The organism is Erysipelatoclostridium sp. AM42-17, assembly GCF_003480255.1.
Taxonomy (GTDB): Bacteria; Bacillota_I; Bacilli_A; order Erysipelotrichales; family Coprobacillaceae; genus Faecalibacillus.
On sequence record NZ_QUIN01000017.1, the window covers coordinates 1 to 51,635 of the forward strand.

The 51,635-nt window shown below is 31.4% G+C and carries 60 protein-coding genes and 1 riboswitch; of the genes, 3 read left to right on the plus strand and 57 right to left on the minus strand.

What is annotated here, in order from left to right; all coding sequences use genetic code 11:
• Positions 1–43: 43 nt before the first annotated feature.
• From DW911_RS07240 to DW911_RS07295, 12 genes are all read right to left on the minus strand, one after another.
• Positions 44–1,354 carry a sensor histidine kinase gene (locus DW911_RS07240; RefSeq protein ID WP_118607650.1) on the minus strand — a complete coding sequence of 437 codons (1,311 nt, stop codon included), beginning with the start codon at positions 1,352–1,354 and terminating at the stop codon, positions 44–46.
• Positions 1,354–2,007, minus strand: a complete 654-nt coding sequence (locus DW911_RS07245) for a response regulator transcription factor (protein ID WP_118432727.1) — start codon at positions 2,005–2,007, stop codon at positions 1,354–1,356. Before DW911_RS07245 ends, DW911_RS07240 begins: the two co-directional genes overlap by 1 nt.
• Before the next feature lie 74 nt (positions 2,008–2,081).
• On the minus strand, positions 2,082–3,434 hold the full coding sequence (glmM, locus tag DW911_RS07250; RefSeq protein WP_118432726.1) for a phosphoglucosamine mutase: 1,353 nt from the start codon (positions 3,432–3,434) through the stop codon (positions 2,082–2,084).
• A 9-nt stretch (positions 3,435–3,443) separates the two neighbouring features.
• Entirely contained in the window at positions 3,444–4,850 is a 1,407-nt protein-coding gene (locus DW911_RS07255; RefSeq protein WP_233543047.1) for a CdaR family protein, read from the minus strand.
• Positions 4,843–5,661, minus strand: coding sequence for a diadenylate cyclase CdaA (gene cdaA, locus DW911_RS07260; RefSeq protein WP_118432725.1), 819 nt, complete (start codon positions 5,659–5,661; stop codon positions 4,843–4,845). Before cdaA ends, DW911_RS07255 begins: the two co-directional genes overlap by 8 nt.
• A 96-nt stretch (positions 5,662–5,757) precedes the next feature.
• Positions 5,758–7,257 carry a Na+/H+ antiporter NhaC family protein gene (locus DW911_RS07265; RefSeq protein ID WP_118607652.1) on the minus strand — a complete coding sequence of 500 codons (1,500 nt, stop codon included), beginning with the start codon at positions 7,255–7,257 and terminating at the stop codon, positions 5,758–5,760.
• A gap of 49 nt (positions 7,258–7,306) precedes the next feature.
• Positions 7,307–7,473: riboswitch (Lysine riboswitch) on the minus strand.
• Between the two features lie 59 nt (positions 7,474–7,532).
• A complete protein-coding gene (locus DW911_RS07270) occupies positions 7,533–8,042 on the minus strand; it encodes a hypothetical protein (RefSeq protein WP_118607653.1) in 510 nt (169 codons plus the stop codon).
• A gap of 15 nt (positions 8,043–8,057) precedes the next feature.
• Positions 8,058–8,504 (minus strand): hypothetical protein, encoded by a 447-nt coding sequence (locus DW911_RS07275; protein ID WP_118607654.1) that lies wholly within the window; start codon positions 8,502–8,504, stop codon positions 8,058–8,060.
• 12 nt (positions 8,505–8,516) lie between these two features.
• Positions 8,517–8,990 carry a hypothetical protein gene (locus tag DW911_RS07280; RefSeq protein ID WP_118607655.1) on the minus strand — a complete coding sequence of 158 codons (474 nt, stop codon included), beginning with the start codon at positions 8,988–8,990 and terminating at the stop codon, positions 8,517–8,519.
• Positions 8,991–9,005: 15 nt separating this feature from the next.
• Positions 9,006–9,500 (minus strand): tRNA (uracil-5-)-methyltransferase, encoded by a 495-nt coding sequence (locus tag DW911_RS07285; RefSeq protein ID WP_118432721.1) that lies wholly within the window; start codon positions 9,498–9,500, stop codon positions 9,006–9,008.
• An 11-nt stretch (positions 9,501–9,511) separates the two neighbouring features.
• Complete coding sequence (locus DW911_RS07290; RefSeq protein WP_118607656.1) at positions 9,512–12,511, minus strand: hypothetical protein; 3,000 nt, start codon at positions 12,509–12,511, stop codon at positions 9,512–9,514.
• A 56-nt stretch (positions 12,512–12,567) separates the two neighbouring features.
• Complete coding sequence (locus DW911_RS07295; protein ID WP_118607657.1) at positions 12,568–14,001, minus strand: 6-phospho-beta-glucosidase; 1,434 nt, start codon at positions 13,999–14,001, stop codon at positions 12,568–12,570.
• A gap of 261 nt (positions 14,002–14,262) precedes the next feature.
• Between DW911_RS07295 and DW911_RS07300 the strand changes: the two genes are divergently transcribed.
• Entirely contained in the window at positions 14,263–14,937 is a 675-nt protein-coding gene (locus DW911_RS07300; protein ID WP_158575442.1) for a LytR/AlgR family response regulator transcription factor, read from the plus strand.
• 74 nt (positions 14,938–15,011) lie between these two features.
• Here DW911_RS07300 and DW911_RS07305 read toward each other — a convergent pair whose 3' ends face one another.
• Positions 15,012–16,487, minus strand: a complete 1,476-nt coding sequence (locus DW911_RS07305; protein WP_118607659.1) for a glutamate synthase subunit beta — start codon at positions 16,485–16,487, stop codon at positions 15,012–15,014.
• A gap of 4 nt (positions 16,488–16,491) precedes the next feature.
• Positions 16,492–21,003 (minus strand): glutamate synthase large subunit, encoded by a 4,512-nt coding sequence (gene gltB, locus DW911_RS07310; protein ID WP_118607660.1) that lies wholly within the window; start codon positions 21,001–21,003, stop codon positions 16,492–16,494.
• Between the two features lie 292 nt (positions 21,004–21,295).
• On the opposite strand from gltB, the gene DW911_RS07315 reads away from it, so the two are divergent.
• Both DW911_RS07315 and DW911_RS07320 read left to right on the plus strand, forming a co-directional pair.
• Positions 21,296–21,868 carry a PduL/EutD family phosphate acyltransferase gene (locus DW911_RS07315; RefSeq protein ID WP_118432715.1) on the plus strand — a complete coding sequence of 191 codons (573 nt, stop codon included), beginning with the start codon at positions 21,296–21,298 and terminating at the stop codon, positions 21,866–21,868.
• Positions 21,869–21,951: 83 nt separating this feature from the next.
• A complete protein-coding gene (locus DW911_RS07320; RefSeq protein WP_118432714.1) occupies positions 21,952–22,584 on the plus strand; it encodes a DUF4230 domain-containing protein in 633 nt (210 codons plus the stop codon).
• 20 nt (positions 22,585–22,604) lie between these two features.
• On the opposite strand, the gene DW911_RS07325 is transcribed toward DW911_RS07320, so the two are convergent.
• The 43 genes from DW911_RS07325 to rpsJ all read right to left on the minus strand — a co-directional run bounded on the left by DW911_RS07325 (position 22,605) and on the right by rpsJ (position 50,769).
• A complete protein-coding gene (locus DW911_RS07325; protein ID WP_118432713.1) occupies positions 22,605–22,883 on the minus strand; it encodes an HU family DNA-binding protein in 279 nt (92 codons plus the stop codon).
• 89 nt (positions 22,884–22,972) lie between these two features.
• Positions 22,973–23,995, minus strand: a complete 1,023-nt coding sequence (locus DW911_RS07330; RefSeq protein ID WP_118432712.1) for a threonine aldolase family protein — start codon at positions 23,993–23,995, stop codon at positions 22,973–22,975.
• A 38-nt stretch (positions 23,996–24,033) separates the two neighbouring features.
• On the minus strand, positions 24,034–25,482 hold the full coding sequence (locus DW911_RS07335; RefSeq protein ID WP_118607661.1) for a glycoside hydrolase family 1 protein: 1,449 nt from the start codon (positions 25,480–25,482) through the stop codon (positions 24,034–24,036).
• A gap of 37 nt (positions 25,483–25,519) precedes the next feature.
• A complete protein-coding gene (locus DW911_RS07340; protein WP_199589108.1) occupies positions 25,520–26,425 on the minus strand; it encodes an alpha/beta hydrolase in 906 nt (301 codons plus the stop codon).
• Positions 26,418–27,617: a hypothetical protein gene (locus DW911_RS07345; RefSeq protein WP_118607662.1), complete on the minus strand. Its 1,200-nt coding sequence runs from the start codon at positions 27,615–27,617 to the stop codon at positions 26,418–26,420. Before DW911_RS07345 ends, DW911_RS07340 begins: the two co-directional genes overlap by 8 nt.
• An 81-nt stretch (positions 27,618–27,698) precedes the next feature.
• The gene (locus DW911_RS07350) at positions 27,699–29,078 is read right to left on the minus strand and encodes a glycoside hydrolase family 32 protein (RefSeq protein WP_118432709.1); all 1,380 of its coding nucleotides are present in this window, start codon (positions 29,076–29,078) and stop codon (positions 27,699–27,701) included.
• Between the two features lie 2 nt (positions 29,079–29,080).
• A complete protein-coding gene (locus DW911_RS07355; protein ID WP_118432708.1) occupies positions 29,081–30,943 on the minus strand; it encodes a sucrose-specific PTS transporter subunit IIBC in 1,863 nt (620 codons plus the stop codon).
• 122 nt (positions 30,944–31,065) lie between these two features.
• The gene (locus DW911_RS07360) at positions 31,066–32,061 is read right to left on the minus strand and encodes a LacI family DNA-binding transcriptional regulator (protein WP_118607663.1); all 996 of its coding nucleotides are present in this window, start codon (positions 32,059–32,061) and stop codon (positions 31,066–31,068) included.
• Between the two features lie 61 nt (positions 32,062–32,122).
• A complete protein-coding gene (locus tag DW911_RS07365; RefSeq protein WP_118607664.1) occupies positions 32,123–33,004 on the minus strand; it encodes a histidinol-phosphatase in 882 nt (293 codons plus the stop codon).
• A complete protein-coding gene (truA, locus tag DW911_RS07370) occupies positions 32,991–33,731 on the minus strand; it encodes a tRNA pseudouridine(38-40) synthase TruA (protein WP_118432705.1) in 741 nt (246 codons plus the stop codon). The genes DW911_RS07365 and truA overlap by 14 nt, the downstream gene beginning before the upstream one ends.
• Complete coding sequence (locus tag DW911_RS07375) at positions 33,731–34,531, minus strand: energy-coupling factor transporter transmembrane component T family protein (RefSeq protein WP_118432704.1); 801 nt, start codon at positions 34,529–34,531, stop codon at positions 33,731–33,733. Before DW911_RS07375 ends, truA begins: the two co-directional genes overlap by 1 nt.
• The gene (locus DW911_RS07380; protein ID WP_118432703.1) at positions 34,524–35,375 is read right to left on the minus strand and encodes an energy-coupling factor transporter ATPase; all 852 of its coding nucleotides are present in this window, start codon (positions 35,373–35,375) and stop codon (positions 34,524–34,526) included. Before DW911_RS07380 ends, DW911_RS07375 begins: the two co-directional genes overlap by 8 nt.
• A complete protein-coding gene (locus tag DW911_RS07385) occupies positions 35,351–36,181 on the minus strand; it encodes an energy-coupling factor transporter ATPase (RefSeq protein WP_118432702.1) in 831 nt (276 codons plus the stop codon). Before DW911_RS07385 ends, DW911_RS07380 begins: the two co-directional genes overlap by 25 nt.
• Positions 36,182–36,286: 105 nt before the next feature.
• Complete coding sequence (gene rplQ, locus DW911_RS07390) at positions 36,287–36,652, minus strand: 50S ribosomal protein L17 (RefSeq protein ID WP_118432701.1); 366 nt, start codon at positions 36,650–36,652, stop codon at positions 36,287–36,289.
• A 34-nt stretch (positions 36,653–36,686) separates the two neighbouring features.
• The gene (locus DW911_RS07395) at positions 36,687–37,631 is read right to left on the minus strand and encodes a DNA-directed RNA polymerase subunit alpha (RefSeq protein WP_118432700.1); all 945 of its coding nucleotides are present in this window, start codon (positions 37,629–37,631) and stop codon (positions 36,687–36,689) included.
• A 53-nt stretch (positions 37,632–37,684) separates the two neighbouring features.
• Positions 37,685–38,077: a 30S ribosomal protein S11 gene (rpsK, locus tag DW911_RS07400; protein ID WP_118432699.1), complete on the minus strand. Its 393-nt coding sequence runs from the start codon at positions 38,075–38,077 to the stop codon at positions 37,685–37,687.
• Positions 38,078–38,094: 17 nt separating this feature from the next.
• Positions 38,095–38,460, minus strand: a complete 366-nt coding sequence (gene rpsM, locus DW911_RS07405; protein ID WP_118432698.1) for a 30S ribosomal protein S13 — start codon at positions 38,458–38,460, stop codon at positions 38,095–38,097.
• Between the two features lie 18 nt (positions 38,461–38,478).
• A complete protein-coding gene (rpmJ, locus tag DW911_RS07410) occupies positions 38,479–38,592 on the minus strand; it encodes a 50S ribosomal protein L36 (protein WP_118432697.1) in 114 nt (37 codons plus the stop codon).
• A 27-nt stretch (positions 38,593–38,619) separates the two neighbouring features.
• Positions 38,620–38,841: a translation initiation factor IF-1 gene (gene infA, locus DW911_RS07415; RefSeq protein ID WP_022001368.1), complete on the minus strand. Its 222-nt coding sequence runs from the start codon at positions 38,839–38,841 to the stop codon at positions 38,620–38,622.
• Between the two features lie 17 nt (positions 38,842–38,858).
• Positions 38,859–39,605, minus strand: coding sequence for a type I methionyl aminopeptidase (map, locus tag DW911_RS07420; protein ID WP_118607665.1), 747 nt, complete (start codon positions 39,603–39,605; stop codon positions 38,859–38,861).
• Positions 39,605–40,252, minus strand: a complete 648-nt coding sequence (locus tag DW911_RS07425; RefSeq protein ID WP_118432695.1) for an adenylate kinase — start codon at positions 40,250–40,252, stop codon at positions 39,605–39,607. The genes map and DW911_RS07425 overlap by 1 nt, the downstream gene beginning before the upstream one ends.
• Before the next feature lie 19 nt (positions 40,253–40,271).
• On the minus strand, positions 40,272–41,564 hold the full coding sequence (secY, locus tag DW911_RS07430) for a preprotein translocase subunit SecY (RefSeq protein WP_118432694.1): 1,293 nt from the start codon (positions 41,562–41,564) through the stop codon (positions 40,272–40,274).
• A gap of 1 nt (position 41,565) precedes the next feature.
• On the minus strand, positions 41,566–42,006 hold the full coding sequence (rplO, locus tag DW911_RS07435; protein ID WP_118432693.1) for a 50S ribosomal protein L15: 441 nt from the start codon (positions 42,004–42,006) through the stop codon (positions 41,566–41,568).
• 11 nt (positions 42,007–42,017) lie between these two features.
• Positions 42,018–42,200, minus strand: a complete 183-nt coding sequence (rpmD, locus tag DW911_RS07440) for a 50S ribosomal protein L30 (protein ID WP_118432692.1) — start codon at positions 42,198–42,200, stop codon at positions 42,018–42,020.
• Positions 42,201–42,214: 14 nt separating this feature from the next.
• Positions 42,215–42,781, minus strand: coding sequence for a 30S ribosomal protein S5 (gene rpsE, locus DW911_RS07445; RefSeq protein WP_118432691.1), 567 nt, complete (start codon positions 42,779–42,781; stop codon positions 42,215–42,217).
• Between the two features lie 12 nt (positions 42,782–42,793).
• A complete protein-coding gene (gene rplR, locus DW911_RS07450; RefSeq protein ID WP_118432690.1) occupies positions 42,794–43,150 on the minus strand; it encodes a 50S ribosomal protein L18 in 357 nt (118 codons plus the stop codon).
• Positions 43,151–43,180: 30 nt separating this feature from the next.
• The gene (gene rplF / locus DW911_RS07455) at positions 43,181–43,726 is read right to left on the minus strand and encodes a 50S ribosomal protein L6 (protein ID WP_118432689.1); all 546 of its coding nucleotides are present in this window, start codon (positions 43,724–43,726) and stop codon (positions 43,181–43,183) included.
• A 28-nt stretch (positions 43,727–43,754) separates the two neighbouring features.
• Positions 43,755–44,150 carry a 30S ribosomal protein S8 gene (gene rpsH, locus DW911_RS07460; RefSeq protein WP_118432688.1) on the minus strand — a complete coding sequence of 132 codons (396 nt, stop codon included), beginning with the start codon at positions 44,148–44,150 and terminating at the stop codon, positions 43,755–43,757.
• A 39-nt stretch (positions 44,151–44,189) separates the two neighbouring features.
• Entirely contained in the window at positions 44,190–44,375 is a 186-nt protein-coding gene (locus DW911_RS07465) for a type Z 30S ribosomal protein S14 (RefSeq protein ID WP_003536834.1), read from the minus strand.
• Positions 44,376–44,389: 14 nt separating this feature from the next.
• The gene (rplE, locus tag DW911_RS07470; RefSeq protein WP_118432687.1) at positions 44,390–44,929 is read right to left on the minus strand and encodes a 50S ribosomal protein L5; all 540 of its coding nucleotides are present in this window, start codon (positions 44,927–44,929) and stop codon (positions 44,390–44,392) included.
• Positions 44,930–44,946: 17 nt separating this feature from the next.
• A complete protein-coding gene (gene rplX, locus DW911_RS07475) occupies positions 44,947–45,285 on the minus strand; it encodes a 50S ribosomal protein L24 (protein WP_118432686.1) in 339 nt (112 codons plus the stop codon).
• Positions 45,286–45,297: 12 nt separating this feature from the next.
• Positions 45,298–45,666 (minus strand): 50S ribosomal protein L14, encoded by a 369-nt coding sequence (gene rplN / locus DW911_RS07480; protein ID WP_118432685.1) that lies wholly within the window; start codon positions 45,664–45,666, stop codon positions 45,298–45,300.
• Positions 45,667–45,695: 29 nt separating this feature from the next.
• Entirely contained in the window at positions 45,696–45,956 is a 261-nt protein-coding gene (gene rpsQ / locus DW911_RS07485; protein WP_118432684.1) for a 30S ribosomal protein S17, read from the minus strand.
• An 11-nt stretch (positions 45,957–45,967) separates the two neighbouring features.
• Entirely contained in the window at positions 45,968–46,162 is a 195-nt protein-coding gene (gene rpmC, locus DW911_RS07490; protein ID WP_118432683.1) for a 50S ribosomal protein L29, read from the minus strand.
• 2 nt (positions 46,163–46,164) lie between these two features.
• Entirely contained in the window at positions 46,165–46,575 is a 411-nt protein-coding gene (gene rplP / locus DW911_RS07495; RefSeq protein ID WP_118432682.1) for a 50S ribosomal protein L16, read from the minus strand.
• Positions 46,576–46,577: 2 nt separating this feature from the next.
• Entirely contained in the window at positions 46,578–47,231 is a 654-nt protein-coding gene (gene rpsC / locus DW911_RS07500) for a 30S ribosomal protein S3 (protein ID WP_118432681.1), read from the minus strand.
• 11 nt (positions 47,232–47,242) lie between these two features.
• A complete protein-coding gene (gene rplV, locus DW911_RS07505) occupies positions 47,243–47,575 on the minus strand; it encodes a 50S ribosomal protein L22 (protein WP_118432680.1) in 333 nt (110 codons plus the stop codon).
• 19 nt (positions 47,576–47,594) lie between these two features.
• On the minus strand, positions 47,595–47,873 hold the full coding sequence (rpsS, locus tag DW911_RS07510) for a 30S ribosomal protein S19 (protein WP_118432679.1): 279 nt from the start codon (positions 47,871–47,873) through the stop codon (positions 47,595–47,597).
• A 17-nt stretch (positions 47,874–47,890) separates the two neighbouring features.
• Positions 47,891–48,724 carry a 50S ribosomal protein L2 gene (gene rplB / locus DW911_RS07515; RefSeq protein WP_118432678.1) on the minus strand — a complete coding sequence of 278 codons (834 nt, stop codon included), beginning with the start codon at positions 48,722–48,724 and terminating at the stop codon, positions 47,891–47,893.
• Between the two features lie 62 nt (positions 48,725–48,786).
• A complete protein-coding gene (gene rplW, locus DW911_RS07520) occupies positions 48,787–49,077 on the minus strand; it encodes a 50S ribosomal protein L23 (RefSeq protein ID WP_118432677.1) in 291 nt (96 codons plus the stop codon).
• Positions 49,077–49,700, minus strand: coding sequence for a 50S ribosomal protein L4 (gene rplD / locus DW911_RS07525; RefSeq protein ID WP_118432676.1), 624 nt, complete (start codon positions 49,698–49,700; stop codon positions 49,077–49,079). Before rplD ends, rplW begins: the two co-directional genes overlap by 1 nt.
• Before the next feature lie 22 nt (positions 49,701–49,722).
• Complete coding sequence (rplC, locus tag DW911_RS07530) at positions 49,723–50,439, minus strand: 50S ribosomal protein L3 (protein WP_118432675.1); 717 nt, start codon at positions 50,437–50,439, stop codon at positions 49,723–49,725.
• Positions 50,440–50,460: 21 nt separating this feature from the next.
• A complete protein-coding gene (rpsJ, locus tag DW911_RS07535; RefSeq protein ID WP_118432674.1) occupies positions 50,461–50,769 on the minus strand; it encodes a 30S ribosomal protein S10 in 309 nt (102 codons plus the stop codon).
• Positions 50,770–51,635 lie beyond the last annotated feature (866 nt).

Genomic DNA, 51,635 nt, shown 5'->3' on the forward strand with positions numbered 1-51,635 from the left:
CAAATTGTCTTATTGGCCGAAACAATCTCAACCACAAGTTATTTTAAATTACCGCTTTATCAATAATAAAGCTTACTCCTTTTTCTTGATTAACAGCCTTGACTTGATAACCATACATTGTCACTGTTTTATAGACAATAGAAAGTCCTAAACCAAATTGTCCTTTAGTTCCAGTTTCGTATGGTTGAAATAATAACTGAGGATCATCTTTTTCTATAGGATCACCATCATTATAAATTTCTAAATAATCTTCTTTTAATGTAACCTTGATAATTTGATGAACATAGCGACAAGCATTTTCAATAATGTTTTCGATACATATACGCCAATAATCATCCTTACCTTTAAAAATAACATCTTGTAAATCAACAACAATATCAATATCTGAATGTAACCCCTGCATTTGAATGACAATATGTTCAATTAAATCTTTCATCTTACAAACATCATCTGTTTCTTCACCACTTAAATAATCCAAACGATTTAAGTATAGTAAACTTTTAACTTTTTTATCTAAACGATCACTATTTTCAATAATCACATCTAATGATGAATCTTTATCCCCATAAGGATAAATATCATCTTTCATACTTTGAGCATAGGTACGAATTAAAGCAATCGGTGTCTTTAGATCATGAGATATATTATGAATCATTTCTTCTTTTATTTCATTTTGCTTATCTAACTCTTCTTTCATTTCAATTAATGAACGGGAAACAACCCCTATTTCATCTTCACGATCTATATTCAGTTCACTCTCTTTATCTTCTTTAATATCATTAATATATTGACGTATCTTCTTTAAAGGTTTAATTAAACTAGATAACCATATAAAAATGACAACACCTAAAATCAAAAAAGCCCCATAAAAAATATAAATAACTTGCTGCCTTAGTGCTGTAATTAACGTTTTAGAATAATCACTGTATACTAAAGAAATAACATATGTACTAGAATCATACTTTTCAATTTGATAATAAACATCATCATTACCACATTTTCCTTTTTCTTGTATTTTCTCTTTATTATTAGAAATCATTTGATAAAGTTTTTGTGAAAATACAGGTGCAAGAACACTTGCTTTTTTGGTACTCATTCCTTGAGATGGATAAAGAGTATTCGATGATACATCATATGTCATATGATAAATTTGTTTTGTTGTATCTCGATATTCTGGAGAGTAATGATATGAATAAAAGGCAGATTGTGAACGATCTAAAACATCATACATTTCTTCATCAATTACATGAGATAAGTTCTTATCAATTAAGGGAAAAAGAATAACAAAAACAGTGATTGCAATGAGTGAAAAAATAACAATCAACTGCTTTTGTAATGATAATTTTTTTAACATTAATCTAGTCGATAACCAAAGCCATAAATCGTACGTACATTTATTTCTGGCATTTTCTTTCTTAAACGTCTAAGTGTGTCATCCACAACACGATCACTACCATAATAGTTTTCATCCCAAACTTTAGATAAGACTTGTTCTCTTGATATCGCAAGTCCTTTATTTGTAATAAAGTATACTAATAAATCATATTCCTTAGTTGTAAGTGTGATTTCTTCACCGCTACGGAAGACTCTTCTTTTTTCTAAATCAATATCATAACCATCTAATTGAATTTTGGATGGATCATCATAAGATCTTTTAAGTAAATTATTAATTCTTAAAATAACTTCCTTAATATTAAAAGGCTTTGTAATATAATCATCTGAACCCTTTTCTAAGCCAATGATACGATCAAATTCTTGATCTCTTGCTGACATAAAGATAATAGGCATTTTAGGTTTCTTTTCCTTTATTTCATTAAATAATTCAAAGCCACTTGCCTTATCAAGCATAATATCAATCAACCAAAGGTGAACATCATCCTCTTTATGCAACAAAGCTTCATCATAAGTATAAAATGAACAAACTGCATATCCTTCTCTTTCTAGATATGTTCTTACTAAATCATTTAAATTTTTTTCATCATCTATAATATTTATTTTAAATTGCATATATTTCACCTCACTTTTTACTATATATAAAATATTGCCATATTATATGGCAATATTATGTGATATTATGTTATTTATCTTTTAATGACAAATCCGCGCTCTCTCATCTTATCAATGATTTTTCGTACATTTTCACTACATTTTTCATCACTATCAGCTTCAACCATGACACGAACAACTGGTTCAGTACCAGATTCACGCACTAAAACACGTCCTTCATCACCAAGTGATGCTTCTACTTCTTTAATAACAGCTTGTACTTCAGGATCATTTTGTGCTTCCTTTTTATCTCTTACTGCTACATTTTGCATTAATTGTGGATAGATTGTGACTGGTTCTGTTAATTGGGCTAATGTTTGTTTACTTTCAATAACAGCTTCCATTACTTTTAATGATGTTAAAATACCATCACCAGTTGTCGCATGTTTAGAGAAAATGATATGTCCTGATTGTTCTCCACCTAAACAATGACCATTTTTAACCATGTTTTCGTTAACATATTTATCTCCAACAGCTGTTTTTTCATAATGAATATTTTCTTTATCTAAAGCTTTATATAATCCTAAGTTAGACATGACTGTTGTAACAATTGTATCATTAGATAATTCACCATGATCTTTTAAATATTTACCACATACATATAAAATTAAATCACCATCAACAACACGTCCAAATTCATCAACAGCGATACAACGATCTGCATCTCCATCATAAGCAAAACCAATATCTAAAGCATGATCTCTTACATATTTTTGTAATACATCAATATGTGTTGATCCACAATTAGTATTAATATTTAAACCATCAGGTTGATTATTGATAACATAAGTTTTTGCACCTAAAGCATCAAATACACTTTTTGCAATGGCACTAGAAGCACCATTAGCACAATCTAAACCAACACGAATATCTTTAAATGCACGTGTAGGAATAGACATTAAATATCCAATGTAACGATTACGTCCTACTGAATAATCTTTAGCACAACCAATTTTATCTTTAGTTGCGAATGGAATTTCATCAATTTCACCATCAATATATTGTTCAATCAACGCTTCTACTTTCGCATCCATTTTATGACCATTACCGTCTAAAACTTTAATTCCATTATCATAATAAGGATTGTGTGAAGCACTAATCATAATCCCACAATCAAATCCATCTGTTCTTACAATATAAGAAACTGAAGGTGTTGTTGTCACATGTAATAAATAGGCATCTGCACCACTGGCAGTTAATCCTGATACAAGTGCATATTCAAACATATAAGAACTTCTTCTGGTATCTTTTCCAATAACCACTCTGGCTTTTTCTTTGCCATGGCTAAAATACCACCCTAAATAACGACCTACTTTGTAGGCATGTTCCACTGTTAAATTAACATTGGCTTCCCCACGGAATCCATCCGTTCCAAAATATTTTCCCATAATATCCTCCTATTTTTTAATCAAAATGCTTACATTTTGAATATCATCAATTTGATAATTTAATGATTTGTCACTTAATTCTACTGAAAGCGGAACTAAATGTCGACCTCTTTTTAAATTTTCGACATCAACATATACTGTAATGTCATTATTTGTTAGTTTATTGACCTTTGATTCAGCTCCTGTCACAGTGACCTGTACAGCCTTTGTATTAAGAAAGCTAACTTGATATTTTTGATTGTTATTCTTTACATGAATAGGTAAATCTGAAAAAGCCTTAGAAATGGCATTTGTAATGGTAACAGTACCATCAACACTGGCAAAAGACATCTTATTAACGTTAGAATCTTTGACTAATTTTAAATCTTTAAAACTTTGAGTTGAAGAAAGATTATTGACATCAATTAATACTTTAACACTATCAATATCCTTAATATTAGCTGCGTCACCATATATTCTAACTTGTGATTTAGAAAAATCAACCTTTTCAACCGCAAATCCTGATGCAATTGTTCCAGTAAATTCAGGTTCTAAGCTTACTTTTTTACTATATGAACTAACAGAACAATCAACATCAACACTTGAAGGAATAATTTTCACATTTAATACTTTACCACTACGATCATATGCTTTTACTTTACATTTTTGACTAAACGAATCTGTAATTCCCTTTAAATCAATAACAGCGTCAACCGAATATATTTTATCAATATTGTCTTGGCTACCTCGCACTTCTACTTTATCATGTTCTAAAGAATTAACCGAAACAGAATACTTACTATCAATTTTATCTTCATTAATAAAGCGATAATTTAAATCAAATGTTTTTGTCACTTTTCTCGTAATTGTTACAGTAATAGTTTGAGGTACCATCATCACTTCTACACTATCAGGAAAATTACGTGATTTAAGTTCTACTGTTTGTTCACCCTCACCTAAACCTGATAAATCTACATAAACTTCATAATTCTTAGTCAGCTTTGTAGAATAAATATCTAGTGATGGTCCAATTAATCCTACATTCACTGTTTCTGGTACTCCAGCAACATCATAATCATCTTGTAAACCTTCTATTGCTACAGGTACAGATTTGATATAATCTCCGCCATTTGGTGTAGAAAATAGCGATTCTAATGAACCTCCACTTACAGTAAACAATAAAACTACAGCTAATAAAAACGATAATATTTTAATTGATAAATTTGATTGTAACATCTTATCAAATGTTGTATTAAGCAAATTAATCATTTTAAATAAAGCTTTCGCAAATTTTTCTTTTGTAGATGTATATTCTTCGCTAATACCACGATGATTGTTTGGCTTTGATTTTTTATCTTCTTCACTTTTTTCTTTATTAATAAATTTTAAAAAGAAATCAGTAGTTGAATCATGACGTGATGAATCTTTTTTATTCATCTTCATCACCATCCTTTTCATTAGAATTAAACCAATCTAACTCATTGACAAGTGATGCTTTTAACTCTTTACGAGGGATCTTTCTAAGTTTACCATTTATCGCAAAAGAAATCGTCCCTGTTTCTTCAGATACAACAATCGTAAGCGAATCAGTGATTTCACTAATTCCTAATGCGGCACGATGACGTGCCCCATATAATGGTGATAAATCCTGATTTGTTGGCGGGAAGAAAGCAGCAGCACATACAACACGGTCATTTTTGATAATAACAGCCCCATCATGTAATGGCGTTCCTTCCCAAAAGATTGTATTGAATAACTCTGATTTAATATCAGCGTTAATCTTTGTTCCTGTATTAATATAATCAATCAATGATTGTGTTCTTTCAAAAGTAATCAGTGCTCCAGTTTGAGTCTCCGATAACTTTGTTACAGAATCAACTATTTCATCAATTAAATGCTCTTTTTGATCATCTGACAAATCATTCATCTTATAATCCAATTTCGTACGTCCCATTTTTTCTAGTAGAGAACGAATCTCTGGTTGAAAAATCACAATAATCGCAATAATTCCCCATGTTAAAACTGTATCTACTAAATATGACATTGTTGTGAGTCCTAAAATAGATGTTACAAATTTTAAAATAAGAATAATCAGTACCCCTTTAAATAATTGCATAGTACGCATATTTTGTTTAAACATACCAATTAGTAAATATAAAACATACCAAACCATAAAAACATCTAATAATGTTCTTATAATATTGACAATAAACGATAAATTAAATTGTATCGCTGAAATATTAAACATTGTCTAACCACCTTCTTATTTCATATTATACCAAAACTGATAAAGATAGGATAGAATATAAAAAATTATTTTAAAACAAAAAAGGGCATCCACCCTTTAATCATTAACAATATGATTTTGATAAATTCGTATGCCACCAATAATGATGACTAAAGTAAAAAAAGCACTACATAAAGTTAAAAGTAAATTTTGTGTAAATCCAGCAAATAAATACCCTACTATACAAGCTAAAGCCACAATAAGGGCATATGGCAATTGGGTTGTAACATGATGTAAATGATGACATTTTGCGCCCGTTGACGCCATAATTGTTGTATCTGAAATTGGTGAAATATGATCACCACAAACAGCCCCTGCTAAAATAGATGAAATAGAAATCACTAACATATTTGAGCCTTCAGGAAACAACGAAGTTGCCATTGGAATAAGAATAGCAAACGTTCCCCATGATGTTCCTGTTGAAAAAGACAAGCCTGCTCCTACAATAAATAAACATCCCGGTAAAATAGCAGTAGAAATCGAAGCAGATTGCAACATTTGATAAACAAATGCTCCTGCTTTTAACTGATTAGAAACAAGATCACCTAATACCCAAGCTAAAACCAGAATCAAAATAGAAGGCACCATCGTTTTAAATCCCTCCGGAATACATTCTACAAATTCATCATAACTCAACACTTTTCGAGATAAATACAAAACAAACATACAAATTAAAGTAAAAAATGTTCCATATACTAATCCTTTAGAAGCATCACACTGACTAAAAGCAGTGATTAAATTTTCACCTGAAAAGAATCCTCCGGTATAGATCATCCCTATCATACAGCTTACAATAAGGATAAAAACAGGTAATACCAAATCAAGCATTTGACCATCTTTTTGAACTTCATCTTCCTTGTCATCATAAGGATTCATTCCATAATGAACATCTCCCATTTTAGCTGCTGCCTCATGTTCTTTCATTTTCCCAATATGAAATTCGCTATAAATAACATAACAAACCATGACAATAGTAAGTAAAGCATAAAGATTAAATGGTATCGTATTTAAAAATAATTGAAAACCATCACCTGATGTATAACCACTTACAGCTGCTGCCCAAGATGAAATAGGTGCAATAATACATATTGGTGCTGCTGTACTATCTATAATATAAGCGAGCATCGATCTCGATACTTTAAATTCATCTGTTACCTTTGACATGACGTTTCCTACTGTTAAACAATTAAAATAATCATCAATAAAAATAAAAACACCTAAAAGAAATGTAGCAAACAATGATTGTTTAGATGATTTTATTTTCTTTTTAGCAAACTTTCCATAAGCTTGACTACCCCCGCTTTTACTCATTAAGGTTACAACTATCCCAAGCATCACTAGAAATAATAAGATACTAATATGAGAAGCTTGACTTAAACATTGAATAAATGTATCAAATAACAAATCCATACCTTTTATGATATCAAATTGACTTAACAATAATGTTCCTGAAATAATACCAATGAATAAAGATAAATAAACTTCTTTCGTCTTTAATGCACATATAATCGCAATAATAGGTGGTAGTAATGCCCACCCTGTTTTTACATAATTCATTTTTTCCTCCAAAAAAATAAGTACTTTGAGACAATCAAAGTACTTATTACTTCATGATAGCTCTCCACATATGTGACAAGAAATAATATCTTTTATTATCTCCCAGGTAAATAGAAATTGGTGTTTCTATTTCCTTCGGCATGTTTCCCTTTCTTTAATAACTGTCACCAACCATTATCATTAAATACTGATGATTCATGCACCTCTATCTTTTATTTATTTTTCTTGAAAAGAATATCAAACTCTTATCATGATGTCAATGAATTGTATTTATTTTAATACATACTTTTTATTAATACTAAAATTAAAACAAACGATAACATGATCATTGCACAAAAAACAAATATAAATCGTTGATCCCCTGTTGCTACTGCTTTCACTTTATTTGTTGAGTTCACATTTTCCTTTTTGACTTTATTTATTAAACCATATTCTACTTCTAATGTCCCATCTTGATATATACCATCACTTTGATAAGTATTACCATTTAAACGTTGAGTCACATCTTCCCCATTAAATATAACTCGATTAATCTGATAACCTTGTTTAGCATTAAAAATAAATTGATAACTTTGACCTCGTTTTAAACGAATTGTATCCCCCTGATGATAAACTACACCATCAATAACTATTGTTCCCTCTCCATTGATGACAATTCTAGTATCATGTTGTGTCGGTATTGTTGTTTTTAACGATGTTTGTTCCCTTGCATAAACCGGTGTTATTAAAGGTATCAACATGATTATCATTAAAAATAGTTGTTTAAACTTTATTTTTAATTTCACTGTTTTACTTCTTCCTTATTGTAACTCTGCGTTAAAAACAATACTTCCGTTATATGATCCTGCTGGTGCTTGATTCCAATCTTCTTGATTGATTGCGATTTGAAGCTGTACTTCTTTTGTAGATTTTAAATCATTTTGATTGAAATTCACTGACGTGAAAGCTTGATTACCATTTTTTAATGTATAAGGTAAATCAGCATTTTGATCATCATTATGTAATGGTTGAGTAACTGCAGATACCACTACATTTTCAGTTGATAAAATATTTCCGGTTACTTTAATTGTTCCATTTAATGGTGTTGTAAGTGCATTAACATCAATTGTTGTTTCCTTAGGAATCGTCAATGTATAACTTGATCCCACATTAGCATGAATTAATGTTGTTTGTTCTGCTGCTTGTACTGGCACAGTTAAAGTAGCCATCAATGATACTAATAATAATCCTGTTAAACCTTTTTTCACTTTCATTTCCCCCTATTTATTAACAACTTTAATATCAAAAGTCATTTGTCCTTTCCAAGTCCCCGCTTTTAAATTATTAGCTAATCCTGCAAAATAAAGAGTTCCTCCTTCTTTTGCATTTAAATCTTGGCTTTCAAATGAAGCAACAACACTATTATTATTGATAGCTGTTCCATTTGAAGTAAGACTCACTTTTGATGTTGTTTGATCAGTTCCATTATCATGAGTTAATGTTACTTGTCCATTTGTAAGTCCGCTATTTACACTTACTTGTACTTTTTCTGTTGGTGAAACATTCATTTGTGTTGCTTGAATTTGAGTATTCACTTCTTCTCCTTGTTTTAAGTTAACTGTTTTAGGAATACTAATTGTATAGTTATTTCCTTGTGTATAAATAACATCTGTTGTTTCTGCTGCACAAATTGGTGTTACTACTGTTGAAAGTAACATCATGAATGTTAACCCACTACTTATCATTTTTTTCATTTTTAAATCCCCCTATTACTCTAATACACTTAAATTAAAATTTATTTGTGATCCATTTAATGGTGTTTGTTCATCATTGAGTTGAAAACACTCATATTTTAATAAACAATTTTGGTACTCACCTGTTTTTAAACCCTTATTCAATGTGATTTCATAAATAGCTTTCCCTGGTTTAATTAATTGACTTTGCCATAACTTTGTTCCATCTTGAAGACACATTGAAAGTCTAAAATAGCATGTATTTTGCTTAGGATTATAAAAGTTAACCTTCTGTTTTTTAGTTCCTGCTTTAAATGTAAGCTTATCAAATCCCGGTATATCAATCGTATCTGTATTTTTCTTACCAGTATATGTTTCTTTATTCCCTTTATAATCTTGAGCATTTTTATCTACATTAGAAATTGTTTGATTAGAAAACCAATGAGACCAATTCATTCCTACAAAAACACCACCTCCTAAAAGAATGAATACAATCACTATTGATAAAATGACTTTCTTTGTTTTTTTCATTTGAACCTCCGTTATTTTTCTTTATAACTGATTTTAAATGTAATCTGTCCTTTATATTGCCCAGCTAAAATAGACTGGTTTTCAGGTTTCTTTACTGATAATGACGCATAATCTGTTTTATTAACAATCTGAATGACACTTTGACTTAAATTAGTAAATAATTGATTATTAATAAATAACTGTGCACTCACGGTTGTCTTTTTTGCATCATTTAATCGAGATAATGTAATATTTCCATTTTTAATATCTCCAGTATCTTCAATCATTACATCAACATAACCATTCTTTCCTAAATAGAAATCTTCATTTTGGTTGATTTTTATTTGTTGTATACTTCCATCAGCTTTCACTTCTTTAGGAATACTTACTACATATGTTGCTGCTCTTGTTGTATATTGCACTGTTGTAATATCTGAAGCCCCATATTCTTCACTTTCGCTAAAACGAACATAAATAGTATAAGTTTGTCCCGGTTGTATTTGATCAAATATATTTGATGTTTGCCAATGACTTTGATCTAGACTATATTCCTCGTCTCCATAAGCATCATTTTTATTAGTGACTGTTACTTCAAGTTGATGATTATCTTCACTTACTGTCACTTCCGGTGTCTTTGCCTTTTTGCGTGTTGCCTGTGGTAAAGTCAAATCAACATTACCTGAAGGTATTCCTGATATTGTTAAACCCTTATCTGTTTTACTTACAACTAAACCATTTAATCCTTGAATATTTTTTAAATCATCATCGCTTATTGTATAACCTTTTTTTAATTCAACAGTAATAGTTGAAATAGCTTGACCTTCTTCTACATCTTGACTTTCATTATGAGAAGTAATTTGTAACCCTGTACTTTCCTTAATTTCTACATGGTAACTTTCTTTAGTTGGTTCTTGTGTACCCGCTAATGAAGCTGAAGTGATACGTTGATCCGTATTCGTATTTTCTATCCACACTTGATACCCTTTAAAACTTGTTAATCCTAAATCACTAGCTTGAATAGAAGTAGAACCAGAAACAGCTTTTGACCAAGAACCTTGATTATTTTGAGCTACTAAATAAGTTCCTGCTGGCACATTTGTAAGAACTGCTTTTTTATAATCAGTTGTTACATTCACTGTACCTATATTGTCCGATTGATAGCGCAAAGTCATTGCTTCACTTTTATCTAATTGTCCTTCTTTATTTACAGCAGGTGTTGTTGATCCAAACAACACTTTGGACATATCAATTTGACATGCAGGACTAAGTCCACTTTCACTTGTTACATCTACTCTACCTGTGTTAGCCAACTTAGATGTAGGCGAGTAATTAAATCCTTTTACCGAAGTATTTCTAGCAGGTGCTGTCAAAAAGAACCACTTATATGTATCGGTTGCCCAATAATTTTTATAAACAGGTAACCCTGCATATAAATTATCTTCGCTGTTTTCTCCAACTGATAGAGTATCAGTAGAAGCTCCATAAGCACCCTCTGCTTCATGAGGTAAGTAAAGTTTATCATTTGTGTAATAAGTTACACTATTTTTTGAATCCTTTGTATAAACCTTAGTTGGTAAAATTAATTTTTGTTCTTCTGTTGTAAAATATGTAAGTGATAAATTGATTAATGTTTTACGTGCTAAACTGCTACCGTAATGGTTAGGATAAACTTGTGAAATACTTGTTCCACTTGGATAAACACCAATATCATCATTTAATGAGACATCTTTATTTGAATTGTCATTATTAAATTTACAATCTTGTAAAGAAGACATTGCATATAACACCAAATGATCATTTTGACTACCTGTAACAATCCATTTTTGTTTATAATTTCCTAAATAAACTTGTACTGTTTCTTCCATGTTTTTATCATTATCACTGGCTGTATTAAATTTTTTTAATTCTTCACATAATGCAAAATCTGTCTTTGCTGGTAAATTGACATCATTTTCTGGTTCTTCTTGAACTGCCATTGTAGCATAATGACAACGTTCACCAGTATCAGTACTCTCTAACCATATTTGACTATTATCAAAACTGCTTAAGTTATAATCTTTAGCCGTTCTTGTACTATTTCCATGTGCTACAGAATAGCGATAAGCACCTTCACTATTTTGAATAACTACATCTACACCATAAGGAACATTATCAAAAGTAATTGATTGTTTGTCTGTTGAAACTGTTGCAGTTCCTTGTAGTTGTGACTTATATCTTAGCGTCATCGTATCATCTAACGCTACTTTTCCACTTGTACTTGTTACAGGTACTCTTGATGCAAATAAGTAACGATCTCCTTTTAATTGAAACGCTGGTACAATATTTAATTTTGCAGTAACCCAAGTTGCCACTGTTGATAAATCTGTATTTACCGATAACACTTGACCTGATGCACTAGCAGGTGTTCTTAAAAAGAAATTATTCGTTTTTAAAGTGGATTTTTTTATTTTGATTCCACTATCAAGTTGATCACTACTATTTTCACCAACACTAATAGTATCACTATTAATATCTCCGTATGGTAAATACAAATAATCGCTCATACCATATAAACCATTATTTTTTTCATCCTTATTATATAAATAAGTAGAAACCATCCCTTTTGATTCAAAATCACTGAAATATGTGTTTTTTAGATTTTTTAAAGTTTGGCGAATAGCACTACTTCCATAGTGATTAGGATATACTGAAGAAACATCTCCACTCATATAAAAGCAATCATCCCATAAGCTACTATCACTTATTTCATTTCCGGTATTATTAAATGTTGTATTAGTTTGAATTGGTGATTGTGCCATGAGTACAATGTTATCATTTTGACTTCCTACAATATCCCATTTCGTATCATCTTTACCATAATATAGACTTACATCATCACTTGTTGTTAGTGTCTTTAATTGCTCCATTGTCGCAAAATCTTTTACACTTGGTAAATCAACAGCATGACCAATAATTTCATAATGAACAAGTCCTGTTATCATCATCGTAAAGACAATAGAAAGTAATATTAATTTCTTAACTGTTTTTTTCAAGTTTGTATTCCCCCGATTCTTTCCTTGAAAAAGCAATGGCGTGATGCCATTGCTTATTAATCTAACTCTTCTCCATTCGATGCAATGACTCTTTTATACCACTCATAAGAGTCTTTTTTACTTCTTTGTAATGTTCCCTTTCCATCATTATCCCTATCAACATAGATAAAACCATATCTTTTTTTCATTTCACCCGTTGTAAATGAAACACAGTCAATACAACCCCATGGTGTATACCCCATTAATTCAACACCATCTTCTTCAACTGCTTTTTTCATTTCCTTAATATGTGCTTTTAAATAATCAATACGATATGGGTCATGACATGATCCATCTGCTTCTTTTTGATCAATAGCTCCAAAACCATTTTCTACGATAAATAATGGTTTTTCATATCTTTCATAGAATAGATTTAAAGCATATCTTAATCCTTCTGGATCAATAGCCCAACCCCAATCTGATTCTTTAATGTAAGGATTTTTAACAGAATGTTCACTTGATCCATCTGTTGCCTTAGATACATCTTTTGTTACTGTAGAATCAACAACATTTGTCATGTAGTAACTAAATCCAATATAATCAACAGTTCCTTGAGCTAAAGCTTCTTTATCTTCTTCTGTAATATCAATATTAAATCCTTTTCTTTCAAACATCTTTAATGCATATGCAGGATAATGTCCACGACATTGTACATCAGCAAAGAAAAAACGATCATGCATTTGATGTTGTGCTAAAATTTGATCTGCTGGACGACAACTAAATGGATAAATAGGTACCATGGCAATCATGCAACCTATTTGGAAATCAGGGTTGATTTCTTTACCTATTTTTACCGCTTTAGCACTTGCTACTAATGTGTGATGTCCACATATGTACATTGCTTCTTCTGGATTATCATAATTACCAAAATGAGCCCCACTGTTAGTCCAACCAAAAATGTCATTTTTAAAATTCATCTGGTTGTTAATTTCATTAAATGTCATCCAATATTTAACTTTATTTTTATATCTTTCAAAACAAACCTTAGCAAATTTCACAAAGAAATCGATTGTTTTACGATTCATAAAACCACCATATTCTTTAGCTAAATGATAAGGCATTTCAAAATGACTTAAAGTAATAACTGGCTCAATCCCATATTTTAATAATTCATCAAAAACATCATCATAAAATTGTAATCCTTCTTCATTAGGTTCATCTTCATCACCTAATGGAAAAATTCGTGTCCACGCTATAGATGTTCTAAAACATTTAAATCCCATATCAGCAAACATCGCAATATCTTCTTTATAATGACCATAAAAATCAATACCTATATGATTAGGATAATAATTCCCCTCTATGACACCATCTGTAATCACTCTTGGAACACCATGAGCACCAGCTGTCATCACATCAGCTACCGAATACCCTTTAGAAGTATTTAAAACACCTCCTTCAAATTGATGGGCCGCCAAGGCACCACCCCACAAAAAATCTTTTTTCAACATATTTCCTTTCCTCCTTATTGACAGTATAACATTACTATGTATACTTCTTTGTTACATTGAATGTAACATATAACAAGCATAAATTTTTATTCACATATTAATTATATGTGTTATTATTTTATATGTATAAAAAAGTACGTTTTTCCCATTTTTTGAAACCTACAATGCCTTTTATGTCGCTAAAAGTGCTATTTATGCTTTCTTATTGAACACTATGTTTAATTTTGTATAATCATGTAATAAGAGATGAGAGGTGTTATTATGAATATCGTCATTATAAGTAATGACAAAAAAAGTAAGGAAATATTAAACCGGCACATATTAGAAATTGATTCAACAGCAAATATTTCAGTATTTAATGAAAATATTGATTTAAGAAATGAATTAACTCATTTTAATAAACAAACTATTTTCTTTATATATTTAAGTGAGCCTTTTTCTAATGGTATTCATATTGCAAAGACAATTATGCATTATTTCTTTGAAACTTCTATTATCTTTGTTTCTTCATCACTTCAAGCATCAAGATATATTTATGATGTCAATCACTGTTATTTTATTTACGAGCCTGATTTGAAAGATAAACTGTTTGCTGCTTTAAATAAAGCATCTAAGAATAATCAAAGAATCGCTATTGTAAATAAAGGAAAGACTTCACTCATTCCTTGTTCAGATATCATTTTCTTTAAACGTGATTTAAGACAAACTATTATTCATTTAGAGGACAAAACAATAAAAACATATGAGAATCTAAAAAAATACGATGAACAGACTGGCCCTTATTTTTTAGAGTGCCATCGCAGTTTCATTGTCAATCTTTCAAAGGTAATAGAATATCATCGTACATATTTCATTATGTCTAATGGATTACGTGTACCAATCAGTAGAAGTCATGAAAAACATACTAAAACCATATTTGAACAATACTTCTTATAAAATAAAGGAACTGTCAAAAACAGTTCCTTTATTCTATTTAAGCATAAAAAAAGAATCATGATAAATCATGACTCTTATAAATTTGAATATCCCATTAAATCTTCATCAATAGCATGAGCAACTTCTCTTCCTTCTTTTATAGCCCAAACAACTAATGATTGTCCTCTTCGCATATCACCTGCAGCAAAGACTTTTTCTTGATTAGTACGGTATTGAGTATCTGTAACAACTGTATTTCTTTTTGTTAGATCAACTTGGAATGCTTGTACTGTTGCATTTTCACAGCCAACAAAACCAGCAGCAATTAAAACTAAATCAACATCTATTGTTTTTTCAGTTCCCTTTACTGGTACCATTTGAAAACGTCCATCTACCTTCTTTGATTCAACTTGAACAATAACAGCTTGTTTTACGTTTCCTTTATCATCTTTAATAAATTCTTTTACTGTTGTTGTATAAAGACGAGGATCATGTCCAAACACTGCAATAGCTTCTTTTTGTCCATAATCTGTCTTTTTCACCTTTGGCCATTCGGGCCAAGGATTAGAATCTAAGCGTTGAGTTGGTAATTCAGGCATCATTTCTAATTGAACTACAGAATGACATCCTAAACGAATAGCTGACCCAACACAGTCATTACCAGTATCTCCACCACCAATAACAAGTACATTTTTTCCTTTTGTTGGCACATAAGTTTCATCTTTTAAATCACTTTTCATAAGTGATTTTGTAATTCCTGTTAAATAATCTACAGCAAAGTAAATTCCTTTGGCATCTCTTCCAGGAACAACGATGTCTCTTGGCTTTCTTGAGCCACACGCTAAAATAATACGATCATATTCTTTTAGTAATTCATTGGCTTGTTTTTTAGTTTCAATAGGTGTATTAGTTTTAAATTCTACACCTTCAAGTTTCATTATCGCAACACGCGCTTGAATAACTTCTTTTTCAAGTTTCATATTAGGAATACCATACATTAATAATCCACCTGGTTGATCATCTTTTTCAAAGACTGTAACATGATATCCTCTTTTATTTAACTGATCAGCACTCGCAAGTCCAGCAGGACCTGATCCTATAATCGCAATCTTTTTATCAATACGATGAGTAGGTGGTTCAGGTTTCATCCATCCTGCTTTATATGCTGTTTCAATAATACCATGTTCATTTTCTCTAACTGTAACTGGATCTCCGTTTAAACCACAAGTACATGCTGCTTCACATAAGGCAGGACACACTCTTGAAGTAAATTCAGGAAAGTTATTTGTTTTACGCAATCTTATAAAAGCTTGCTTATAATTATTATGATAAACTAAATCATTCCATTCTGGGATTAAGTTATTAAGTGGACACCCTGAGGCCATTCCATCAATCATTTTACCGCTTTGGCAAAAAGGTACACCACAATCCATACAACGGGCACCCTGACATGCTTGTTCTTCTTTAGATAAAGGTTTATGAAATTCTTTAAAGTTTAAAATACGTTTTTTAGGTTCTATTTCTTTACTTACTTGACGTTCAATTTCTAAAAATCCTGTAGGTTTACCCATGGTGTTACACTCCCTTCTTAAAAGCGTTAAATGCTTCTACTTTTGCTTGTTCATTTGTAAGACCTTGTTGTTCATATGAACTAATTAATTCAATCATATGAGCATAATCATGAGGGACAACTTTCTTAAATAAAGTGACTTGATGTTCAAAGTCATCTAATATATCTTTAGCTACTTGTGAATTTGTATAATCATAATGTTTTTCAATTAATTTCTTTAACTGTGCTTCATCATATCTTGAACTTACATTACTATAATTAACTAATTCTTTATTAATATGAGCATATAACTTATTATCAGGATCATAAACATAAGCAATTCCTCCTGACATACCAGCAGCAAAGTTACGTCCTGTAGGACCAAGAACAACAACAAGTCCACCTGTCATATACTCTAAACCATGATCTCCAACTCCTTCAACAACAGCATGAGCTCCTGAATTACGAACGGCAAATCTTTCACCAGCAATACCATTAATATAAACTTCTCCTGATGTTGCTCCATAAAGCGCAACGTTACCAATAATAATATTTTTAGCTGGATCAATAATTGAGTTTTCTGGTGGTACTACGATCAGTTTTCCTCCAGATAATCCTTTACCAAAGTAGTCATTACTATCACCATGAAGATTTAATGTTAAACCTTGTGGAATAAAGGCACCAAATGATTGACCACCTGATCCATAACAATTTACTTTAAATTGATCTTCTGGTAACTTACCATACATCTTTGTTATTTGAGAACCAAACATTGTTCCAAAAGAACGATCAATATTTGTAATATCAACATGAATTTCTTTAGAATCTTTATTAATTAAAGCATCTTTTAATTGTTTTTCTAATACTGTTGTATCTTTAACTTGATCTAATTTGAAATCATATTCATTTTTAGGATCATGATGTACATGTTTGGCTTTAGTATAAGGATTATGAATAATACGACTTAAATCAACATTTTCATGTCCTGGTCTAACTTGTAATAAATCACTACGTCCAACCATTTCATCAATTGTTTTAAATCCTAACATCGCCATATATTCTCTTAACTCTTGAGCAACAAATCGCATAAAGTTTTCAATATATTCAGGTTTTCCTTTAAATCTCTTTCTTAAAATTGGATTTTGTGTAGCCACTCCTACTGGACATGTATCTAAGTTACATACTCTCATCATGACACATCCCATTGTTACAAGTGGCGCTGTTGCAAATCCATATTCTTCAGCACCTAATAATGTAGCAATAGCTAAATCACGTCCATTCATTAATTTACCATCTGTTTCAATGACAACTCGACTTCTTAAATCATTCATTATTAATGTTTGATGAGCTTCAGCTAAGCCTAATTCCCAAGGTAATCCGGCATTATAAACTGAATTTCTTGGTGCTGCACCGGTACCACCATCATATCCAGAAATGAGGATAACTCCGGCACCTGCTTTAGCTACCCCAGCAGCAATTGTTCCAACACCTGCTTCAGATACTAATTTAACTGAAATACGAGCATCTTTATTAGCGTTTTTCAAGTCATAAATGAGTTGCGCTAAGTCTTCAATAGAATAAATATCATGATGAGGTGGTGGTGAAATTAAACCTACACCTGGTGTACTGTGTCTTGTTTTAGCAATCCATGGATAAACTTTACCTGATGGTAAATGTCCACCTTCACCCGGTTTTGCTCCTTGTGCCATTTTGATTTGAATTTCTTTAGCACTACATAAATATTCACTTGTGACTCCAAAACGTCCTGAAGCAACTTGTTTAATAGCTGAACAACGACTATCTCCATTTTCATCTGGAATGAATCTATCTGGATCTTCGCCACCTTCACCACTATTTGATTTTCCTTTTAATCTATTCATTGCAATAGCCATACATTCATGAGCTTCTTTAGAAATTGACCCATAAGACATGGCTCCTGTTTTAAATCTTTGAACAATACTTTCTACTGGTTCTACTTCTTCTAAAGGAATAGATTTTTTAGGTTTTTTAAATTCTAATAAACCTCTTAAATTAATATTTTTACCTTCTTCATCAATCATTGATGAATATTCTTTAAATAATTTATAATCCCCTAAACGAGTGGCTTGTTGTAGTTTATGAATCGTTTGAGGATTATATAAATGTTCTTCTTTTCCTGAACGTTCTTTATGATCTCCGGCACTGTCTAATGAAATGTCAACATCTAATCCAAGAGGATCAAAGACTTGGTTATGACGATATTCTACATCTGCTTCAATATCTTTGATTGTTTTTCCTTCAATACGACTGACTGTTTTAGGGAAATATTTATTAACTAACTCACTTGATAATCCAATGGCTTCAAAGTTTTGTGAACCACGATATGATTGAATTGTACTAATTCCCATTTTAGAAGCAATCTTTACAATCCCGTGTAAAATACCATCATTATAATCATCTATTGCTGCATAGTAGTCTTTTTCTAACAGACCTTGATCAATTAATTCAAAGATCGTATCTTGTGCTAAATAACCATTAACGGCGCTTGCTCCATAACCAAGTAATGTCGCATAATGATGAACTTCTCTTGGTTCTCCAGATTCAATAATTAAAGCTAAACTATTACGTTTTTTAGTGCTAACTAAATATTGGTTTACTGCGGCTACTGCTAGTAATGAAGGGATTGGTAAGTGGTTATCATCAACACCTCTATCTGATAGAATTACAATATTAGCACCTTCATGATAGACTTTATCTACTTCAACAAATAATTTATCTAAAGCTTTTTCTAATGAAGTATTTTTAATATAAGTTATTGGGACAACAGCTACCTTAAAACCATCTTTTTTAAGTTTTTTAATTTTTAATAAATCGGTATTACTTAAAATAGGATGATTGATTTTTAATAAATGACAGTTTTCTGGTTGATCTTCTAACATATTTCCATCATGACCAATAAATAGACTTGTAGAAGTAATAATTTCTTCTCTAATAGCGTCAATTGGTGGATTTGTTACTTGAGCAAAGAGTTGTTTAAAATAGTTAAATAAAGGTGGATGTTTTTTAGATAAGACAGCTAATGGTCCATCATTTCCCATCGCTACAATACCTTCATTTCCTGTTAATGCTAATTTTTTAATATAATCTGTAACATCTTCATAACTATATCCATATACTTTTTGAAGTTTTGTCAATTCTTTACCCTTATAGCGTTCTACTTTCGCATTAGGAATACGAATATCTTGTAATTTAACTAAGTTACTTTCTAACCATTCCCCATATGGTTGACTTGTTGCATACATTTCTTTTAAATCATCATCTTTAATAAGTTTACCGGCTTTAGTATCTACAAGAAGCATTTTCCCCGGTCTTAATCTTTCTTTTAAGACAATGTCTTCTGCAGGTATATCTAAAGCACCTACTTCTGATGATAAGATTAAATAATCATCTCTTGTAATATAATAACGAGAAGGTCTTAAACCATTACGGTCCAATACAGCTCCCATGACATCACCATCACTAAATAAGATAGAAGCAGGTCCATCCCAAGGCTCCATTAAAGTTGCATTATATTCATAGAAATCTTTTTTAGATTGTGACATACTCTTATCATTTTCATATGGTTCTGGTATACACATCATGACAGCACGAGGTAATTCCATTCCTGACATTACTAAGAATTCTAATGTATTATCTAACATAGCAGAATCAGAACCATTTACATCAATAACTGGGTAAACTTTATTGGTATCTATTTGATCAGTTGCCATGTTTTCTTCACGGCTTAACATATTGTTAGCATTTCCCTTAATCGTGTTAATTTCACCATTATGAACAATAAAACGATTAGGGTGAGCACGGCGCCATGAAGGCATTGTATTGGTAGAAAAACGAGAGTGAACTAATGCAATAGCACTCTTATAATCTTCATCTTGTAAATCTTTAAAGAAAGAACGTAATTGTCCTACTAAAAACATTCCTTTATAAACAATAGTACGTGATGATAAAGAACATACATACGTATCTTCAAATTGACTTTGTTCAAAAATTCTTCTTGCTTGATATAATTTACGATCAAAAGCTAAACCTTTATCTAAACCATGTGGTTTTCTAATAAAAGCTTGAATAATATAAGGCATTGCATCAAGTGCTTTTTTACCTAATACTTTAGGTACAGTTGGAACTTCACGCCATCCTAAAAATTCCATACCTTCTTTTTCGACAACAGTTTCAAACATTTTTTTAACTCTTGCACGAATTTTTTCATCTTGTGGCATAAAGAACATTCCAACTCCAAATTTTCCTTCTTGTGGTAAAGTAAATTCAGTAACCACCTTTTTAAAATAAGCATAAGGAACTTGAGTTAAAATTCCTACACCATCCCCTGTTTCACCGGCAGCATCTTTACCAGCACGGTGTTCTAATTGTTCAACAATCTTTAAAGCATTATGTACTGTTAAATGTGTCTTAACACCTTTAATATTCACAACTGCCCCAATACCACAGTTATCATGCTCAAAAGATTTGTCATATAAACCGCTATAACTTTCTTTGTTCATTATGGTTCCCCCTTTTTTAATGTAGAGTTAGAATAACATATTTAGTAATATGTGTAAAGTGTTGTATCTTTTTTAGGAATATCCCAACTTTTTAAAATACTAAGATTTAAAATCATTGATTTTAAGCCATTTTTTAATCATTTTGCAATAATTTTAGCACTTATGATAATATTATTTTACTATTTTAATAAATTTATTTCAAAACATGATAAAAAATTTTTTAAATTTTTTTAATTTTATTGCAAAGAATAGTAAAAAGAGTAAGATATATAGATGAAAAAGGAGAGTTATCATGGAAAATAAATTTATTGTAGAAACATCTGCTAGACACATTCATTTAAGTGATAAAGATCTAGCTACATTATTTGGTGAAGGTTACCAATTAACAAACAAAAAAGATTTATCTCAACCAGGACAATTTGCTTGTGTTGAAAAAGTAAAAGTAGTAGGACCTAAAAGTGAAATGAACATGTCAGTATTAGGACCAACTCGTAATGCAACTCAAGTTGAAATTTCATTAACTGATGCAAGATCATTAGGATTACAAGCATTAGTAAGAGAATCTGGAGATATTGAAGGAACTGCTGGATGTAAATTAGTAGGACCTAAAGGTGAAGTTGAATTAACATGTGGTGTGATTGCTGCAAAACGTCATATTCACTTAACTCCTGAAGATGCAGAAAAATTTGGTGTTAAAGATAAAGAAATCGTTAAAGTAGAATTAGATACTGAAGGACGTTCTTTAGTATTCGGTGATGTTGTTTGTCGTGTAAGTGCTAATTATGCAACTGCTATGCACATTGATACTGATGAAAGCAATGCTGCTGGATGCGGACGTGAAGTATACGGTAAAATTGTAAAATAATATAATTGAGAGGGAAACCTCTCTTTTTTTTACAATAAATGGGGTTATTTTCTAAAATATGCTATAATTTGCTTGGTGATGATATGAAATTATTAGATGGTTTAGGTAAGGCTAAAAAAGCAATTGGTGGGATTGTTGCGATTATTGTTGTTGGTGTTATCATCTTTTTGATAGGAATGCACTTTGGTGGAAAAAGCAGTGAGCCAGAAATTACATCTGCTTCATTAGGACAACAGATAGAAAATATTGAAGAATTATCAACTCTCTCTTATCATTATTCAAAAGTTGGACAATTCTCTAATAATCTGAAATTAAATGGATGGAGTATCCCTCTTACACAAAAAAAATTTCTTTTATCTTATGAAGGTGAACTTAAAGTAGGTGTAAAACTAGATCAAGCAAAAATAAGTGTAGATGATTCTACGATTACTGTTTCTCTTCCTGAAATTACATTTTTATCACATGAAATTGATGAAAATAGTATAGAAGTTTATGATGAAACAAAGAATATCTTTAATCAAATAAGTATTAAAGATTACAAAGCCTTTGCAAAAAAACAAAAAAGTAAGGTTGAAGAAGAAGCAATCGAAAATGGTATTTTATCTAAAGCAGCAACCCGTACTCAAAAAGTAATAACTCAATATTTAGAATCCTTACCAAATATAAAAAATCATTATACAATTAAAATTGAATTCCAAAAAAAAATAGACAGTTGATAAAATCAACTGTCTATTTTTTATTTTTCATTTACAGCTTTTTTTAATGCTGAACTAGCTTTAAATGCTGGTGCTTTGCTTGCTGCAATTGTCATCATTTCACCAGTTCTAGGATTTCTTCCTGTTCTTTCTCCACGAGTACGAACTTCAAAATTTCCAAATCCTTTTAATGAAACTTTATCACCTTTAGTTAAAGCATCTGTTACAACTTCTACAAATGAAGAAATAACTTTATCTACGTCAGTTTTTGTCATTTCTGTACTTGAAGCAATCGCTTCTACTAATTCTGTTTTATTCATTATTATAATCTCCATTTCTCAATAATATAGGTTTTAATACCTGTTTTTATTTTACTACTTTCATGGGTATATTACAACATAATCAAAGATTATAATTGCGCTAAATCATTTATAAATTCATGACATATTTCTTCCGGTGTAGCCCATGACGTCACCAATCTTACGCATATATGATCTTCATCTACATTAAACATTTCCGTCATTGCATAATCTTGTGATAATCGTTGATAAATGTTTTTTTCGAAGATAGGAAATAGTTGATTGGATGGTGAATCAATATACATTGGAATGTGATTTGTGATTAATCCCTCTTTTATAATATGGGCACATTTATTTTCATGTAAACCAATTTTATAATATAAATCTTCTTTAAATAGTGCCAAAAATTGTAATCCTAGCAATCTTCCTTTTGCTAGCATCGCTCCTTTTTGTTTAATGTGATAACGAAAATCTGGTTTTAAATCATCATTGATCAATACTAAGCATTCACCAAATAAAGCCCCCATCTTTGTTCCACCAATATAGAAGGCATCGCTGTATTGTGCTAAATCTCTTAAAGTAGGTGCATTTTCTAAAACAAGAGCACTTCCTAATCTTGCACCATCTACAAATAAGTATAACTGATGTTCCTTACAATATGCATAGATTGTTTTTAGTTCTTCTAATGTATAATAAGTACCATATTCTGTTGTTTGTGATATATATACCATCTTAGGCTGTACCATATGTTCATCTGTATGTTGTCTATAAATTTCATCAATCATCGATACATTTATCTTACCATCTTGATGAGGACATGTCAGAATTTTATGACCTGTGCTTTCTACTGCACCTGTTTCATGAACTTGAATATGACCACTATCCACAGCAATCACTGCTTGATAGTCTTTTAAAGCAGACGCAATCATAATCATATTTGTTTGGGTACCACCAACTAAAAAATGAATATCGACATTTTTGTTTTGCATTTTTTCTTTTAAAATTTCTTTAGCTTGCAGACAATATTCATCTTGTCCATAGCCTACTGATTGAACTAGATTTGTTTGATTTAATGCAGCCAATACTTGAGGATGTCCACCTTCACTATAATCATTTAAAAAACTATATTTCATATTTACCCCCCCTTAAAGAAAAAGGAAACATATGTTTCCTATAATTCTTCTCCATTTGTTTCAATCACTTTTTTATACCAATAATAAGAGTCTTTTGGAATACGATTTAATGTTCCACTATTTTCATCTTCTTCACGATCAACATAAACAAAACCATAACGTTTTTGATAACCATTTAGCCAACTTAATAAATCAGTGTATGACCACGTACAATAAGCTAATACACGACACCCATCATCACAGGCTTTCTTTAATTCTTCTATATGTCTTTTTAAATAGTCAATGCGATATGGATCATGAATATGACCATCTTCTACTTTATCAAAAGCACCTAAACCATTTTCCGAAATAACGATTGGTAAATCATAGCGAGATGTAATTTCTCGACAACACATTCTAAGTCCCATAGGATCAATTGTCCAATCCCAATCTGTTGTTGGTAAAAATTCATTTTGTGGTTTTTTGTATAAACCAGGAACTCCTTGAACCTTTGCTGTTCCTTTTTTACCTGTTGTATTCATTTCATGAGTTGTTTTAACACCATCTAATGGATTATATTCTACAACACATGTTTGATAATAATTAACTCCCATAAAATCAATCAATGATGCTGCTTTTTTCATTAAAGCTTCATCACCTTCTTCAAATTGTGGAGCACAACCTAAAGATTGTAGATATTGAATGGCAGCTCGTGGATAACGTCCATAAGCATAAGCATCCATCCAATAATAATTTTGTAAATCGTCATAGTCTGCTTTAGCCATTGCATTTTCAGGTTTACGATCATAAGCATAACTTGGACTATAAGCAAATGAAGCTCCTACCTTAGCATCAGGCCATAATTCTTTTAATGCAATGACACTTTTAGCGTGCGCCATATTAGCGTGATGATTAACTTGATAGAAAGTTTTGAAATCATCTACTTTTCCTGGTGGATGCATTCCTTCTAACCACCCAAAACTTGTAAAGATATTTTGTTCATTCATTGTAATCCAATATTTTACACGGTCACCATAACGTTTAAATAATGTTGTTGCATAATGAACATAATCATCAACAATTTGTCTATTTTCCCAGCCATGATATTGATCTTCGAGCGATTGTGGCATATCCCAGTGATATACTGTTACCATTGGCGTAATATGATATTTAATAAGTTCATTAATTAAATTATCATAAAACTGTAATCCTGCTTCGTTAACTTCGCCATTTCCATTTGGATAAATTCTTGACCATGCAATTGAAAAACGATAAGTTTTTAATCCCATCTCTGCCATTAATTTAACATCTTCTTGATAACGATGATAGTGATCTACTGCTTTGTCACCTGTTGTTGCTTTGAATGTTTTTCCTGGAATACGAACAAATTTATCCCAATTGCTTACACCCTTTCCATCTTCGTTCCATGCTCCTTCTACTTGATAAGCAGCGGAAGCACTTCCCCAAAGAAAATCTTTGGGAAAACCTTTTGTTTCTTTAAAGTACATTTTTCTCCTCCTTTATTATTTCCTCGGCAATAATCGACTAACAATTAACATATTGATCTATAAATTGTTTAAAGTCTTTAATCATTTCACTTTTTGAATCTAATTCATATAAGTATTTTTCATCCTTTAATACAAATAATTCTTTCTTTCCTCTATTAGCGTTATATAAAGGGTAACCCATTTTTAAAGGAACAAAATCATCATTTTTTAAATGAATATATAATGTTGGAATATCATTATGTTTAACATAATTTGTTGTATCTTCTTTAATATTAATGTGTACTGCTCTTTTAATCTTTCTTTGTAATAAAAGAAGCATTGGCATTTTAGGGATTTTGTAATCTTGAACTAAACGATAACCTAATATTTGTTGTGGTGAAGTATAGGCACCATCTGATATGATTGCTTTAACATTCTTCAAAACGTGTTTCCCAGCAGCATTTAAAATCGTATTAGCACCACACTCTTTTCCAAATAATACAAGTTGATGTTCTTTTCCAAAACGTCCTAATAAATATTGATTCCAACAAACAAGATCATTTACATCTTTAATACCTAATCCTCTAATATATCCATCACTTTGTCCATGAGCACAAGCATCAACTAATAAGATATGACTATCTTTAATATATTCCTTTAAAAAAGGAACATATAAAGACATATCTTTTGCTTCTAAAGCATAAGGATGTAAAATAACTAAAGTTTGTTGAGCATTATCTTGATTGATAAATAATCCTCTTAACTTTACCCCTTCATTGTTATTAATTAATATATTTTCACATTGATAACGGCTTTCTAACAAACTAGGTCGATCATCTTCTTTATGATGACGATAAAGTAAAGATTTTGTTAGTTTGGTAGCTGCTGCATTCATTGCATAAAGGCTTCCCCCAACTGCTGCTACACTAGCTAAAGTTTGATATGTTTTTTTTCTATTATTCACTACGATAATCCTCCCTGTAATTTTCCATTAATAATCGATTAATATTGGCAACTTGTTCAAACGATGTTAAACGATATTCATCATGTTCCATTCTTGCTGCATAAAAGCGAATTGCTTTTTCCAATTCTTTTTTAATAGTACAACGGTATTCTTCAGGAAATGTTGATATAGGGAAACATACAAATACAAAAGTATTATAATCTTGCGAAAATAAATCTATAAGTAATTGATATCCTACATCTAAAACAATAGAATTACCTATCGCTATTTGTAAGTCATGATTAGCAAAAGTAAGCATATCATTCATGACAAAACGAATAACATCTTTACAAGCATCCTTAAATGCTTCATCATCACTATTAAATATGGCTTCCATATAAGGTAATACAATACTTTGATAGTGTTCATCTTTAGCTCTTTTATTAATATAATGAAAGATATCTAATGTAATATGATAATGGGATAATACTAATGATCCAAAATCAGTCATGATTGCAAAAGCAAATCTTTGTAGTTTACACAATCTCCAGATTGCTTCTAATAATTGTTCTTTGGTTTCTTTATAAAACTTATCTAAATTAGCATAAACAATTCGTATAATTTCTCTAAAATAATATAAATGGTATTGATATTGAGTATCTAGATATTTAGCTGTTGTGCCATCCCATTCATATTCATATAAAATCTTATCTAACAATAAAGTAATAGAATCCATAAATTTCTTATAGTTTTTATTGTAGATTAAGCGATTTAAATAAGGCATAAGGAAACTATAAAACTGATCTACAGTTTCTTGATTAGTACCATTATGATATTCTAAATAATCCAATACATTACGGTAATCTAATGGCTCCAATAAGGTCTCTTTTTGATGTGTTTCAATAAAATGAGCAATAATATGACAATGCAATATTGTTTTATAATGACTATCATAAATAATTTTATTTAATGCGTCCTTGATAATATATTCTTGTTCCTGTTCATGAAGTTCTACTGAAAAAGTAGGAATAATTTCTTCCCCTGAATAATCTATTGTAAGAAAAACATTAATATCTCTAAATTGACTATCTAAAATATAATATCGAAACTTATGTTCAAATTTCTTAGTTTGTACTGAACTGTGACAACGATATTTTCCAATATATTTACTGGTATGTTCGGCTAAATATTTTTCTATACATTCTCTTGCCATATGACCACCTCCTCATGGTTTATTTTACCATTTTTATATATTGAATAAAACAAAAAAGAAAGTCAATATTTGAGCTTTCTTTTATTCTGATTCTATTTTGAAAGAATCTAAGTAGTAAATATTAATTTCATTTGAACATTCTATATCGGTATTTTCACTATAAATACGTGTTGTAAATGTACGATAGCCATCATTAATAAACATTTCTATAGATGAAGTATCACTATAAATAATGAGTGAGTCTAAATGTTCTAATTCCAGATGTCTTATATCTCTTCCATAACCTGATTCATTCATTGTAAGTGTCATAAGTCCGTTATGATATTCTATGATAAAATCATTTCTTAGTTTTAAATATAATGTGTCAGATATATTTTTTATTTGTAATTCAAAAACATTGTTTTTTAATTGGAGGTGAGGTTTTTTATATGACTCTTGTGACATTCTTAATTGTTTAAATTCAGGTAAAGGTTTTTGATATAAATGACCATCATGATAATCGAGAATTCGAGGCATCGTCAAAGCATGTTGCCAATTATTTTGTACTGTTGGATTTGTATAATCAACATCAGGTAATCCCATCCACCCAATCAGAATTCTTCTTCCTTGTTCATCTAAAAATGTTTGTGCAGCATAAATATCAAACCCATTATCAATTTCTTCAAAATCTTTAACAATAGAATCATTAACAAAATCATAATTAACTTTGAAATAGCCATTTTGATATATATTTTCATATAAATAACCATCTTGCTTAATTCCTTGTGGAGAACAAAGCAAAATCATTTGCCCATTAAGTTCAAATAAATCAGGACATTCCCACATATAGCCAAATGGCTTTTCGGTTTTTAAGCGACAACAATAATCAAATTTCTTTAAATCATCACTTTGATAAACAAGAACTTGCCCTACATCCTGTTTATCTCTTGCGCCCATAACTAAATAATCATGATCTCGATGATATATTTTTGGATCACGTACGTGAAGTGTTAAATCATCAGGATAATCTTCATTTGTCATGAGACATTCTTTATTTGTTAGAATATGACCATCACAACTTTCTACATGCATAAAATTATGTTCTCTGCCTTTTAATATATAGTCATAATCACCTGGCTTTTTAACGTTACCAGTATAGAAATAATGAATCTTATTATCTTTAATAATAGCACTTCCTGAATAAGCACCACCTTGATCACGAGGATGATCAGGTAATAAAGGCATTTTTAAATCTTGATAATGAATAAAATTTTTTGTTGCATAATGCCCCCACCCTTTTAAACCATTGTTTACATCGGCTGGTGCCCATTGATAGTAAATGTGATATGTTCCATCATGCTGACACAATCCATTAGGATCATTTAGCCAGCCTATTGGTGGCATAAGATGATAATGAAGGCGATATGGATCATCTGTTGTTGGTTGTTTTATTGCTTGTAATAATCGATCTATATTATTCATAACTACCCTTTCATTTCTATAATACATGTTCCATTTTGAGTTTTTCCATCATGAATTAGATTAAATTCTTTTCCATTTGTAATAACAACTGCAGTTTCAATAGAACATCCAGATTCTTTTATTTGATTTAAATCGGCTTTTAATAATTTTTCCCCAGCTTTGATGTGTTGTCCTTGTTGTACATATAATTCAAATGGTTTACCTTGTAGTGATACTGTATCTAAACCACAATGAATTAAGATTTCTACACCATCTTTAGATTTTAAACCTAGTGCATGTTTTGTAGGAAAGACCATCATCACTTCACCATCAAAAGGTGCATAGATTGTCCCTTCTTCTGGTAAAATCATAATTCCATCTCCCATCATTTTTCCAGCAAATGTTGGATCAGAAATTTCTGTAATATTCTTCACAATTCCTTTCATAGGTGAAAGCATTTTATTTGTTTGATGTTGATCTTGAGTCGTAATTTGTTGACGTTTAAACAAGATCGCTGTTACAACAAATGCAACTACGAACGCTAAAATCATTCCTATCGCAAAATTTAAGTAACTTCCTACTGGAATTGATAAAAATCCGGGAATTCCTGCTGCACCTAAGGCATTTGATAAAACATGAGTTCCAGCTAAATAAGCACTTCCTACACCACTACCACACATTGCTCCAATAAAAGGATATTTAAGTTTTAATGTTACCCCAAACATAGCTGGTTCAGTAATACCTAATAACGCTGATACTCCTGAAGCTGAACAAATACTTTTTAATTTTTTATCTTTTGTTAGAAATAATACTGCAAGAACTGCTGCACCTTGAGCTACATTGGACATTGATGCTGTTGGGAAAATGAATGATCCCCCTGTTGTTTGAATAGACGCTAATAATTGTGTTTCTACTGCAATAAAGCTATGATGCATACCCGTAAGTACAATTGGGGCATAGAAGAAACCAAACAATCCTCCCCCAATAAACCCAAGTGTGTTATACATCCAAGAAATACTATCTGCTAAATAAATACCTGCCTGTCTTAATACAGGACCTACAAAAATAAAAGTAATAAATCCAGTAACTAAAATAGATAACATTGGAGTTGTTAAGTTATCTAACCAAGTAGGTGTTACTTTATGAAGTCTTTTTTCAATATTAGCTAAAATCCAAGAGACACCTAATACTGGAAGAACAGTTCCTTGATAACCTACCGCTTCAATCGTTAATCCAAGTATTTTCCATGTTGGTACATCTACTCCTGTTTTTCCATAACTATATGCATTCAATAAATCAGGATGTACCATGATCATTCCCATAGCAGCACCTAAATAAGGATTCCCGCCAAATTTTTTAGTTGCACTAAAACCTATAAGTACAGGTAAAAATGTAAATGCTGCATTAGCGAACAAATTAATCATTGTTGCTAAATCTTTAAATTGAGGATAAACATCAATTATACTTTTCCCCGCACCAACTAACCCTTGTGCAGTCAAAATATTATTTAATCCCATCAATAGACCACCTGCAACAATAGCAGGGATAATCGGAACAAAAATATCCGATAACAATTTAACTGCTCTTTGTAATAAATTTCCTTCTTGTTTTTCTTCTACTTTTTGTTCTTCATTTTTTAAACCAAGAATTGAACACACTTCTTGACAAACTAAATTAACTAAACCAGGTCCTAAAATAATTTGATATTGTCCTTTCGCTTGAAAAGTTCCTTTAACACCTTCAACATCAGTAACCTTTTCTTCATCAACTAAACTTTCATCTTTTAAAGCCAGTCTAAGTCTTGTTGCACAATGCATAGCACTTATAATATTGTCTTGACCACCAACTGCTTCTATAATTTCTTTTGCTAATTGATTATAATTCATATTGTCCTCCTTTTTATGGTACCGGTTCCTTACGGTGATAATATATCTCATTTTGAAAGCGATGTCAACAAAAATATGAAATCGTTCCCATATAAATTAAAAAAATATGACTTTTCGTCATATTACTGTTGTAAAAAAACACTTGCACCCTTTATAAATTGATAATGGATTTTTTGCGTAGCTTCTACATTTTCGTTTTTTATGAGTTTTATTAGTGTTTGACCTGTTATCATTCCAGCTTGTTCATTATCAAAACGAATTGTACACAAGGTTGGGGTAATCAGTTGAGATGTTTCGTAACCTCCAAAACCAATTAGAGAAACTGTTTCAGGTACTTTAATATTTGCTTCTTTAAGTTCTTTAAAAGTTGCTAAAGCAATATTATCAGTTGCACAAATGATAAGTGATGGTAATTCTCTTTTTATTAAACCTCTAACTACCTTTCGTGTATTTTCAAAAGTAAAATCAGTTTCGACTGTTTTTACTTGCTCAATTCCTTTTTCTTTTAAGCCATCTAAGACACCTTTTTTTCTTGTATATCCAACAGCCTCATCTTTTCCATTTACGCCTAGATAAACAATATGATGATGGTTCATTTTTGCTGCATAAATTCCAACTTCATATCCCGCCTCATAATCATCGTTGATGATAGAAATACCATCATCCATTTTTTGCCCTAACACAACAAATGGAACATCTATTTTTTTAGCCAATGTACGATGGGCCATTGTTAGTTCTGTCGCAACTAAAACAATCCCATCTACATTCATACGCCACATTTTTTCTATTGCTCTTAGTTCTTCTAATTGATTATGATTGGTATTAATAATCAGTGGTGTATAACCTTCTTTTTTTAAATATAAATCTAAACTTGACATCATTCTTGATGATGTTGTTGATGTAAGTGTTGGTGCTATGATACCAATTATTTTTGTTTCTTTTGCCTTTAAACTTTGGGCAAAAGTATTAGGCTGATAATGATATTTATCAATTATTTTTTTTATCTTTTCTCTTGTTTCATCTTTGACATATCCCCCGTTAAAATAGCGTGATACAGTTGTTTTCCCTACTCCAGCCATTTGGGCAATATCTTTCATTGTTAGTTTCTTTTCTTTCATATAACCACCTATTCGTATTATAACAAAAAAAATGTATCATTTGAATAAATGATACATCGTTCTATTTCCGATTACCTTTTTTAAATTCTAGATGATCTATAATTTCTAAATTAAACCTCTTTGCATAACGTAACATTTGATCGTAGATTTCATTGTTTATATCTTGAGGGCAATGAGCATCTATTCCTAATATGACTTTATTGCCTACTTGAGATGCTATTTTAAAGAAATGATCATTTGGATATGGATAAAGCATTTCATCTCCTACTTGTCTTCTTCCTTTTCGCATACCACCACCATTAATTTCTAATGGCATATTGTATTGTTTTGCCTTCATGCATATTTCATAACTCACTTCTTTACATAAATCATCAAAATAAATTCTGCCCATCATAAATAAATCAGGGTGAGCAATATATGAAAATAAATTAGATTCAATGGCTTGTATAACTTCGTTTTTATAATTTAATAACATATCATCCGACAAATATACCCTTCCATAATAACAATTATGAATAGCATATCGATGAAAGTGATGCCCTAAAATAAGATAATCAACCTCTTCATTATCTAACAATTGTTGGTAATAAGGTAAATAATCTAAAAAGTATTCTGCTTCATATCCTTGATATATTTTGATTTCTGGATATTTGATTTTTAATTGTTTTATTTGTAGTTGATGTTCTTCTTTCATTTTGTAAGGCATTCTCATTGAGGGTCCATTTTTTATCATTGTTTGAATACAAGACAAAAAAGAATGACAATCTTTTAAAGCATAGGGTAATGCTTTAATCAATTGTCTTCTTAAATGCGGTAATGGTATGTGATCCGAAAAGCCCAATTCTTCGTAATGATGACTTATCGCCTCTACAACCATATCTTCTTCGTTACCAGTAGCATGACCACAACGATATGTATGACAATGATAATTAGTCTTCTTCATAGTATACCTCATGTAAATATAATCCTTGGGGTTTAGCTTTGAATAGACATTTATCTTGTCCTCTGCTATCAAGTAGTTCTTGTAGTCTTTCTTTTTTGATTCGTTTAGCACCTACCTGAATAAGACCACCAACGATATGTCTTACCATGTAGCGTCTAAAACCATTTCCCACTAAAACAAATCTTACAATTCCGTTACTAACAGTAATTTCTAATTTATAGAGTGTTCTAATTGTATTTCCATATTGATCATAACTACAAAATGATGCAAAATCATGTTCTCCTAAAAAGATTGTAGCTGCATCTTTCATTAACTCTATATCTAATGGCATACCATATTGATAAATATAGTTAGTTTCAAATGGACTATACTCATTCATACTTAATAAATAATGATATTCTTTTTTTGTTGCGCTATAGCGGCTGTGAAATGTTTCATCAACAAAACATGCGTCTAAAATATAGATATCATTTGGCAAGAAATGATTAATAGCTCTTTTCCATTGGGCAGCCGGCATTTCTCTTTTGCTATCAAAATGGAAAACTTGATGTCTACCATGTACCTTCGCATCTGTTCTTCCACTTGCATGAATCACAATATTTTCGTCTTTACATATGTTCCCAATTGCTTTTTGAATTTCCCCTTGAACAGTTCTAAATTTATCTTGAACTTGAAATCCATGAAATTTAGTACCATCATATTGCACTACACATTTTATTCTATTCATTATATTAAAAAACTCATTACAATCACAACAAAACATACTAGTAAAGTTACAGCAAGGGCAACTGTGTCAGATAAATTCCAAGTTAGAATTTGATAACGGGTACGTCTTGCTTCTGGATTGTAATTTCTACTTTCCATAGCGTTAGCCAAATCTTCTGCTCTTTGAAACGCAGAAATAAATAGCGGAATAATCAATGAGATGATTGATTTGATTTTTTCAGTAAAAGTTCCTTCATTGAAATCAACACCCCTGCTTGCTTGAGCTTTCATAATTCTTTTTGCTTCATCAAGTAAATCAGGAATAAAACGTAACGCAATTGAAATCATCATGGCAAGTTCATGTACTGGAAAATGAACTTTCTTTAATGGTGATAACAGTGATTCTATCGCTAGTGTTAATTCTAATGGTTTAGTAGACGATGTCATAATTGTTGTAAGAGTTATGATTAATACTAAACGTATAAAAATATAAGCTGATTGCAAAATCGCTCCAGAATAGATTTTTACCGGTCCTAATACTAACAATAAATCACCTGTCTTCAATAAAAAAATATTAAAGAACATTAAAAACAACATCATAAACAGCATCGGTTTTATTGCTTTTAAGATATGTGATAACTTTATTTTTGAAAGTAAAGCACACATTAAAACATAGATTCCCAATATTCCATATCCTATAAATCCTGCATCAAAAAATACAGAAATTAAGAAAATAAACAATGTTACAATTTTTAATCTTGGATCCAAACGGTGAATAATTGAATTCATAGGAATATACTTACCAAAAGTCATATTATCCATTGATTTCACCACCAATCGCCTCTATTAAATCCTCAATACAATTAATTGATGGATCAATATGATATCCTTGTTCATTTAAATCTAAAATAAATCGTGTCATCATTGGTAAATCAATACCTAATTGATTTAAGTATTCACTATCTTGGAATATTTGAGTTACAGTATCATGTCTTTCTACTTCTCCATGATTCATAACAATAACATCATCACAGTATTCTAATACGTGATTCATATCATGAGTTACGATGATAATGGTTTTCCCTGATTCATGAATAGATTTGAATAAATTCATCATATCTTTTGTTCCTTGAGGATCAAGACCTGCTGTTGGCTCATCCAAAATAAGAATATCAGGATTCATAGCGAGAATTCCCGCAATCGCCACTCTTCTTTTTTGACCACCAGATAAATCAAACGGTGATTTATCTAAATAGGATTCATCTAATCCTACAATCTTAATCATACTTCTAGCAATCTCTTTTGCTTCCTGTTCAGTTTTACCAAAGTTTAAAGGACCAAACATGATATCCTTTTCTATTGTTTCTTCAAATAATTGATATTCTGGAAATTGAAATACCAAACCTGCTTTTTGTCTTAATTGTTTTAGTTTTTCAGGTTTATTGGTTACTGAAATAAGATAATCATCGATTTTTATTGAACCCTGAGTAGGGAGTAATAGTGCATTAATATGCTGAATCAAAGTAGATTTCCCACTTCCTGTTTGCCCAATAATAGCAGTAAAACTATGGTTTTTAATATTTAATTGTACATTTTTAAGTGCATGGAATTCAAATGGTGTATCCACACCATAAACATGACTTACATTTTCGAACGTAATTGACATAGTTGTTGCTCCAAATCTTTATTATCTAATGTATTTTTTATACTAATTCCTTTTTCTTTTAAACCATTTGTTATTTTTAAAGCAAAAGGAATATCTAATTTCAATTGTGATAAAAGGTCAATATCACTCAATATATCTTTTGCCCTATCCGTTTTTACAATTTTTCCTTTATTTAGTAAAATTATTTGATCTGCATATTTTGCTTCTTCGATATCATGAGTAATTGAAATAATAGTCATATCTTTTTCTTTTTTTAGTTCTCGAACTAACGTGTTGATTTCACGTCTACCTATAGGATCTAACATACTTGTAGCTTCATCTAAAATTATAATGGATGGAGACATAGCAAGAATTCCAGCAATGGCAACTCGTTGTTTTTGACCACCAGACAATTTTGTGGGTTCATGATTTAAAAAATCTTCCATATGTACTTTTTTAGCATACGTACTAATTAAATCATCCATTTGTTCGTGAGGAATGCACATATTTTCTAACCCAAATGCAATATCATCTCTAACTGTAGCCCCAATAAATTGATTATCAGGATTTTGAAATACGATACCTATTGATTCACGCACCTTGTATAAGTTTTCCATATTGAGTTCATAACCATTAACAATGATATCACCAGATTTTTTTTCTAACAAACCAATAAGAAGTTTTGCAATCGTACTTTTACCACTACCATTATGTCCTAATATTGCCACATAATTTCCTTTATCAATATTAAAAGAAATATTATCTATTGTATGAAGACCTTCATCATACTCAAATGATAAATTTTTAACTTCTATCATATGATCCATTATTTCACCTTCTTTCATATACTTTTTTATTCTATTATTTTCATAAGTTAATGTCAAACAAACCAATAAAAAAAACCATGATATCTCTATCATGGTCAAAATTAATTATTTTGTTAAAGTGATTACAGCCATTGTAGCATTGTCACCTTTACGGTTATAAGTTTTTAAGATGCGAGTGTATCCACCGTTAACATCTTTAAATTTAGGTGCTACGTCATCAAATAAAATTTGAACAGCTGTTTTACCAGTGTTAGCATCAACAACCTTGTGCATATCTGCAGCAGCTTGTCTTCTTGCATGTAAATCTCCACGTTTACCTAAAGTAATTAATTCATCAACTACACTACGAACTTCTTTTGCTCTTGTTTCAGTAGTTTCAACTTTTCCATAAACGATTACTTCAGTAGCTAAGCTACGTAACATAGATTTTCTAATATCTGAAGTACGTCCTAATTTTCTGTTTTTAGCCATGAGATTAGCGCTCCTTCCATGTATTTTAATTAAATTAATCTATAGGTTTAAACCCTAATCCTAATTCAACTAATTTTTCTTTTACTTCTTTTAATGATTTTTTACCTAAGTTTCTTACCTTAATCATATCATCTTCAGTTTTAGCTGCTAAATCTTGAACAGTTTGAATTCCAGCTCTCTTTAAGCAGTTATATGAACGAACTGATAAATCTAATTCTTCAATTGTCATATCTAAAACTTTATTTGTTGTATCACTTTGTGTTTCAGACATCACTTCCATATTTAAAGCCATATCTGTCATTTCAACAAACATATTTAAATGTTCTACTAAAATTTTAGCAGCAAGTGAAATTGCTTCATAAGGTTTTAATGTTCCATTAGTTTCAATATCTAATGTTAATTTATCATACTTAGCTGTTTCTCCAACACGTGTTGGTTCAACATGATATGCAACATTTTCAATTGGTGAATAAATTGAATCAGTTGGAATTACACCAATAGTGTTAATATCTTTTTTATTTTGATCTGCACTTGCATATCCACGATCTTTTCTTGCATATAATTCCATATACAAGTGTCCACCTTCAGCAACATGTGCAATAATTAAATCATTTGAGATCATTTTAACATTACTTGGACATTGAATATCTGCACCAGTTACTGTAGCAGGTCCTTTAACATCAATGATCATTGTTGCTGAATCTTCACCATCAACATCAAATACTAACTTCTTAAGATTTAAGATAATAGCAGTAACATCTTCAACAATACCGTCTACTGCTGAAAATTCATGGATAGCTCCTTGAACTTTAATTGCATAAACAGCAGAACCAGGTAATGAAGAAAGAAGAACTCTTCTTAAAGCATTACCTAAAGTAATACCGAATCCTCTTTCTAATGGTTCAATTGTAAATGTACCATGATTATCTGTTTCATCATATTGATCAATATTAAAATTTGCTTTTTCAAATTTATGCATATGTTCCCTCCTCACTAGGAATGATTTGTAATTTTTCAAACACTACAACAATACTATCCACGAGGACGTTTTGGTGGACGACACCCATTATGTGGAATTGGAGTAACATCAGTAATTGCAGTTACTTCTAATCCAGCAGCTTGTAAAGCTCTAACTGCTGCTTCACGTCCTGGTCCTGGACCTTTAACATTTACTTCTACAGATTTAACTCCATGTTCCATTGAAGCTTTTGCAGCTGCTTCTGAAGCCATTTGAGCTGCATATGGTGTTGATTTTCTTGATCCTTTAAATCCTAAAGCACCAGCACTTGACCATGTTAACACATTTCCATGTTCATCAGTAATAGTAACAATTGTATTATTGAAAGTTGAATGAATGTGTGCAACACCTTTTGCAATATTTTTCTTTACACGTCTTTTACCACGTGTTTGTTTAACTTTAGCCATTTCCTTTCAACCTCCTATTATTTTTTCTTTCCTGCGATTGGTTTAGCTTTACCCTTACGAGTTCTAGCGTTTGTTTTAGTTTTTTGACCACGTACAGGAAGTCCTTTACGATGACGCATACCTCTGTAGCTTCCGATTTCCATTAAACGTTTAATGTTTAATTGAACTTCTCTACGTAAGTCACCTTCAACTTTAATTTTTTCTACTTCTTTTCTGATTTTACCGATTTCTTCTTCAGTTAAATCTTTAACTCTAACATCTTCACTAATTCCTGTAGTTTTTAAGATTTGTTGAGCTGTTGTTTTTCCGATACCATATACATAAGTTAATGAGATAACAACACGTTTATCACGTGGGATATCCACACCAGCAATACGAGCCATATTTCTTCCTCCTAAAAATTAACCTTGTCTTTGTTTATGTTTTGGGTTTTCGCAAATAATCATTACGCGCCCTTTTCTTCTAATTACTCTGCATTTATCACACATTGGTTTTACAGATGGTCTTACTTTCATCTTGTCTACCTCCTTTTGGAAGATTTTTTATTTATGTCTAAATGTAATTCGCCCACGTGTTAAATCATATGGAGAAATTTCAACGGTAACTCTATCCCCCGGTAAAATGCGAATGTAATGCATACGGATTTTACCAGAAACGTGAGCAAGAATTTCCACTCCATTTTCTAATGCTACTTTAAACATTGCGTTTGGTAATGTCTCTAATACTGTAGCTTCTACTTCAATAACGTCGTCTTTCTTTGCCATAGGTCTCAACTCCTTCATTAAAGTTTTGTAAGAATTCGATAACCATCGTCTGTAATGACGATAGTATGTTCATAATGAGCCGCTAAAGAACGGTCTTTTGTTACTACTGTCCAACCATCGCTTAAAGTTTCTGTTTCTTTTGCACCTAAATGTGCCATTGGTTCAATGGCCAAAGCCATTCCTTTCTTCAAACGAGGTCCCTTTCCTGCTGGACCATAATTTGGTACAGCTGGATCTTCATGAACTTCAGTTCCAATACCATGACCTGTATAATCTAGTGGTGTTGTACATCCGTGTTCATATAGATAAGTTTCAATAGCATGAGAAATATCAGATAAGCGATTATCCGGTTTAACTTGCTCTAAACCAGTATATAACGAAGCTTCACAAACTTCCATAAGTTTTTTTACTTCATCGCTTACTTTACCTACTGCATAAGTCCATGCGCTATCACCATGATAACCTTTATAACATGCACCTACATCAACTGAAATAATGTCACCCTCTTTTAATTTACGATGACTAGGAATTCCATGTACAACTTCTTCGTTAATAGAAGTACATACACTATTAGGAAATCCATATAATTTAAGAAATGAAGGTGTTGCTCCATTATCACGAATAACTTTATCACAAATTTGATCAATTTCCAATGTTGTTATTCCAGGTACAATCACTTCTTTTAATTTTTGATGTACAAGAGCAACAATTCTTCCTGCTTCAGCCATCAATTCTATTTCTCTACTATCTTTAGTAACAATCATTATTTAACCTCCAGGCTTTTCTTGATATCCTTAAAGACGTCTTCCATAGATTGATCACCATTAATATTAGTGATTTCACCCTTCATTGTATAATAATCAATTAAAGGTCTAGTCTGTTTATTGTAAGTATCTAATCTTACTTTTACAGCTTCTTCATTTTCATCAGGTCTTTGATATAATTCACCACCGCAATTATCACAAATTCCTTCTTGTTTAGGTGGATTATATTCTACATGGAATGTAGCTCCACATTCTTTACAAGTTCTTCTTCCTGAAAGTCTCTTAGTTAATTTATCAAAATTAACATCAAGATTTATAACTGCATCAATAGTAAAACCAAATTCTTTACCAATACTTTCAAGTTCTCTTGCTTGGATAATAGTACGAGGGAACCCATCCAAAATAAATCCATTAGGAAATTCATTTTCTTTTAAATAATCCCTAACCATTTGAATAGTATAGTCATCAGGAACTAAATGTCCAAATTGAATAAAATATTTTGCGATAACACCATATTTAGTTTGTTCTTTAAGAGCTTTTCTAAAAATATCTCCTGTAGAAATATGTGTCATTCCATATTCCTTAACTAGATTTGCTGCTTGTGTCCCTTTTCCTGCACCAGGAGGACCCATTAAAATAATATTCATTGTAACCCTTCTTTCTATACTACTTACGAATATACCCGTGATATTCTTTTCTTGTTATGTGAGTCTTGATTTGTTTTACTGTTTCAAGTGCCACACCAGTAACGATAATCAAACCTGTTCCACCAAGTGATAAACTTGCGTTTTCAGTTTGTGTCCATAAAACTGGAGTAATAATTGGAATTGCAGCAATAATACATAAAGATAATGATCCTGCAACTGTTACACGATTTAAAACAGTTTTAATATAATTCTTAGTATCAACGCCAGTTCTCACACCTGGAATTGAACCACCATTTTTCTTAAGATCATCACTGATTTTTTCAGCATCAATCTGTAAATTTGAATAGAAGAATGTAAATCCAATAATCATGACAATATATAGACAGAAACCAATTGGTTCTTGATAATTAAATATTGTATTAATCCATTTTGTAACAGTGCTAGCTTTCATAAAACTAACAATTGTTCTTGGCGCTGCGAGTACAGATGAAGCAAAGATAACAGGAATAACCCCTGAACTATTAATTTTAATAGGCATATGAGTCTGTTCCTTTGTTCTCATTGTTGTATTTGTACTTGTAGCATAGACAATTGGAATTTTTCTAATTGCACCTTCAGTAAATACAACGAAGATAACAATTGATAAATAAACAATTACAAATAATACATACCAAGCTATATCTAACCACATTCCACTGTCGAATTTAACAATATTGTTAAATGTTGTAATAAATGAATTAGGTAAGTTAGAAACGATACCTGTAAAGATTAATAATGAAACACCATTACCAATCCCCTTATTTGTAATTTGATCTCCTAACCAAATTGCAAACATACTTCCAGCCATCATAATTAAAACAACATAAATGTATGACCAAATAGAAGTATTTGTTAAAATATTATATCCACTATCAAAGGCATATGTTAGCACGCCACCTTGTAAAGCAGATAAGAATAAAGTTAAAATTCTTGTAACACGGTCCTTCTTCTTTTTACCAGTATTACCTTCTTTACGCCAGCGAGTAAGTGCTGGTATAACATCCATAGATAATAATTCGATAATAATTGATGAAGTAATGTATGGTGAAACACCTAAAGCGAATAATGAAAATCTTTCAAGTGTTCCCCCACCTAATAAATTCATAATTCCAAAAATACCAGAATTCGCATCACTCGAACTTAAAGATCCGATATTAACACCCGGAATTGTAACTGCTGATCCTAAACGATAAACAAATAAAATTCCAAGTGTAAATACGACCTTACGACGAAGCTCTCCTTTTTTGAATACATTTTTCAAAAATGTAAGCATCTTAGATCACCTCAGTTTTTCCACCTGCAGCTTCAATAGCAGCAACAGCAGATTTAGAGAATTTAGCAGCTTGAACTGTTAATTTCTTTTCAATAGCACCATTTCCTAATACTTTAACACCATCTAATTCTTTTTTGATGATTCCAGCTTCTTTTAATGCTTGTGCGTTCACTGTTGCACCATCTTCAAATTTATTTAAGCTATCTAAATTTACAATAGCATATTCTTTACGATTAAAGTTTGTAAATCCACGTTTTGGTAAACGCATGAATAATGGAGTTTGTCCACCTTCGAAACCTGGTTTTTTACCTCCACCTGATCTAGCTCCTTGTCCTTTTTGACCTCTACCAGCTGTTTTACCAGTTCCTGAACTTGTTCCACGTCCAACACGTTTTCTTTCTTTACGTGCACCTTCAGTGTATTGTAATTCGTGTAGTTTCATCGTTACACCTCCTATTTTTCTTCTACTTTAACTAGGTGTCCAACAACTTTTAACATTCCTTGAATGTAAACGTTGTCTTCTTTTTCTACTGTTTTATTAACTTTTCTTAAACCTAACGCTTCAAGAGTTTTTCTTTGTTTTGGTAAGCAACCAATTGGACTCTTAACAAGCGTAATACTTAATTTCTTAGCCATGTGTTTGCCTCCTATTATCCAAAGATTTCTTCTACTTTTTTATCTCTTAATTCAGCTACTTCATTAACTGTTTTTAATGATGCTAAACCTTCCATAGTTGCTCTAACCATGTTAATTGGTGTTCTTGAACCTAAAGATTTAGATAAGATATCTGAATATCCAGCTAATTCAACAACCGCACGAACTGGACCACCAGCGATGATTCCAGTACCTTGAGATGCAGGTTTAATAAATACTCTACCTGAACCATAAATACCAGTTACTTCGTGTGGGATTGTTCCATGGATTGAAGGTACTTTGATTACATTACGTTTAGCATTTTCGCATGCTTTTCTAATTGCATCAGGTACTTCGTTAGCTTTACCAGTACCGAAACCAACTCTACCTTTTTTATCTCCGATAACAACTAATGCAGCGAAACGCATTCTACGTCCACCTTTTACTACTTTAGTTACACGGTTAATAGTAACAACACGTTCTTCAAATTCTTTTTCTTCTCTTCTTGGTGCTCTTCTTTGACCATTTCTTCTAGGTCCAGATTTTCTTTCACCATTGTTAGTTCTTGGTTTACGTTGTTCCATATTGACCTCCTTCTAGAATTCTAATCCAGCTTCTCTAGCTGCTTCAGCTAAAGCTTTTACACGACCATGATAAATATATCCACCACGATCAAATACTACTTTTTTAATTTTTTTAGCTTCTGCTCTTTCAGCAATAGCTTTCCCTACAGCAGCAGCTGCAGCAATATTTCCACCGTTTTCTAATTTCATATCAACGCTTGATGCACTTACTAAAGTTACACCATTTACATCATCAATGATTTGAGCATGAATATGAGCATTTGAACGGAACACATTTAAACGTGGACATTCTGGAGTTCCACTGATTTTTGCACGAACTCTAGCGTGACGTTTTAAACGTACATCATTACGAGATTGTAATTTAGCCATGAATATAGCTCCTTTCTTACTCTTTCTAAACTACTTCTTACCAGCAGTTTTTCCTTCTTTTCTGATGATTCTTTCATCAACATATTTAATACCTTTTCCTTTATAAGGTTCAGGTTTTTTCTTAGATCTGATTAATGCTGCCATTTGACCAACACGTTCTTTAGAAATACCAGATACGATAATTGAGTTAGCATTTGGAGTTTCGATTTTTACTCCTTCTTCAGCTTCAATTTCAACTTGATGAGAGAAACCAATATTTAATACTAATGTATTTCCCTTCATTTGAGCACGGTAACCAATACCAACGATTTCTAATTCTTTTTTGAAACCATCATGTACACCTGTGATCATATTTGCAAGTAATGCTCTTGTTGTACCATGTAATTGTTTTACATGTTTTTCTTCACTACTTCTTTTAACAGTAATTTCATTTTCATTTTTTTCAAATGAAATAACTGGAGAAAATTGTCTTACTAAAGTCCCTTTAGCTCCTGTTACTGTAACAGTATTATCTTCAGCGATATCAACAGTTACACCTTCAGGTACAATGATTAATTTATTACCGATACGAGACATCAGTTATACCTCCTGTATAATTTTTTTATTACCAGATATATGCTAAAACCTCTCCACCAATTTGTTTAGCTCTAGCTTCTTTATCAGTCATTAAACCTTGAGAAGTTGATAAGATAACGATTCCTAAACCATTTAATACTTTAGGGATTTCATTAACTTTTGCATATACACGTAATCCAGGTTTAGAGATTCTCTTTAAATCTGTGATTACTCTATCTTTACCTCTATATTTTAAAGTGATATTAATGTTTTTAATGGCACCTTCGCCTTCAACTTTATATCCTTTAATGAATCCTTCATTTTTCAAAATTTCAGCGATTTCTACTTTTAATTTTGATGCAGGAACAGTTACTTCATCATGATACTGTCTATTTGCATTACGGATTCTTGTTAACATATCTGCAATTGGATCTGTCATTACCATTTGCTAGTCCTCCTTCCAAAACGGATTTTAAATTTCTAATTACCAGCTTGCTTTTTTTACACCTGGGATTTCACCTTTGTATGCTAATTCGCGGAAGCAAATTCTACAAAGTTTAAATTTTCTAATTACTGAATGTGGTCTACCACAACGTTCACAACGAGTGTATTCACGCACTTTATATTTTTGAGGACGTTGTTGTTTCACTTTCATTGATGTTTTAGCCATTGTGAGTCCTCCTCTTATTTATGGAATGGCATTCCTAATTGTGCTAATAATTCATGACCTTCTTCATCGCTATTAGCAGTAGTTACGAATACGATATCCATTCCTCTTAATTTATTTACTTTATCAAAATCGATTTCAGGGAAAATTAATTGTTCTTTAATTCCTAAAGTGTAATTTCCTCTTCCGTCGAATGAATTGTTAGATACACCTCTGAAGTCTCTTACACGAGGTAAAGAAACGTTGAATAATTTATCAACAAATTCATACATTCTTTCACCACGTAAAGTTACTTTACAACCAATTGCTTGACCTTCACGTAATTTGAAACCAGCGATTGATTTTTTTGCTCTAGTTACAACTGGTTTTTGACCAGAGATTAATGTTAATTCATTCACTGCATCATCTAATAATTTTGAATTAGATACAGCATCACCAACACCAATATTGATAACTACTTTTTCAATTTTAGGTGCTTGCATTTTAGAAGAATAATTGAATTTTTCCATTAACGACTTAACTACTTCGTTTTCATAACGTTCTTGTAAACGATTCATCTGCTATCTCCTTTCAATTATTTCTTTTTCTTTTTATCAACTTCAGCCCCAGTTTTTTTGTTAATACGGACTTTAGTTTTCTTACCATCAGCATCTACAGTTACTTTATATCCTAATTTAACTGCTGCTTTTGCTTTTGAATCATAGTATGCAACATTTGAAACATGAATTGGAGCTTCTCTTGTTACAATACCACCTTCAGGATCAGCTTGAGAAGGTTTTACATGTTTAGTAACAACATTAATTCCTTCAACAATTACTTTATCTTGTTTTGCAAGAACTTGTAACACTTCACCTGTTTTACCTTTATCTTTACCTGCGATAACTTGAACAGTATCACCTACACGGATTTTCATGTGCCACCCCTCCTATAATACTTCTGGAGCTAATGATACGATTTTCATGAAATCAGCATCTCTTAACTCTCTTGCAACTGGTCCAAAGATACGAGTACCTCTTGGAGATTTGTCATCTTTAATAATTACACAAGCGTTATCATCAAATTTAATGTATGATCCGTTTTCACGACCTACACCATATTTAGTTCTAACGATAACCGCTTTTACTACTTCACCTTTTTTTACAGTTCCACCAGGTGCTGCTTGTTTCACTGTTGCTACAACAACATCACCGATGCTACTTGTTTTTCTATTTGAACCACCTAAGTTACGAATTACTAATACTTCTTTAGCACCAGTATTATCAGCAACTTTAAGTCTACTTTCGTTTTGAATCATCTTCGGTTACCTCCTTTTAGAGTTTCTAATTAAACTGTTTCTGCTTTTTTAACGATTTCTACTAAACGGAAACGTTTTGTAGCAGATAATGGTCTTGTTGACATGATTTTAACAATGTCACCAACTTGAGCAACATTTTCTTCATCATGAGCATGAAATTTAGTAGAAGATTTCATACGTTTACCATATAATTTATGCTTTACATGTGTTTCAACTAGCACTGTAATAGTCTTATCCATTTTAGTAGATACAACTGTACCAGTATAAACTTTACGATTATTTCTTTCCATTGTATCTCCTCCTATTGGTTCATTTCTCTTTCTCTAATAATTGTTTTAATACGAGCGATTGTTTTACGAACTTGTCTAATACGTGCTGTGTTTTCTAATTGACCTGTAGCTTGTTGGAATCTTAATCCAAAAAGCTCTTTTTTGTATTCTTCAACTTTAGCTAATAAAGCTTCGTTATCTAATTCTCTAATTTCTTGCGCTGTCATAATTATTCACCCTTTCCAATGATTTTACATTTAATAGGTAATTTATGAGATGCAAGTCTTAAAGCTTCTCTAAGTACTGGTTCTTCTAATCCACCTACTTCAAAAAGAACACGACCAGTTTTAACAACTGCTACCCATTCTTCTGGAGAACCTTTACCTGATCCCATACGTACTTCTAATGGTTTTTTAGTTTTAGCTAAATGTGGGAAAATTCTAATCCATACTTTACCACCACGGTTCATATAACGGTTGATGGCAATACGTGCTGCTTCGATTTGACGTGAAGTAATCCAAGCACCTTCAGTTGCTACTAAACCAAATTCACCAAAAGATACTTTATCTCCACCTTTAGTCTTACCTTCATAGCTAACACGATGAGGTCTTCTGTATTTTGTTCTTTTAGGCATCAACATGATTATTTATCCCCTTTCTTCTTTTCAGGAAGGATTTCTCCCATACAAATCCAAACTTTAACTCCTAATTTACCATAAGTCGTATCTGCTTCAGCAGTCGCATAATCAATATCAGCTCTTAAAGTATGAAGAGGGACATTCCCTTCAGAGTATCCTTCAGCACGAGCCATATCAGCTCCACCTAAACGTCCTGAAACACTTGTTTTAATTCCTTTAGCACCAGCTCTCATTGCTCTTTGAATAGCACGTTTTTGAACTGTTCTAAATGAAGCACGATTTTCTAATTGTTCTGCAATGTTGTTTGCAACTAATTGAGCAACAACATCTGGATTTTTAATTTCTACGATGTTAATGAAAACTTGTTTTCCACTAACCATTTTAGCTACTTCTTTTCTTAAAGCATCTACTGCTTCTCCATCTTTACCGATTACTACACCAGGTCTAGATGTGTGAACAAAGATTGTTACACGGTTTTTTGATCTTTCGATTTCAACTTTAGCAACTGAAGCAGTTTTTAATTTTTTAAGGATATAATCACGAATTTTAATATCTTCATGTAATAACCCAGCGAAATCTTGATCATTTGCGTACCATCTTGAATCCCAATTACGGTTAACACCAACTCGTAAACCTACTGGACTTACTTTTTGACCCATTCTAGTACCTCCTATCTTTCATCTACCACACATGTGATGTGGCTTGTTCTTTTTAAAATTCTTGTTCCGCTACCTTTTGCTCTAGCACGGAATCTTTTTAATGTTGGACCTTCATCAACGAAGATTTCTTTAATATATAATTTATCTGCATCTGCACCATTGTTGAATACAGCGTTTTGTGCAGCTGATTTAACGACTTTAATGACTGCAGGTGTAGCTGCTTTATTAGTATATTCTAAGATACCTAAAGCTTCTTTCACTTGCTTACCTCTTACTAAGTCAACAACTAATCTTGCTTTTTGAGGTGATACACGAATCGTTTTAGCTAATGCTTTTGCTTCCATGTTTTATGCTCTCCTCTCTCTATTTACCAGCTTTTTTATCATCATCACCGTGACCATGGAAAGTTCTTGTTGGAGCGAATTCTCCTAACTTATGACCAACCATATCTTCAGTAACGTAAACTGGAATATGTTCTCTTCCGTTATACACTGCAAATGTATGTTCAATAAATTGAGGGAAGATTGTTGAACGTCTTGACCAAGTTTTGATAACTTCTTTTTTACCAGATTCATTTAATGCTTCAACTTTTTTCATTAAATGAGCATCAACAAATGGTCCCTTTTTTAAACTACGTGCCATTTTTTCTTTCCTCCTTATTATTTACCGTTGCGACGACGTACAATTAATTTAGTCGAAGCTTTTTTATTCTTTCTAGTTTTAACACCCATAGCTTTTTTACCCCAAGGTGTCATTGGTGCTTTACGACCGATTGAAGTTCTTCCTTCACCACCACCATGAGGGTGATCATTAGGGTTCATTACAGAACCACGAACTGTAGGTCTAACACCTTTCCATCTCATACGACCAGCTTTACCATAGTTAACTAAACCATGATCTTCGTTTCCAACTACACCAACTGTAGCTCTACAAACTGCTAAGACTTTTCTAACTTCACCAGAAGCTAATCTTAAGATTACATATTTATCTTCTTTACCTAAGATTTGAGCAGACACACCAGCAGATCTTGCGATTTGTCCACCTTTACCAGGTTGCATTTCGATATTATGGATAACAGTACCTTCAGGCATATTTCCCATTGGTAAAGCATTACCAACAATAATATCTGCATTTTCTCCAGAGATAATAGTCATTCCAACTTCTAATCCCTTTGGAGCTAAAATATATCTTTTTTCACCATCTGCATAGTTAATTAATGCGATGTTTGCTGATCTATTTGGATCATATTCAATAGTTGCTACTTTTCCAGGGATATTGTCTTTATTACGTTTGAAGTCAATAATACGATATTTTTGTTTATGACCTCCACCGTGATGACGAGTTGTAATAACACCATTGTTATTACGTCCACCGTTTTTGTTTTTCTTAGCAACTAAAGATTTTTCAGGTTTTGTTGCTGTAATTTCTTCATAAGTTAATGAAGTCATATTACGACGACCGTTAGTGACTGGCTTATAAGTTTTAATTGCCATCTTTAGTTTCCTCCTAATTTCTTATCTGGAACGAGTTATTCCAATATTTTACGAATTATCAATTAGTCTTCATCAAAGAAATTGATTTCGTTTCCTTCAGCTAAAGTTACGATAGCTTTTCTTCTTTTGTTAGTTTTACCAACATATCTACCCATTCTTTTTGTTTTTGCTCTTACGTTCATAACATTAACGTTAACAACTTTTACATTGAACATTGCTTCAACAGCGTTTTTAATTTCAATTTTGTTAGCATTAACATCTACATCAAATGTGTATTTGTTTGATTCAGCTTGAAGAGTCATTGATTTTTCAGTAAGTACAGGTTTTTTTAATACATCTGTAATGTGTGCCATTATGCAAGTACCTCCTCAACAGCTTTAATTGCAGCTTCAGTCATAATTAACTTGTTGCTGTTTAAAATATCATAAACATTAACATGTTTAGCATCTAATAATTTAACTCCTGGGATATTGTTAGCAGATTTAGCAACGATTGGACAAATTTCATCAAAAACAATTAATGTTTTTGCTGGAGCTTGTAAGTTTTCTAAAACTTTAACCATATCTTTTGTTTTTGGAGCTTCAATTTTAATTCCTTCGATTGCCATAAATTCATTATCTTGAACTTTAGTAGATAAAGCTGATTTTAAAGCTAATCTTCTAACCTTACGGTTTAATTTAAATTTATAACTTCTAGGTGTTGGACCAAATACAACTCCTCCTCCACGCCATTGTGGTGCACGGATTGATCCTTGTCTAGCTCTACCAGTACCTTTTTGACGCCATGGTTTTTTACCACCACCAGCAACTTCAGTACGATTTTTAACTTTATGTGTACCTTGTCTTAAAGACGCTCTTTGTAATAAAACCATATCAAATAAAGCTTGTTTATTTGGTTCAATTCCGAATACTGCTTCATTTAATTCTAAATCTTTTACTTCAGCACCTTCTTGGTTAAATACTTTAATATTAAGCATTCTATGTTCCTCCTTCCCAAAATTACTCAGCTGTAGCTTCAGCTGCAGCTTCTACATTTGTGTTTTCTTCTGCAGGAGTATAATCTACTAATTCATGAGCTGTTTTAACTTGACCAGCTTTTTTGATTGCAGATTTAACAACTACTAATCCTTTTTTAGGTCCTGGTACTGAACCTTTGATTAATAATAAATTGTTTTCTACATCTACTGCAACAACTTCTAAGTTTTGAATTGTACGAGTTACATGTCCCATTTGCCCTGGTAATTTTTTACCTGGAGCAATTCTGTTTGGAGCGATTGGTCCCATTGAACCAACAATTCTATGAGCTCCTGAACCATGTCCTTTAGGACCAATGTGTTGACCATGTCTTTTGATAACACCTTGATATCCTTTACCTTTTGAAGTTCCAGTTACATCTACAACTTCACCAGCTACGAAGCTATCAACAGTAATTTTATCTCCAACTTCATAACTCATCATTTCGTCAAAACGAAATTCTTTAATGAAGCGCTTAGGAGCTGTGTTTGCTTTGTCAGCAATTCCTTTTTCAGCTTTGTTTGCTAATTTTTCTCTTTTATCTTCGAAACCAACTTTAACAGCATCATAACCATCGCTTGCAACTGTTTTCTTTTGTAACACTACGTTTTCAGTAGCTTCTACTACAGTTACAGGGATTAATAAACCGTCAGTTGTGAAGACTTGAGTCATTCCAATCTTACGACCTAAGATTCCTTTCATGAGTTACACCTTTTACCTTTCTTATAATTTAATTTCGATGTCTACACCACTTGGTAATTCTAATCTTGTTAAAACATCAACTGTTTCTGGTGTAGGATTCACAATGTCGATTAAACGTTTGTGAGTTCTAATTTCAAATTGTTCACGTGAATCTTTATATTTGTGAACTGCTCTTAGTACTGTATATACTTCCTTTTCAGTAGGTAATGGTACAGGACCAACTACTTGAGCACCTGATTTTTTGGCAGCACCAATAATTTTTTCTGCCGAATTGTCTAGAATTTTGTGATCAAATGATTTTAATCTAATTCTAATTTTGTTATTTGCCATGATTTTTTCTCCTTTCAAATTTCTTAGGATGTGATTCACTCAGTGCAAATTACCTGAAACATGCCGTTTCATGACAACGCCTTTCGGTGTTTCAGCAACCTCGCACATCAACATGAAGTCAACATCGACATTATATAGAAAAAAAGCCCATTATGCAAGGGTTTTTTAATTATTTTTTTAAATTTTTTTTATTTATTTTATGATCATTTATTATGAAAATCTTTATGTCTTTAACACTAATAAACTTGTCAATGTAATAAGTCTTATATCTATTGAAGCGACGTATTTAGTTCTCATGTAAATGGGTTGTATTACCCCTAGAACTGGTTTGTTTAAAAAAAGATATCTTTATAAATCATTACATTTATAAGCAAGTATATTATTCACGTTTGAGGATAAAATAGTTTTATATTAGTCATTTAAGATATATTACCCGTTATTTATTATTTTGATCCATACCACTCATTTCTAACAAAGATATTAAGTTTATGATTTTAGTTTAATTATTAAATCAATTGACTCATACTGTTTTATACTATTACTTTATGTTTTATAATTGATCATTATATGATGAGATCAATAAGACACAATTATGAACTTTGTCAAAATGAAACAAGCAACATTGGCTTGAATATCAATAGTTCTTTTCTATATATTAGACATCACCATTCAAATAATTTTATTGAAACATTGTACATATTCTTATTACAATTTATTTAATTAAGTATTAGTGAAAACTCATTATTTATAAATCATATTTTTACATGTGTTCTTCCTCTATTAAAACAAGCCACGATTTTTTCTGTAAATATAAAAAAAGATACTAGAACGTATCAAGTATCAACTATATATAAATAAAAAAAGAA

Bases quoted from the DNA above. Each gene is read 5' to 3' on its own strand.
- rpsC (WP_118432681.1), bottom strand. From the start codon at position 47,231: ATGGGTCAAAAAGTAAGTCCAGTAGGTTTACGAGTTGGTGTTAACCGT.
- rpsJ (WP_118432674.1), bottom strand. From the start codon at position 50,769: ATGGCAAATAACAAAATTAGAATTAGATTAAAATCATTTGATCACAAA.
- truA (WP_118432705.1), bottom strand. From the start codon at position 33,731: ATGAATAGAATAAAATGTGTAGTGCAATATGATGGTACTAAATTTCAT.
- rpsS (WP_118432679.1), bottom strand. From the start codon at position 47,873: ATGGCACGTAGTTTAAAAAAGGGACCATTTGTTGATGCTCATTTAATG.
- glmM (WP_118432726.1), bottom strand. From the start codon at position 3,434: ATGGGAAAATATTTTGGAACGGATGGATTCCGTGGGGAAGCCAATGTT.
- rplD (WP_118432676.1), bottom strand. From the start codon at position 49,700: ATGCTTAATATTAAAGTATTTAACCAAGAAGGTGCTGAAGTAAAAGAT.
- rplQ (WP_118432701.1), bottom strand. From the start codon at position 36,652: ATGGCTAAAAACAGAAAATTAGGACGTACTTCAGATATTAGAAAATCT.
- rpsQ (WP_118432684.1), bottom strand. From the start codon at position 45,956: ATGGAAAGAAATAATCGTAAAGTTTATACTGGTACAGTTGTATCTACT.
- DW911_RS07320 (WP_118432714.1), top strand. From the start codon at position 21,952: ATGAAATTATTAGATGGTTTAGGTAAGGCTAAAAAAGCAATTGGTGGG.
- secY (WP_118432694.1), bottom strand. From the start codon at position 41,564: ATGCTTACATTTTTGAAAAATGTATTCAAAAAAGGAGAGCTTCGTCGT.
- DW911_RS07380 (WP_118432703.1), bottom strand. From the start codon at position 35,375: ATGTCAATTACGTTCGAAAATGTAAGTCATGTTTATGGTGTGGATACA.
- rpsH (WP_118432688.1), bottom strand. From the start codon at position 44,150: ATGGTAATGACAGATCCAATTGCAGATATGTTAACAAGAATCCGTAAT.
- rplC (WP_118432675.1), bottom strand. From the start codon at position 50,439: ATGAAAGGAATCTTAGGTCGTAAGATTGGAATGACTCAAGTCTTCACA.
- DW911_RS07285 (WP_118432721.1), bottom strand. From the start codon at position 9,500: ATGAAAAAAACAAAGAAAGTCATTTTATCAATAGTGATTGTATTCATT.
- DW911_RS07365 (WP_118607664.1), bottom strand. From the start codon at position 33,004: ATGAAGAAGACTAATTATCATTGTCATACATATCGTTGTGGTCATGCT.
- rpmJ (WP_118432697.1), bottom strand. From the start codon at position 38,592: ATGAAAGTAAGACCATCTGTAAAACCAATGTGTGATAAATGCAGAGTA.
- rplP (WP_118432682.1), bottom strand. From the start codon at position 46,575: ATGTTGATGCCTAAAAGAACAAAATACAGAAGACCTCATCGTGTTAGC.
- rpmD (WP_118432692.1), bottom strand. From the start codon at position 42,200: ATGGCTAAGAAATTAAGTATTACGCTTGTTAAGAGTCCAATTGGTTGC.
- rpsE (WP_118432691.1), bottom strand. From the start codon at position 42,781: ATGGAACAACGTAAACCAAGAACTAACAATGGTGAAAGAAAATCTGGA.
- DW911_RS07355 (WP_118432708.1), bottom strand. From the start codon at position 30,943: ATGAATTATAATCAATTAGCAAAAGAAATTATAGAAGCAGTTGGTGGT.
- DW911_RS07300 (WP_158575442.1), top strand. From the start codon at position 14,263: ATGAATATCGTCATTATAAGTAATGACAAAAAAAGTAAGGAAATATTA.
- rplV (WP_118432680.1), bottom strand. From the start codon at position 47,575: ATGGAAGCAAAAGCATTAGCTAAAACGATTCGTGTATCACCTCAAAAA.
- DW911_RS07305 (WP_118607659.1), bottom strand. From the start codon at position 16,487: ATGGGTAAACCTACAGGATTTTTAGAAATTGAACGTCAAGTAAGTAAA.
- cdaA (WP_118432725.1), bottom strand. From the start codon at position 5,661: ATGTTTAATATTTCAGCGATACAATTTAATTTATCGTTTATTGTCAAT.
- rplX (WP_118432686.1), bottom strand. From the start codon at position 45,285: ATGAAAATCCGTGTAGGTGATACTGTTCAAGTTATCGCAGGTAAAGAT.
- DW911_RS07425 (WP_118432695.1), bottom strand. From the start codon at position 40,252: ATGAATATTATTTTAATGGGTCCTCCTGGTGCAGGAAAAGGGACACAA.
- rplR (WP_118432690.1), bottom strand. From the start codon at position 43,150: ATGGCTAAATTACAATCTCGTAATGATGTACGTTTAAAACGTCACGCT.
- DW911_RS07240 (WP_118607650.1), bottom strand. From the start codon at position 1,354: ATGTTAAAAAAATTATCATTACAAAAGCAGTTGATTGTTATTTTTTCA.
- rpsM (WP_118432698.1), bottom strand. From the start codon at position 38,460: ATGGCTCGTATTGCTGGTGTGGATATCCCACGTGATAAACGTGTTGTT.
- rpsK (WP_118432699.1), bottom strand. From the start codon at position 38,077: ATGGCTAAAGTTAAACAAACACGTGGTAAAAGACGTGTAAAGAAAAAT.
- DW911_RS07255 (WP_233543047.1), bottom strand. From the start codon at position 4,850: ATGAATAAAAAAGATTCATCACGTCATGATTCAACTACTGATTTCTTT.
- rplW (WP_118432677.1), bottom strand. From the start codon at position 49,077: ATGGCACACATTACAGATGTATTAAAAAAACCTGTACTTACTGAAAAA.
- DW911_RS07375 (WP_118432704.1), bottom strand. From the start codon at position 34,531: ATGGATAATATGACTTTTGGTAAGTATATTCCTATGAATTCAATTATT.
- gltB (WP_118607660.1), bottom strand. From the start codon at position 21,003: ATGAACAAAGAAAGTTATAGCGGTTTATATGACAAATCTTTTGAGCAT.
- DW911_RS07245 (WP_118432727.1), bottom strand. From the start codon at position 2,007: ATGCAATTTAAAATAAATATTATAGATGATGAAAAAAATTTAAATGAT.
- DW911_RS07465 (WP_003536834.1), bottom strand. From the start codon at position 44,375: ATGGCTAAAACATCAATGAAAGTGAAACAACAACGTCCTCAAAAATAT.
- DW911_RS07345 (WP_118607662.1), bottom strand. From the start codon at position 27,617: ATGGCAAGAGAATGTATAGAAAAATATTTAGCCGAACATACCAGTAAA.
- DW911_RS07265 (WP_118607652.1), bottom strand. From the start codon at position 7,257: ATGAATTATGTAAAAACAGGGTGGGCATTACTACCACCTATTATTGCG.
- DW911_RS07385 (WP_118432702.1), bottom strand. From the start codon at position 36,181: ATGGATCATATGATAGAAGTTAAAAATTTATCATTTGAGTATGATGAA.
- DW911_RS07325 (WP_118432713.1), bottom strand. From the start codon at position 22,883: ATGAATAAAACAGAATTAGTAGAAGCGATTGCTTCAAGTACAGAAATG.
- DW911_RS07330 (WP_118432712.1), bottom strand. From the start codon at position 23,995: ATGAAATATAGTTTTTTAAATGATTATAGTGAAGGTGGACATCCTCAA.
- DW911_RS07315 (WP_118432715.1), top strand. From the start codon at position 21,296: ATGGAAAATAAATTTATTGTAGAAACATCTGCTAGACACATTCATTTA.
- DW911_RS07360 (WP_118607663.1), bottom strand. From the start codon at position 32,061: ATGAAAGAAAAGAAACTAACAATGAAAGATATTGCCCAAATGGCTGGA.
- rplN (WP_118432685.1), bottom strand. From the start codon at position 45,666: ATGATTCAAAACGAAAGTAGACTTAAAGTTGCTGATAATACTGGTGCT.
- DW911_RS07335 (WP_118607661.1), bottom strand. From the start codon at position 25,482: ATGTACTTTAAAGAAACAAAAGGTTTTCCCAAAGATTTTCTTTGGGGA.
- infA (WP_022001368.1), bottom strand. From the start codon at position 38,841: ATGGCAAAGAAAGACGACGTTATTGAAGTAGAAGCTACAGTATTAGAG.
- map (WP_118607665.1), bottom strand. From the start codon at position 39,605: ATGATTGTTACTAAAGATAGTAGAGAAATAGAATTGATGGCTGAAGCA.
- DW911_RS07280 (WP_118607655.1), bottom strand. From the start codon at position 8,990: ATGAAAAAAATGATAAGTAGTGGGTTAACATTCATGATGTTACTTTCA.
- rplB (WP_118432678.1), bottom strand. From the start codon at position 48,724: ATGGCAATTAAAACTTATAAGCCAGTCACTAACGGTCGTCGTAATATG.
- rpmC (WP_118432683.1), bottom strand. From the start codon at position 46,162: ATGACAGCGCAAGAAATTAGAGAATTAGATAACGAAGCTTTATTAGCT.
- rplO (WP_118432693.1), bottom strand. From the start codon at position 42,006: ATGAAACTACACGAATTACAATACACTGAAGGTGCACGTAAAGAAAGA.
- DW911_RS07350 (WP_118432709.1), bottom strand. From the start codon at position 29,078: ATGAATAATATAGATCGATTATTACAAGCAATAAAACAACCAACAACA.
- DW911_RS07395 (WP_118432700.1), bottom strand. From the start codon at position 37,631: ATGCATAAATTTGAAAAAGCAAATTTTAATATTGATCAATATGATGAA.
- rplF (WP_118432689.1), bottom strand. From the start codon at position 43,726: ATGTCTCGTATCGGTAATAAATTAATCATTGTACCTGAAGGTGTAACT.
- DW911_RS07295 (WP_118607657.1), bottom strand. From the start codon at position 14,001: ATGTTGAAAAAAGATTTTTTGTGGGGTGGTGCCTTGGCGGCCCATCAA.
- rplE (WP_118432687.1), bottom strand. From the start codon at position 44,929: ATGAATCGTTTACAAGAACGTTATGAAAACGAAGTAGTTAAGTCGTTA.